Source organism: Flavobacterium sp., assembly GCF_044349645.1.
In the GTDB taxonomy this organism is placed as follows: domain Bacteria; phylum Bacteroidota; class Bacteroidia; order Flavobacteriales; family Flavobacteriaceae; genus Flavobacterium.
In genome coordinates, this window is sequence record NZ_JBIKQP010000020.1 from 1 (window position 1) to 41,805 (window position 41,805).

Annotated in this window: 40 protein-coding genes and 1 tRNA gene; 17 read left to right on the forward strand and 24 right to left on the reverse strand. The window is 33.5% G+C overall.

Translation table 11 applies throughout. The features are described from left to right. From AC9UFV_RS05600 to AC9UFV_RS05640, 9 genes are all read right to left on the reverse strand, one after another. Positions 1-191 (reverse strand): phage tail-like protein (locus tag AC9UFV_RS05600; RefSeq protein WP_509573688.1); only part of this gene is annotated, 191 nt, incomplete at its 3' end. A 196-nt stretch (positions 192-387) separates the two neighbouring features. Further along, positions 388-2,088: a phage tail-like protein gene (locus AC9UFV_RS05605; protein WP_509573690.1), complete on the reverse strand. Its 1,701-nt coding sequence runs from the start codon at positions 2,086-2,088 to the stop codon at positions 388-390. A 22-nt stretch (positions 2,089-2,110) separates the two neighbouring features. Beyond that, positions 2,111-3,409 carry an OmpA family protein gene (locus AC9UFV_RS05610; RefSeq protein ID WP_509573692.1) on the reverse strand — a complete coding sequence of 433 codons (1,299 nt, stop codon included), beginning with the start codon at positions 3,407-3,409 and terminating at the stop codon, positions 2,111-2,113. A gap of 85 nt (positions 3,410-3,494) precedes the next feature. Continuing rightward, positions 3,495-4,223 (reverse strand): hypothetical protein, encoded by a 729-nt coding sequence (locus AC9UFV_RS05615; protein WP_509573694.1) that lies wholly within the window; start codon positions 4,221-4,223, stop codon positions 3,495-3,497. Between the two features lie 25 nt (positions 4,224-4,248). Next, positions 4,249-4,800 (reverse strand): phage tail-like protein, encoded by a 552-nt coding sequence (locus AC9UFV_RS05620; RefSeq protein ID WP_509573696.1) that lies wholly within the window; start codon positions 4,798-4,800, stop codon positions 4,249-4,251. 34 nt (positions 4,801-4,834) lie between these two features. Further along, on the reverse strand, positions 4,835-7,240 hold the full coding sequence (locus AC9UFV_RS05625; RefSeq protein ID WP_509573698.1) for a RemA C-terminal-like gliding motility protein: 2,406 nt from the start codon (positions 7,238-7,240) through the stop codon (positions 4,835-4,837). A 64-nt stretch (positions 7,241-7,304) separates the two neighbouring features. Then, a complete protein-coding gene (locus tag AC9UFV_RS05630) occupies positions 7,305-7,520 on the reverse strand; it encodes a hypothetical protein (protein ID WP_509573699.1) in 216 nt (71 codons plus the stop codon). Between the two features lie 105 nt (positions 7,521-7,625). Next, entirely contained in the window at positions 7,626-8,399 is a 774-nt protein-coding gene (locus tag AC9UFV_RS05635; RefSeq protein WP_509573701.1) for a response regulator transcription factor, read from the reverse strand. 83 nt (positions 8,400-8,482) lie between these two features. Then, positions 8,483-9,238, reverse strand: coding sequence for a sensor histidine kinase (locus AC9UFV_RS05640; protein ID WP_509573703.1), 756 nt, complete (start codon positions 9,236-9,238; stop codon positions 8,483-8,485). A gap of 558 nt (positions 9,239-9,796) precedes the next feature. On the opposite strand from AC9UFV_RS05640, the gene AC9UFV_RS05645 reads away from it, so the two are divergent. The 8 genes from AC9UFV_RS05645 (at position 9,797) to AC9UFV_RS05680 (ending at position 16,138) form a co-directional block, all read left to right on the forward strand. After that, entirely contained in the window at positions 9,797-10,249 is a 453-nt protein-coding gene (locus AC9UFV_RS05645) for a hypothetical protein (RefSeq protein ID WP_509573705.1), read from the forward strand. A gap of 204 nt (positions 10,250-10,453) precedes the next feature. Continuing rightward, complete coding sequence (locus tag AC9UFV_RS05650; protein WP_509573707.1) at positions 10,454-10,903, forward strand: hypothetical protein; 450 nt, start codon at positions 10,454-10,456, stop codon at positions 10,901-10,903. Positions 10,904-10,908: 5 nt separating this feature from the next. Next, a complete protein-coding gene (locus AC9UFV_RS05655) occupies positions 10,909-11,415 on the forward strand; it encodes a hypothetical protein (protein ID WP_509573709.1) in 507 nt (168 codons plus the stop codon). A gap of 102 nt (positions 11,416-11,517) precedes the next feature. Continuing rightward, positions 11,518-12,627: a penicillin-binding transpeptidase domain-containing protein gene (locus AC9UFV_RS05660; protein ID WP_509573711.1), complete on the forward strand. Its 1,110-nt coding sequence runs from the start codon at positions 11,518-11,520 to the stop codon at positions 12,625-12,627. A 95-nt stretch (positions 12,628-12,722) separates the two neighbouring features. Then, positions 12,723-14,150, forward strand: coding sequence for a DUF4116 domain-containing protein (locus tag AC9UFV_RS05665; RefSeq protein WP_509573714.1), 1,428 nt, complete (start codon positions 12,723-12,725; stop codon positions 14,148-14,150). A 71-nt stretch (positions 14,151-14,221) separates the two neighbouring features. Next, positions 14,222-14,860: a hypothetical protein gene (locus tag AC9UFV_RS05670; protein ID WP_509573715.1), complete on the forward strand. Its 639-nt coding sequence runs from the start codon at positions 14,222-14,224 to the stop codon at positions 14,858-14,860. A gap of 63 nt (positions 14,861-14,923) precedes the next feature. Further along, positions 14,924-15,526, forward strand: coding sequence for a matrixin family metalloprotease (locus tag AC9UFV_RS05675; protein WP_509573717.1), 603 nt, complete (start codon positions 14,924-14,926; stop codon positions 15,524-15,526). A 57-nt stretch (positions 15,527-15,583) separates the two neighbouring features. Further along, positions 15,584-16,138 carry a murein L,D-transpeptidase catalytic domain-containing protein gene (locus AC9UFV_RS05680; protein ID WP_509573719.1) on the forward strand — a complete coding sequence of 185 codons (555 nt, stop codon included), beginning with the start codon at positions 15,584-15,586 and terminating at the stop codon, positions 16,136-16,138. Positions 16,139-16,164: 26 nt separating this feature from the next. Here the strand turns inward: AC9UFV_RS05680 and AC9UFV_RS05685 are convergent, their stop codons facing one another. Beyond that, positions 16,165-16,545, reverse strand: a complete 381-nt coding sequence (locus tag AC9UFV_RS05685; protein ID WP_509573722.1) for a hypothetical protein — start codon at positions 16,543-16,545, stop codon at positions 16,165-16,167. 18 nt (positions 16,546-16,563) lie between these two features. Beyond that, the gene (locus AC9UFV_RS05690) at positions 16,564-16,944 is read right to left on the reverse strand and encodes a hypothetical protein (RefSeq protein ID WP_509573724.1); all 381 of its coding nucleotides are present in this window, start codon (positions 16,942-16,944) and stop codon (positions 16,564-16,566) included. Between the two features lie 272 nt (positions 16,945-17,216). Between AC9UFV_RS05690 and AC9UFV_RS05695 the strand changes: the two genes are divergently transcribed. Further along, positions 17,217-19,082 carry an OmpA family protein gene (locus AC9UFV_RS05695; RefSeq protein WP_509573726.1) on the forward strand — a complete coding sequence of 622 codons (1,866 nt, stop codon included), beginning with the start codon at positions 17,217-17,219 and terminating at the stop codon, positions 19,080-19,082. A gap of 57 nt (positions 19,083-19,139) precedes the next feature. Here AC9UFV_RS05695 and AC9UFV_RS05700 read toward each other — a convergent pair. Then, positions 19,140-19,212, reverse strand: a tRNA-Met gene (locus tag AC9UFV_RS05700). Between the two features lie 117 nt (positions 19,213-19,329). On the opposite strand from AC9UFV_RS05700, the gene era reads away from it, so the two are divergent. Further along, positions 19,330-20,211: a GTPase Era gene (gene era, locus AC9UFV_RS05705; protein ID WP_509573728.1), complete on the forward strand. Its 882-nt coding sequence runs from the start codon at positions 19,330-19,332 to the stop codon at positions 20,209-20,211. Positions 20,212-20,428: 217 nt separating this feature from the next. Next, on the forward strand, positions 20,429-21,739 hold the full coding sequence (gene der, locus AC9UFV_RS05710; protein ID WP_509573730.1) for a ribosome biogenesis GTPase Der: 1,311 nt from the start codon (positions 20,429-20,431) through the stop codon (positions 21,737-21,739). Positions 21,740-21,787: 48 nt separating this feature from the next. Here der and AC9UFV_RS05715 read toward each other — a convergent pair whose 3' ends face one another. From AC9UFV_RS05715 to AC9UFV_RS05735, 5 genes are read right to left on the reverse strand one after another with little or no spacing between them, the layout of a single operon-like run. After that, on the reverse strand, positions 21,788-22,585 hold the full coding sequence (locus AC9UFV_RS05715; protein WP_509573732.1) for a TPM domain-containing protein: 798 nt from the start codon (positions 22,583-22,585) through the stop codon (positions 21,788-21,790). Further along, positions 22,585-23,019 carry a TPM domain-containing protein gene (locus tag AC9UFV_RS05720; protein WP_509573735.1) on the reverse strand — a complete coding sequence of 145 codons (435 nt, stop codon included), beginning with the start codon at positions 23,017-23,019 and terminating at the stop codon, positions 22,585-22,587. Before AC9UFV_RS05720 ends, AC9UFV_RS05715 begins: the two co-directional genes overlap by 1 nt. A 20-nt stretch (positions 23,020-23,039) precedes the next feature. Beyond that, entirely contained in the window at positions 23,040-23,633 is a 594-nt protein-coding gene (locus AC9UFV_RS05725) for a LemA family protein (RefSeq protein ID WP_509573737.1), read from the reverse strand. 33 nt (positions 23,634-23,666) lie between these two features. Further along, the gene (locus AC9UFV_RS05730; protein ID WP_509573739.1) at positions 23,667-23,999 is read right to left on the reverse strand and encodes a MerR family transcriptional regulator; all 333 of its coding nucleotides are present in this window, start codon (positions 23,997-23,999) and stop codon (positions 23,667-23,669) included. After that, positions 23,999-24,976 carry a M23 family metallopeptidase gene (locus tag AC9UFV_RS05735; protein WP_509573741.1) on the reverse strand — a complete coding sequence of 326 codons (978 nt, stop codon included), beginning with the start codon at positions 24,974-24,976 and terminating at the stop codon, positions 23,999-24,001. The genes AC9UFV_RS05730 and AC9UFV_RS05735 overlap by 1 nt, the downstream gene beginning before the upstream one ends. 332 nt (positions 24,977-25,308) lie before the next feature. Here AC9UFV_RS05735 and alaS point away from each other — a divergent pair, with 332 nt between their 5' ends. The 3 genes from alaS to AC9UFV_RS05750 all read left to right on the forward strand — a co-directional run bounded on the left by alaS (position 25,309) and on the right by AC9UFV_RS05750 (position 29,961). Next, complete coding sequence (alaS, locus tag AC9UFV_RS05740) at positions 25,309-27,936, forward strand: alanine--tRNA ligase (protein ID WP_509573743.1); 2,628 nt, start codon at positions 25,309-25,311, stop codon at positions 27,934-27,936. Positions 27,937-28,059: 123 nt separating this feature from the next. After that, on the forward strand, positions 28,060-29,010 hold the full coding sequence (locus AC9UFV_RS05745; RefSeq protein ID WP_509573745.1) for a GSCFA domain-containing protein: 951 nt from the start codon (positions 28,060-28,062) through the stop codon (positions 29,008-29,010). A 195-nt stretch (positions 29,011-29,205) separates the two neighbouring features. Further along, a complete protein-coding gene (locus tag AC9UFV_RS05750) occupies positions 29,206-29,961 on the forward strand; it encodes an enoyl-CoA hydratase/isomerase family protein (protein ID WP_509573747.1) in 756 nt (251 codons plus the stop codon). Positions 29,962-29,963: 2 nt separating this feature from the next. Here AC9UFV_RS05750 and AC9UFV_RS05755 read toward each other — a convergent pair whose 3' ends face one another. From AC9UFV_RS05755 to AC9UFV_RS05770, 4 genes are all read right to left on the reverse strand, one after another. After that, entirely contained in the window at positions 29,964-31,706 is a 1,743-nt protein-coding gene (locus AC9UFV_RS05755) for an aromatic amino acid hydroxylase (protein WP_509573750.1), read from the reverse strand. A gap of 166 nt (positions 31,707-31,872) precedes the next feature. After that, positions 31,873-32,406: a DUF4136 domain-containing protein gene (locus AC9UFV_RS05760; RefSeq protein ID WP_509573752.1), complete on the reverse strand. Its 534-nt coding sequence runs from the start codon at positions 32,404-32,406 to the stop codon at positions 31,873-31,875. A gap of 24 nt (positions 32,407-32,430) precedes the next feature. Continuing rightward, positions 32,431-34,410, reverse strand: coding sequence for a urocanate hydratase (gene hutU, locus AC9UFV_RS05765; RefSeq protein WP_509573755.1), 1,980 nt, complete (start codon positions 34,408-34,410; stop codon positions 32,431-32,433). A gap of 8 nt (positions 34,411-34,418) precedes the next feature. Beyond that, complete coding sequence (locus AC9UFV_RS05770) at positions 34,419-34,604, reverse strand: C1orf53 family protein (protein WP_509573757.1); 186 nt, start codon at positions 34,602-34,604, stop codon at positions 34,419-34,421. 112 nt (positions 34,605-34,716) lie between these two features. Here AC9UFV_RS05770 and AC9UFV_RS05775 point away from each other — a divergent pair, with 112 nt between their 5' ends. The 3 genes from AC9UFV_RS05775 to hemL are packed head-to-tail and all read left to right on the forward strand — an operon-like array spanning position 34,717 to position 37,782. Further along, positions 34,717-35,616 (forward strand): 1-aminocyclopropane-1-carboxylate deaminase/D-cysteine desulfhydrase, encoded by a 900-nt coding sequence (locus AC9UFV_RS05775; protein WP_509573759.1) that lies wholly within the window; start codon positions 34,717-34,719, stop codon positions 35,614-35,616. Then, positions 35,613-36,479 carry a glucosaminidase domain-containing protein gene (locus tag AC9UFV_RS05780; protein WP_509573761.1) on the forward strand — a complete coding sequence of 289 codons (867 nt, stop codon included), beginning with the start codon at positions 35,613-35,615 and terminating at the stop codon, positions 36,477-36,479. The genes AC9UFV_RS05775 and AC9UFV_RS05780 overlap by 4 nt, the downstream gene beginning before the upstream one ends. A gap of 16 nt (positions 36,480-36,495) precedes the next feature. Beyond that, entirely contained in the window at positions 36,496-37,782 is a 1,287-nt protein-coding gene (hemL, locus tag AC9UFV_RS05785) for a glutamate-1-semialdehyde 2,1-aminomutase (protein ID WP_509573763.1), read from the forward strand. Positions 37,783-37,833: 51 nt separating this feature from the next. On the opposite strand, the gene AC9UFV_RS05790 is transcribed toward hemL, so the two are convergent. The 3 genes from AC9UFV_RS05790 to AC9UFV_RS05800 all read right to left on the reverse strand — a co-directional run bounded on the left by AC9UFV_RS05790 (position 37,834) and on the right by AC9UFV_RS05800 (position 41,753). Then, positions 37,834-38,214 (reverse strand): hypothetical protein, encoded by a 381-nt coding sequence (locus AC9UFV_RS05790; RefSeq protein WP_509573765.1) that lies wholly within the window; start codon positions 38,212-38,214, stop codon positions 37,834-37,836. Between the two features lie 64 nt (positions 38,215-38,278). Then, on the reverse strand, positions 38,279-38,695 hold the full coding sequence (locus AC9UFV_RS05795) for a hypothetical protein (RefSeq protein ID WP_509573767.1): 417 nt from the start codon (positions 38,693-38,695) through the stop codon (positions 38,279-38,281). 115 nt (positions 38,696-38,810) lie between these two features. Then, entirely contained in the window at positions 38,811-41,753 is a 2,943-nt protein-coding gene (locus AC9UFV_RS05800; protein ID WP_509573769.1) for a S8 family serine peptidase, read from the reverse strand. Between the last annotated feature and the right edge of the window lie 52 nt (positions 41,754-41,805).

The window sequence follows — 41,805 nt, forward strand, 5'->3', positions numbered from 1 at the left end:
TAAATGATTAATCCATTAGGTGGAGTTGGTATAGCGTTCATTTGAACCTGTGTCATTCGTGGGGGTAGAAACCCTTTCGTAGTGCTGCTTACATCCAACTGCGCCGAGGCATTTGGCGTAATTGTACCAATACCTACTTGAGAGAAGGCAACAGAGGTTAGCATTAATGCTGATAATAGTATTTTTTTCATTTTTTCATTTTTTAATTGTTAAATTGATTAATTGTTAAATTGGCATTTTCTATTAATTTAGTTTTGTCAATATTGGATTTGCATTATATACAATTACAATCAAATCTGTTACTTCTATTTTTTTATTTTTCCTAATGTGAATTAGAATTAATAACAAAAAAAATTGATCACTTCGCAGAATATGAAATTAATTTAATTATTCTGAGACGCAACGCACTGAGAGCCCGTTCGCACGATCAAGGGAGTATGTAAAGGCATTACTGCTATTGATATACAAGTAATCCGCTAACGTAGGAGAACCCCCATTACTACTCCAGTAGCGACCATAGGCGCCACGATCGATCAACACACCACTAAACGGATCGCGTTGGCCGGCCATAGGGAGTGTTAATGTTTTGCTGCTGGCATTAGGTCCCCAATGTATAGCAGTAGTATAGTTTGTAGCGCTAATTTCCCATGAACCCGTTCTACTTATAGTATTGTTGGCTAGCACTCCATTCCATTGTGCATTTGTAGGTACTCTAAACCCAGTTGGACAAGGATCGTTAGCTGTTTTGCTGGCCTCAAGCCAAGCGCCATTAGCAGCAATGCTAGTATTCCAACCTCCTATGGCTCCCGGACCGGTGCTTGCTGTAGCTACAGCGCCGCTTCGGCCCCATTGGTAGTAATTACCGTGTATTTGCTGTACAGGAGTATTAGGGTCTAAAGTTTCATCAGTTGCTCCTAAATTGAAACACGCAAAGTCTTTATAAACACCTGGTGCAATAAATGCACCACAACCCAATAGTTGCCGTGCTTGACTTCCTGCACAAGTACCGCCAATGCTGGTCACTCTATAATAGTACAATAAGTCATTTAACCCTGTAACCGCGGCACTTGTGCCTGTATATGGATTATTTGCAAAAGCAGTCCATGGACCGCTAGTGCTAGTGGAGTACTCCAAGGTATAACCGGTTGCTCCAGAAAGGGCAGTCCAATTAGCGGTAAAACCTGTAATATTGCTACCCGATCTTGTAACTGCTGTTCCCGCCAAGGCATAATTACCAGGTGCTGGGGCAACAGTAATAGTTCCTGTAGCGTTTACTATGGCGCCACAGCCATTTACAGGTAATGAGTAATTAAATGTTCCGCTTGCTGTAGGCGTACCGCTAATTGTAATAGTATTGCTATTCCAAGCAGCCGTTACTCCATTTGGTAATCCTGTTGGGGTACCGATACCGGTGGTAGCGCCAGAAGTAGTATGTGTTATAGCCGTTAAGGCGTTGTTTATACACAAACTTGGTGATGAAGAAGCTGTGGTTACTGCTTTAGCAGTTACAACTGCCACTGTGCTTGAACAAGTGAGTCCTTGCTTAGCAAAGGTACCAGTTAGAGTACCTGCAGCAGCAGGAGTACCGCTAAGGGTATAGGTAATAACAAGGTTAGCTCCAGCATCGATGGTTTGAACTGTATTCGGACTTACCGAGGCGACATAAACACCTGGTATAACTGATAGGGTTAAATCTGCAGTTATAGGCGTTACTTGTTTCGTAGAGAGATCATTGTTAGTCAAAGTTACTACATACGAAGCACCGCTCAAAGCGGCAGTACAATAGTTGCCAGTAAAGCCAGTGCATGTTACTGAAACTGAAGTAGCAGATACCCCTCTTAAAGACAACCAAGGAGAATTATAAGTGTAAATACCGGTTGGTGTGCAATCCGAACAATAAATGATTAATCCATTAGGTGGAGTTGGTATAGCGTTCATTTGAACCTGTGTCATTCGTGGGGGTAGAAACCCTTTCGTAGTGCTGCTTACATCCAACTCCGCAGAGGCATTTGGCGTAATTGTGCCAATACCTATTTGAGAGAAGGCAGCAGAGGTTAGCATTAATGCTGATAATAGTATTTTTTTCATTGTTAAATTGAGTGACGGGCAATTATTGAATTTTTATAGAAACCCTTCTAGCCATGTCTAACCCTGTTTTTGAATTAGGTAAATTTTTATCAACTCCTTGGGGATTAATAATAATTCTAACTGTATTTATTCCGGAATCAATTAATAATTTTCTTACGTTTTCCGCTCTGCGTTTTGATAAGTCTTGATTTGATTTTTCATCACCACGCACATCTGCAAATCCTGATAAGGTAATTTTGCTTTCGGGGTATTTATTTAAATATTGGAATATTTGAAACATACTATTGGTAGAACCTGAATTTGGAACGTCTTCATTCAAATTAAAATAGATATTTACCGATCCGTTTTCAACCAACGATTTTAAAGCATCGCCATTAAAGCTTGAATTTTCTGAATTGTTTACATTTTCTACTGTTTGTGTTACTCCTTTATTGGCCTCCAATTCGTCTGGAGTACCGTTATTGTTAGCATCAATGAAACGACCTTTTTTGTCAACTACTACTCCGGCTGGGGTATTGTTTTGAGTATCAAGGTGGTCTACCACACCATCACGGTCGGTGTCGTTCATTAATTGTTCTACGGCTTCCATACGTTTCGCAATTTCTGCTACTTTTTGTTCTGGGCGTATTGGCGTAATCCAATCTACGTGAGTATCATTTTTCCCAAAAAAGTAAGTTAAACCTACACTTGTGTTGTACATTTGACCGTTCAAGTTATTGGATTGTGCAGAGGTACTTCCGTCCCAAGTGAAATGCTGACGTTCATTGGAAATTACGGTAAAATCAAGGGTTAGAGCCAAGTTTTTGGACAACTTAACCTGAGGCGTAATACCAAACATAATTCCACTGTTTTTCTCGGTGATGTTTTTATTAACTCCTGTTTTTGGGGTTAATGTAGAAGCTTGTATTCCCGCGTGAATTAACAAACCGATGGTTTTGGTAAACTCATCGAAGCCCATTAATCGCCCCGCATTGATTACCCCTTGCAAACCCAAACGGTATTGTTGGGTTTCAAATGGCAACGAACTACTTCCGCTTGCATTGGATATTTTATCATTAGCGAAATCCAATTTCAAACCGAATTTAGAAGTTATCATGTAGCGCAATCCTAGGTCAAAATGATTTATTCTGGGGCTAATAAACTTGTTTTCATTTGATGAAGAATATCCATTGCCGAAAGGCGTAATGGCATTATTCATACCGGCATTGACTTCAATAGACCAAGTATTGAAATTATTCAAGCCTTTTTCTTCTTTTTTTTGTGCTGCTAATGCTAAAGGAAATAGAAATCCTGCACAAAGTGTCAGCTTTATAATTTTCATGATTATTTATTTAAAGGGTGATACTATATAAAAAAGGCTACTCTCGAATTAAAATGAATGAAAAAACGGAGTAGCCCCAAAAAAACTATTTGAAATATTCTAGGACATAACTGTAAGTTCCCGCAGGCAATACCTCAGAATAGGCACCTGTTCCAGTAATTACATTTAAAGTAGCAAGGGCAGTATCAAACGAGTAAATTTCTCTACGGAAGGTTTTTCCGTCTTTATAAGTTACCATAGAATAATACCCGGTCATTCCTGTAGGTTTTGTTACTGTTATTGCCGTACTTGTTCCAGATGCAGTAAATGTTCCATTAATAGCATACAATTGCGCTCCATTAACTTTTGTAGGTAGAACAACTTCTGAGGAGGTGACGTCTTTAGTGGTAGAACCCGTTACAAACAGAGTCCAAATACCAGCAGTTACAGTACCATTTGCAGCCCCGTTAGGATTTGAAAAATAGTAGAATCCTGGAGTTACGGCAGTTGCAGCTGAAGGTCTGTTTCCAGTTGTTAAAGTGGTTCCTGAGGAACGATTGTAAACCACCATACCGTCGAAATAGGTTGGAAACGTAATTCCATCAGCTAATGCCAACTCAAATTGAAAATTTACTAAATCCACACTTGGTATTATAATTCCTTTTCCTACATTGTTAGGAGCTCCTCCTTCTGAACTAAAATTAGTGCTGGCATCTAAAAAAACACTTGAGCCCGGAATTTCAACACTTGGTGAATTGGTTAAACTAATTTGTGAATTTGCATTTATTGCAATTAATAATATTGAAATCAGAATGTATTGATATATATATTTCATTTTTTTTATTTTTATTTATTAATTATTATGGAGTCATCATAAACCACGTAGAGCCATCATAAATAAAACATCTTCCTTTACCTACACCTACACCTACCCCTGCAATTTGAACTATTACTGAACCTGTGTTTCTTACCCAAAAAGTTTTTCCAATATCAGCCGTTGGAAGCGTGATTGAATCTAAAGAATTTGATCCATTATAAATAACTAAATAAGTACTATCTAAAATTGTCGCATTTGTTGAAATTGTTTGAACACCACCCACTATATTTTGATAAGCTGTACTTGTACTTCCCCCCAACTTCACCCAAGCAGACCCACTATTGGTGTACAATCCTGGGGTAACATCACTTGCAGTTGCAGTGTTATAAACGGTCATTCCAGCTACGTGAGCGGCTAATGGTGCAAATGCTGTGGTTCCTGTTAAGGCTACTCTAGGAAACAAAAGCCCCTTAGTAGTAGACTCTAACTCTAAAAGTGAATTTGAATTTAAGGTGGTCACGTTGTCTCCAACTTTTACTTGGGCAGTGGCTGTTAATCCTATGGCAAGAGCTAGTGTTAAAAAGATTTTTTTCATTGTATTTGATTTAAAAATTATTATTAATAGTTGTTTATTTATTGATTATTTTTTGAGTTGCGATTTGGCCGTTGTTTAATTTTATTTTAACAATATATATTCCTAAGGCATAGTTGAACGGGCTGCTCACTTGCAATTGGTTGTCAAGGGTTAAACTGGTAATTAATCTTCCGGTAAGATCATAAACGGTAACATTGGTCATAGGCAAACTCGCGTTAATTTTTAGCGCTTGGCTGTTTATAGTTGCAAAAACAGTTGCAGTAGCAAAATCAGGATTGTTTAAAGCCGATTGTTGGTAAACTATTTCGAAACGACCTTTTAATGACGTAGTGTTCGAAGTAAAATTGTACGGACCGTTACTTAAATTTTGATATTGGCGTAATAATTTATCGTGCAATAACACGTTAATTGCGGTGCCTTGAAAAATTCCTTCTTTCTCTGCAATAGCAATTGTAAAGTTTTCAGTAGTAGTATTGGATTTATCTATTCCTAATTGTACTACATCGGTAGTTGTAAATGTAGGGCGGGCGTTAATACCTAATTTCGTAGTAGCATTATCTAGTATCGAGTAGATTTGAGCTGGACTCACTGAGCTAATTTCGGCATCATACATACGATCGTAACCCAAAGTTGCCTCGGGCATATAGGCTACTAGAATTTGGTTTCCTACGTTGTCAGCACCAATTAAATTTAGTTTATAACGGTTAATAATTCCTGTTCTATTGAAATTGTTGTTGTTACCTGAAATTCTCATACAGTTATTGAAAGTAGCATTTCCAGTTCCAGAAGCAGTAATTACTTTCACTCTAAATCCTTGACCTGTAGCTATTTTACCCCCAAAAAGAGTTGAGCTAATTCCTGATACGGCAGTAGCACCGGCGCGAGTATAGGCAATATAATCGGCTCTACCATAGCTGTGTCCATCTACACCCGAGGCAGGTGTTGTTGCTTTCCAAATGTAAATGGCACCATCTAAATCAGTATTGTATTCCAAGAATTTATCGGCATCAATAGCAGAAGGGTAGGGATTTCCAAAGAAGTTAAAGTTTCTAGCACTTTCCGGAGAGGCAAGGTTATTGGCAATAGGAACAGATATTGTACCATTATTAACCAATCCTGTGAATTTTAAATTAATGTGATCATTAGGGTTTTGTATACCAAAAGTTGCAAAAGGCGCTTGATTTTTAATTCTACCTATAAAACCGCTACCTGTTACAGGGTTTGAGGTTAGAATTTGCCATCCACCGGCTGTGGTAGTATCTCCACCTATATATTTATAGAAATAATCTAAAGCACCTGTTGCACCAGAAGAAATAGTATTATTAGTATTAAAGGCTTGAGCGTTAGCAAGCTGTGCGTAAGTATTTACAGATTCTTTTAAAGGAGAACCCCAATAAATATAATCGTGTGCAATCATGCCGCTACGGGAACTTTTAGTTAATTCAACAGTTGTAGCGCAAGTACTTGCATCGTTCAACTGAAATAAGGAAGCTTGACTTGATAATTTTATCAAACCAGTTCCTGTAACATCATAACCTACTACTACTGTTTGACCGTCAGTAATTGTAAGTGTAGTACCATTAACGTCAAGGGAATAACACTGGAAGTTACCAGGCGAACCGCTTGAAAGAAGGGTTACTTTACTTGTTAAATCGGGGGTGCTAGACCAAGTCCCATTCCAGGTTACATCTGGACCATTTACGCCAAGAGTTGGAACGGTGAACGGGCAGGTAACTCCTTTTTTTGCAAGGGTAAATGAGTTATAGCCCGCAAGAATAATGTCATTAGAAGATTGAATTGTACCTGCAGATGAATTCCCTGTTGGGGTTGCAGAAGGAATTAATTCCCATTTACTAGTAGCGGGGTTATAACCTGCTAATGTTAAATCAGCAATACTTGCGGACAAGCCACTAATGTCGCTGTTCCATATTAGGGTTATTTTAGCATTATCTCCATATACCTTCCAAGACCCAACACTATATAAAGCGGTAATTGCCGCGTTTAAGGTAGTTGAATTGGATGGAGTTCCACTAATAAATGAAGCGCTAACCCCACTTGTTACTGCAGAATTGGTAATCCCTATGGGTGCATAAGTTGTGGATTGGCCTGTAGGCAATACAAAATAGGAATTGCTAAGAGAACTAGCGTAACCGTTTATAAAAAGAGCAGCTCCTGTTGCTGCACCACTGTGGTCAGCATCGCCATGGAAAAGTAGTTTTCCAAATGAAACCGCAGTTCTAGAGGTTGTTGTTGAAGAACTAGTTCCAAAAGTAAACGTTCCTGATTTTACAAAAAACGTTCCTCCATTATCTATATGAAGCGGTCCGTAATTTTTTACCTGGGCTTGCAGTACGTTGAAGCCTAGACAGAAAAAAATAAGGAACAGCAAAGCGCCGTTTTTATTTTTTTGGGTGAGTGTAATTTTTTTTAATGGGTTCATTTTTTAAAGTTATTGTGCAACAGAAAAGCTGCTGCGGTTGATAAGGCAGAGGTATAAATAGATATTATTTATTATTTGGGAGTGTCTTTGCTCTTTTGTTGAAATAGTAACCAATCATTAATACCATAACAAATAGTGCCCATGGCAAATAGTTATTAATTGGGACTGTGTCGGGAGGTCCGTCAATGTTAGATTGTTCCACAGGAATGTCTCCGGCAGCCCATGATTGTAGGGTCAAGAAGGCAAAACAACAAGTTGCGAGAATATTTTTCTTCATCATAATTTAATTTAATTATCTATTATGATGCAAAATTATTGTCATTAAAGTTTTTTATGATATTGAAAAAAGACCTCGACAGCTAAAAATTGACATTATTTTAAAAAACTATTTTCTGAGGTGTATTTTTACCGAGTGTAGTTTTCTATAAGCGTCGGGGTTGAATCCTGTTAATCGCTTGAATACGCTACAAAAATTGGAGTAGCTGGAAAAGGATAAATCAAATGCGATGTGGGTGAGTAGTTGATCGGTTTCGGTCATTAAGAATTTGGCTCTTTCAATTTTTCTATGCAGAATGTATTGGTAGGGAGTAACTCCATTCATATAAAGGGAGAACATTCTGATAAAGTGCATGTAATTGTAATCGGTAAGTTCGGCAAGGAGGCGGATATCTATTCTATGTTCTACGTGCTCTTCGATGTATCGAATGGCAGGTTTTAGAATAAATGGTACATCATTTAATATAGTGTTGTCTTTACGGATCACATCAATATTTCTATGGACATAATTATTAAGTACAATTGCAATTGAGCATGTTACATCTATGGGTTTAAATGGTTTTATAATAATTCCGCGTGGTCTAGTGTTTTTTATGCGTTCCATCATTTCTTTATCAGAAATTCCGGTAATAAAAATAAAGGGCACTAAATCTTTAATCAGGAGTTGTTGCGCAATAGTAATTCCGTCAAATAATTTTTGTTTCAAATCTATATCCAGAATTACTAAACTGGGATTGTATTTATGGATGTCGTTTATGGTTTCAATGAAATTATAATTTTTAAAATTAATAATTACGTTGTAGCCTTCTTGCACCAGAATCCTTTTTAGGTCCATTGCAATTATTAATTCATCTTCTACAATAACTATAGTTTTAGTATCCATGGGTTTTGTTCAATTTAGTCCTTTAAAATTTCATTCCTATTAGATGAAAAATAATTCGGAGTTTAAAATGGTTTTATTTTGAATTAAAAGCTGATATAATAAACTGTTCCATGTTGGTTTTTCCGATTTAGTTTTCCGTCAAGTTGCATAACCATCATTTGAACTAGTTCTAGTCCGATTGCAAATTTTGAAGTTGGGTTTTCAGGAAATCCGATTCCGTTGTCCTTAAGAATGAGTTCCAATTTATTTTCTGCATTTTTTCTAATGTCAATTTTTATATGGCCTGATTTAACATCTTTGAAAGCATGTTTGAAAGCGTTGCAAACTAATTCGGTTATGATCAGACCAAATGGAATTGCTTCATCGACATCAAGAATGGTTTCGTTGGTATTAATTTCTATGTCGATTTTGGAGTTATAAATTTGGGAGAGATTTTGAACGATGTTTTCTATGTAATTTTGAAGGTTGACGGTATTGTAAAATCCAGTTTCATACAAATTTTGGTGAATTAAAGAAATGGAGTGAATTCGCGATTGTCCTTTAATTAAAAAATCATCAACTGTGACTTCCTTATTGTTTCCTGCTTCAATATTGAGAAGGCTCACTATTAATTGCAGGTTGTTTTTAATGCGGTGGTGAATTTCTTTAAGTTGAAGGTCTTTACTTGCTAAAGAAACTTGGAATGTATTGTTTAAGGTTTTTAATTGAGTTTTGTTTTTGTTTAGTAGTAAGTTGAAACGAATTAACAAAGCAATTCCTACCATTAACAGCGTTAATAAAATAGGTAAAATTATAAACCCAAATTCTCTGAAATCAATTAGATTATTATTTTCTATCATATATTTTTTTAACTTGAATCAATATTTTAAGGTTAGAAAATCCTTAATTTCTTTTAATCGATTACAATAAAATAATACATAGGAAGATACAATTGCTTTTATTTTAATTAAAAAATAATACGATTTATATGCAAACGGCCATTACTTTACAACATGCAATTTTATTAATTATTAAATTAGTTGAGATATTAAAAAAATACTCAAACTATTAAAAAGCGATTTAATTTTTCAAATTTAGGTTAGATAATTGACTAAACGTTTGTTAAATTTTTAATTAACTTTTGTCAAATAAATAGGGTTATTTGTTTAACAAAAAAAAATAATTTGATTTTTGATTTAACGTTTATATTTAATGTTTTATCGGATATTATTTTGATTTTGCGTAAATAGGGATGGTGCTTTTGAAAATATTATTTTGAAATTTTTGAGATTTTGAAATATTTTTCGTTAATTTTATTAATGGTTTTTTGGAAATAACTAATTTGATGAGATTGATTATTGATTCAAAAGTATGAGCGGCTTATAAAAATAAAAAAAGAAATCAATAGAGTAATTAATATGGAAAATAGTTCATTCGCGGCATTAAATAAAGTAATCGATCAATTTTCTGATGAAGAAAATAATCTTGTCGATTCCAGTAGGTTCCCTTATATTTTTACTAAAGCGTGGCTTTATTTAGAGTTGGGCCCAGAAAAGTATAGGGAAGACGATGCGTTTAACCAGCCTCCAGCCGATTTTGATGAAGAAGATTTACAGATTTTGGCAAATGGCTGTAAGCAAGTGCTTGAAGGAATTGGATTAACTAGCGAAAAGCCTTTTACAAATTTAGATGTAATGGGTTTTAACGCTTTATTTAGGTTGTTTCATTTTCAAAATGTCAGAAGGAAATGCAAACATGGATTTATTTATAAAGATAAAAGAGGCGCGCTTGATTGTATAACATTCGAACATATAATGGATGGAAGTGAAATTGTATATTACAATTTCTGTGAATATCCATCAGTGGAGTAATTTATACATTCTTTAAAAACATACACATAAATAATAGAATTATAAGGGCTTATAAATTGAAAATGGATTTCTAATTTGTGTAATACAGAAATTAAAGAATAATAATAGATGTATATAGTTTACGTTTTTTTTCGAGTTTATTGAGTTTAATTAACAATATTTATATAAATTATTTCGTTATTTGTTAAATTATCAAATTAAAAAATGAAAAAAGCGGTTTGCTTATTATTTCTAACATTAGTTTCCTGTTATATACCCGAGGAACGCGAAGGCCCTATTGACAATACAGGTCCAATTGTAATTATAACTCCACCCAGTTCAGGCTCAACTACTTCCCAGAATTTAATTGGTCAAACTTGGAGAATATTTTATTACCGTGTGGGTCCGATAGGCCAGGTGATGACCACGAATGCCACCTTACAGTTTTTGACTGCTACCACCTATAAATACAATGGATATCAATCAACGTATTATCTTTATCCTACGGGTTCCGGTTATAATTTGAGTTTGTATGAAACTCCATGGGGAAATTTAAGTGGCTCGATACTGTCAAATAATATTACAAACGGCACAATTTTAGGAACAAAATTCATTGATATTTCTGTAGGTTCTTCCAACACTACTGAATATTATTTGTGGATGAATAGAATTTAAAAAAAATGAAAAAAATAATATTTCTGCTTTTAATCGGTAATTTATTTTATTCTTGTGAAGTATACCAAGAGCCAACTTTATTAAGTTTAAGTGGTGAGTATGTTATTGACAGAGTAACACTGCAATCGACTGAAAACACATCGGGAGCAACCGATTTAATATTTAATCCTGGTGATCATTATGTTAATGCCAATGACATTTTTCCCATAGATGATGTATATGTTGGATTTACAAGATGGCATTTAGATTATAGTGTGATTTCTTTTTACCCAATTTCAAATGGTTCCGGTGGAACGACTTGGCAGCGCCAATATTTTTATCAAGTAATCAATCACAATTCTATTTATGATTTGGGTTACATTAAATTCCAAGTCAATGGCAGTGTCCGAATATTTAAAATATTATCTGATGAAGCGGAAAGTTTAACTTTAAGAACTACTGGATTATGGCCTTATTCTAATGTTGGGCCAAATCAACTAGTGACTTTAAAATTAACAAGGATAGGTCCTTAATTAATCTATTAAATAAACAATAACTAATAAATAACTATTTTGAAATATAAATCCCTTTTCATTTTTATCATTTTTACACTTTTAAGTTGTAAAAAATCCGAATTGACAATTACACCAGCAGTTGAAAAAAAGTTGTGTCAAACTGCTTATAATTCAAATTCAGAAGTAATTGATGGATATAATGTAACAACTTTTTTAGATTCAAATATTCAAAAAACAGCTGTTGAAGCTTTAAAACAAGGGTTAATTTCAAGCAATGCCGACTATGGTTGTGTTGTAATTATGGAAACCAACTCGGGAAAGGTTAAAGCAATGGTTAATTTGAATAAAGAGTTAGACGGTAGCTATAAGTACAAAACCACAACTGCAATAAGTGAGGTTAATGAACCTGGTGCATTAATGAAAACTTTTGATGTATTGGCTTTATTGGAAGATAAAAAAGCAGATACTACCACAGTTTTTGATACTCACGGCGGTGAATTCACTTTTTCCGGTAAAAAAATTCGCGATTCATATGTAATAAATGGGAAAATCTCTTTAGCGAAAGCATTTTCAGTTTCTTCAAACACCGTTTTTGCTCAAGCGATTAACGATTCCTATTCTTCTAATCCTAGTTTGTTTTGCAACAGATTTAAAAATCTAGGTTTTAATAAATCGTTAGGATTGCCGTTTGAAAATGAAGGGTTGTCCAATTTTCCAGAACCAAATACAAACCAATGGAGCGCTATTTCTTTACCCTGGTTGTCAATGGGTTACGGACTTTCTTTAACACCTATTCAACTGCTAACTTATTATAATGCAATTGCGAATAATGGGGTTATGGTAAAACCTTTATTTTTATCAGAAATAAAAGATAAATCGGGCAATATTAAAACATATGCTACCGAGGTGATAAATCCTAAAATTGCGAGTGAAAATACTATTGAAACATTACAACATTTACTTACTAAAAAAGGGGAAATAGAAGCGAGCGCTTTTTTAATTTCAAATAACGTAAAAATCGCCGGAAATGCTGCTGCTGTTCCTTTTGGTTATGCAAATCTAACTTCAAAAGAGAATAAATATTTAGCTTCTTATGTAGGTTATTATCCAGCCAATAAACCAAAATATTCAGTCGTTTGTTTTATCTATAATCCGCAAAAAAACCAACCTGTTTATGGATCAGTTGAGTGTGGTGGAGTAATTAAAGAAATTATTGAGAAATTGAAATAATAGAATTTCAAAAAGACAATATCTTTAATTAATCTTAAAAGATTAGGTATAATAAACCAAAAAAGTGAAATAAGTTTAAAACCCTAAATTATAAAATGACAACACCTAGTTCTGATGAAATTAATTCTTATGAAAATGATTTATTTGATAAGTCAAATGAACTAAATCGAGTGGATTCATTTGCGTTTAACCTATTACGTGTAAAAGCAGATATAAATTATTTTAGAGCCTACCTTTTTCAATTAATGAATGATGTTTTTGGACTTTCAGAAAGTTGCAGAGAAAAGTTTGAAATAATAAATAAAAAAATTGAAGAATTAACCCAGAATGAAATTTTCGAAATCTTACAAATTGAATTGGAGGTAGATGAAAGCGGGAGTTTTTTTGGAAATAATTATTGTAATGAATTTTATCATTTTGCTGATGAAAATTTTACCAATAGGTTTGATTATTCAAACTATCCCGAACTTTTTACAAATATAAAGCAAGTAAGTTATGACCAAGGTGGATTAATAGTTTTTGAACTTTATGGAACACAAATTTACAAGTTGTTTAATTCTAAAGGCAAGCTAATAACTGGACCATGTCATGATTTGGACATCTTGATTAATGGAAAATTCATTGAAAGAAGTTCCGATAATAGTGGTGGTTTTCATTTGTCAAAATATAGTTTATTTACCGATTCCGTTTTTTATATAAAAAGTTTTTCTGATTTTGATGATGATGCTTTTGAATTTTTATCTACAAATTATCGGGATCGTATACAAATTGAAATTGGAAAATCAGAACCAAAAAGAATCGAAAATTTTAAAACACCTGAATCTAAAAATGAAGCAAAAATAATTTTGCTTGACACAAATTGTAATTGGATTACTTCTCCCGAATTAGTAAAATTTTATGAAAACGATAAGGAGCTTGCTTTGTTGGCAATTTCAAGAGAACCATTGGCATACAGCTTACTTTCTGAGGATTTAATGATTGATAAAAAAATACAAAAAACGTTATGTTTAAGAGCAGATTGGAATCTGTTGCATTATGTAAAAGAATGGAATTTTGATATAGAGAACTTATTGACTTTTGAGGAGTTACGAGAAGTAATTACCAACAATACAAATATATTGAGTGTATTGTCTAAGAATGTTCGTTTAAATAAAGATTATTTAATGGCGGCAATGAGCAATTCTATTTCAAATATAAACTATGCGGACGATTCCCTAAAAAAAGACAGTAAGTTTGCTTTAGAAGTTGTTAAATCTCACGGTGAAGCTTTAAAATATTTTGATAATTCATTGAAGGCAAATAGAGAAATCGTGTTTGAAGCTATAAAAAATAATTGTTTTGCAATTAAATTTTGCTCAGAATCTCTTAGAAATAATGAAGATTTTATTGTTGATGTTTATGAAATGAATCCAAAAATTATGAGTTATATAGATGATAAAATAATTAAACAACATGAGAGGTTGCGAGATTTATTTCAAGAATATGAGTCTAGAAAAGAAGACTTCAATGATTTACCATTTTGAAATAATTTTCAATTTGAATATAAAATACCCAACAAAAGTTTGATTTTTAAAAAAAATTAAAAAAAATAAACATGAAAAAAACAATCCTAATTCTATTTTTTACATTCTCCTTAAACTCTGTTTTTGCGGATTCGCCATTAACAAGTTCTGATTTTTATAGAGCTTACTTAGATGTTCCATTGATAAATAAAACATCAAAATCAAATGGTTTTTTAACCGATGAGATTTTTAAATTTTTAATTTCTAGTAATAGTTTAGACAAAAAAATAGCTTTAATTAATTCGCTGAAGTGGAATATTAAAGGTAAAAATAATTCGGTTTTATACTTTAACAAGTTGAAGTTAATTCATAAAGAATACACTCATAAAAATTTTTACAATAAAGGATCGGCGGAAGAATTAATATGTTATGCTTATTTGAAAGCTTTGGACAATTATTTTGATGTAAAAACGGCCTCTTTGTTTTCAGCTCAAGCAAGCCAACTCAACCCGAAATCGTATACTATTTCATTAATCAATCAATTAATTAAGGTGCAAATGATTGATTCTCCAAAACAATGGTGCGAGGTGTACACTAGAATGGATAATATTAGAGAAAATACTGTTCTAGCTCAGGATTTCAGAAAAGAAGCTTCGGAAATCATATTTAAATATACCGATAGTTATAAAGAATATTGTACTTTTTGGGATGCAATTAGAAATTTTTTCTAAACTACTTAAAAAGAATTTATTAATATATTTAAACCAATTTTTTATCTCTAATTTTAAATCATTATGAAAAAACTACTAATAATTATCCCTATCGCTTTAATTGTATTAACAGGATATTATTTCTTAAAGCCTAATAATACTAAAATCAATATTCAACCATTGGGGGAGGTGTCTCCAGAATATATTGATCAAGTCAAAAAATCAATAAAATCATTTTATGGGTATGATTGTGTTGTTCTTCCAAAAAAAGAAATTACCAAAGACATGTTGAGCAAAGAAAGGAAAAGGGTTGACGCTGATAAAGCCCTTAAAAGTAACAAAACATTTGATAATTATTTATTTATTACAGAAAGAGACATATGTTATTTTAAAAATCCAGCCAGTCCGGAGTTTGGCATTTTAGGATTAGGACATATTAATGGGAAAACATGCATCGTATCTACATTTAGATTAAAAAAACAAGTTACCAAGGAAAAAGTTACAAAGAAAAAAATATTGGAGCGATTAGAGAAAGTTGCTCTTCATGAATTAGGTCATAATCTTGGACTAAATCATTGCTTCAATAGTAAAGTTTGTATGATGCATGCTGCCGATGGGACCGTTAAGCAAGTCGACCGCGAGAAAGTATGGTTTTGTGAAAAGTGCACAAACCAAATTAAAAAATAACATTAATAAAAAGCTAAAATTCGAGTTTCAGAAATTAGTTTCCTATTTAATTTTTTCATGAAAAAACTACTAATAATTATCCCGATCTTTTTATTTGTATTAACAGGATACTATTTCTTAAAGCCTGTTTCTAAAATTGATATTCAAACATCGGCAAGTATTGTAGATAATGCAAAAGCAATTCAAAAAAAGTACAAAGTAACCAATAAGAAATACGTTGTTATGGTTGATTTCTCTAAATCAATTGTTGATGAACGTCTGTATTTAGTGAATTGCGAAACTTCAAAAATAGAAATGACTTCAATTGTGAGTCACGCTTGGAATAGCGGATCAATGTATGCTACCAATTTCAGTAATGAATCTGGCTCAGAAAAATCAAGTTTAGGCGCTTATTTAACTCAAGAAACCTACTCAGGTCGTTTTGGATATTCTTTACGTTTAAAAGGATTGGATAAGACAAATTCTAATGCTAAAGATCGAGCAATTGTTTTTCATTCTTCTAAAAAGATGAAAACAAAATGGTCTGAGGGCTGTTTTGCTTTACCCGATAAAACATCAAGGAAAATTATCGATATGATTAAGGACGGTTGTTTGGTTTATGCCTATAAATAATTATTAATTTATGTTGCCTGCAAATTTTAAAACACCTTAATGGTTATTGATTTATCTCCCGAAAAGGCGTCGAAACATACTATCATGACATACTTATTCATCATTGGTTTTTTTCCTTCATGATGATAGGATTTCATTGATACGTCACCTGTATTTTTGTTCATTTTGTATAAATAGGATTTGTATGTGTAATTTTCATGCAATTCTAAATTCAGATCAAAATCTTTAAAAAAGCTAAAAGGTTTCAATTTCCTAACGTCTAAATCAAACCTTTCTAAAAGTTGTTTAACAGAAACAGAATCTCTTTTCCACAACTTATCTAGTTCATAAAAATTACCCGCTTTAGTGATTTGTGCAGTTGTAAAATTTGAAATTAGTATAACAATAATTAAAAGTAACTTATTCATAATATTTTGTTTAAGTTATTAAAACACCTTAATATTTATAATTTTTTTATCTACATAATCGTCAAAACAAAATATCATCAAATATTTGTTTGGCCTTGGTAATTTGCCTTCATAGGGAAAAAATTTCATTGTAGTTTGACCGGTTTTCTTATATAATACATAGGAATAGGCGTTGTAGGAGTAATTGTCATGAAGTTCTACATTGAAGTCAAAATTTTCAAAAAACTGAACCGTATCCAGTTTGGAAATGTTGATATCATATTCTTTTAGCATCTTTTTTATGGTAACAGAATCTCTTTTCCATAAATCATTTAATTCATAGAAGTCGCCAGCTTTTCTAATTTGACCGAAAGATAAATTGGAAATTAATAGAATCCCAAAACAGAGTAGTTTTTTCATAATGTAAAAAATTAGTTATTGGATATAGTTTTTCTACATTAGAGTGACGGTGAAGAAAAACTATTTTGTTAACGTAATTTTATACCATTATTAAATATTTGAGAAGTATTTATAGAATAACAACGATTAATAAGTTAAATTATTGCGGTATTATAAATAAATTTAGTAGATCAATCTAATTTATATATTTAACTTTGAATTATATTACTATTTGATTTGAATATTCCAAAAAAAGCCTCAATTTCGCCTAGTTATTTCTAACAACAATTCTTATGAATAAAATATATATCGCTATTTTAATTATAGTCGCTAACACGGTTTATGGCCAAAATAAATCTACTGAAAAAGCCGACCAACTTTTCGAGAGTTATCAATATGTTGATGCAATTAAAGAATATCAAAAATTAGCCGAAAACAAAAATGAATCTGTTTACGTTTACGAACAATTAGGAAATTGCTATTTTATCATTTTTGACAATGAAAAAGCAATGAATTGGTATTCAAAAGCGGTTCAAGGAAAAGCTAGTGCAGAAACCTATTATCGCTATGCGCAAACATTGAAATCATTTGGAAAATATGAAGAAGCAAATAAGCAGATGGATATTTTTGCAAAATTATTACCCAATGATGAAAGAGCTAAGAAGCATAATTTAAATCCAACCTACATTCCAAGTTTGTTAAATGCTACCAACATGTTCACCGTTTCTGAAACGAACATCAACGTAAAAGAAGAAAGTGATTTTGGTGCATTTTTAACTCATGATAACGAGCTTTATTTTGTAAGTACTAGAAATACTCTTAATAAAAAAGACCGTTGGAATGACCAACATTATCTTGATATTTTCAAAACTACTAGAAATCAAGACGGAACTTTTGAAGAAGCTAGTTTGGTAAAAGAGTTAAATACTCCATTTCATGATGGTCCTGTTACCATTAGCCAAGATGGAAATACTATTTTCTTTGCAAGAGATGGTTTGAGCGAAGGAAAATATGAAGTTTCAAAAAACAAAACCAAAATTGGCCAACAAGGATTGTATAAAGCAGTCAAAGTTGATGGTAAATGGGAACAAATAGAAGCGTTGCCAATCAACAGTATCAATTATTCTGTTACTTGCCCGAGTTTAAGTAAAGATGGCAAAACCTTATATTTTTCTTCAAATATGCCCGGTGGTTTGGGAGAATCTGATATTTGGAAAGTGAGTATTGAACCAAATGGATACGGAAAACCAGAAAATTTAGGAGATAAAATCAACACTTCTGATCGGGAGAATTTCCCATTTATTACAGAAGATAACATTTTGTATTTTGCCTCTTCAGGACGTCAAGGATATGGAGCTTATGATATTTTTAAAATAAATCTAAGCACTTCTGATGCCGCAATTAATCTTGGAAAACCGGTAAATAGTGAAAAAGACGACTTTTCATTTTCATTCAATAAATTACAAGAGGTAGGTTATTTTTCTTCCAATCGTTCTGGTTTAGATGCAATTTATACTGCTTTGCCAATTTGTAAAGCTAGTTCATTGGTTACTGCTACAGATAGAAAATCGGGTGCTATTATTGCAAATGCACTAGTTACTATTTCAGATACAAATGGTAATATTTTATCTTCAGTTACAACTAATGCAGATGGTCAAGTCGCGTTTGACATTCAATGTAATACCGAGTATTTATTAAAAATAAGTGCCAGTAACTATGAAGATAAGTCGGCAACAATTTCAAAAATTCAAGAAGGAGGAGTTCCTACCACTGTTCAATTAAATCCATTCGAAGTAATTATCACCGAAACCGAAGTGATACTAAATAATGTATATTTTGATTTTAATAAAAGCAATATTACGAGTCAAGGTGCATCCGAATTGGATAAGTTGGTTAAAGTTATGAAAGACAATCCAAAGATGGTTATTTTTGTAAAATCCCACACCGATTCAAAAGGGAGTGCGGCTTACAACCTTAAATTATCAGAGCAAAGAGCGCAATCTACAGTTCAGTATGTAATTTCTAAGGGAATTGAAAGTGAACGCATTTCGGGTAAAGGTTTTGGGAATACCGAACCTAAGATAGCATGCGGGACAGATTGTACGGAAGAGCAACATTCTCAAAACAGACGTTCAGAATTCACAATAATTAAGAAATAGAAAAGTATAAAATAAAAAAAACGGCTAAAAGAAATTTTAGCCGTTTTTTGGTTTTAGTAGCGGGAACAGGACTCGAACCTGTGACCTTCGGGTTATGAGCCCGACGAGCTGCCTACTGCTCTATCCCGCGCTGTTTCAAGTGCAAATATACAACCATATTCGGCAATTGCAACAAAATATTTAAAAAAATCTTTTATTTCGTCTATTGGCCTGATATGTTTACCTTTGCAGAATTAAAAAGCAATAAATGTTACACAAAGCCGGTTTTGTAAATATCATAGGAAATCCAAACGTTGGGAAATCAACGCTAATGAACGCATTTGTAGGCGAGAGATTGTCGATAATTACCTCAAAAGCCCAAACTACCCGTCACAGAATCTTAGGGATTGTAAACGGCGAAGATTTTCAGTTGATATTATCCGACACACCAGGAATCATCAAACCTGCCTACGAAATGCAGGAATCCATGATGAACTTTGTGAAATCAGCCTTTGAAGATGCCGACGTATTGATTTATATGGTCGAAATAGGGGAGCAGGAACTGAAAGACGAAGCCTTTTTTAATAAAATTATCCATTCTAAAATTCCGGTTTTATTACTATTAAACAAAATCGATAACTCTAATCAGGAGCAGCTAGAAACCCAAGTTGCCTTTTGGACCGAGAAAGTTCCCAACGCCGAAATTTATCCAATATCAGCATTGCAAAACTTCAATGTCCCCGAAGTATTCCAGCGTATCATTTCCCTTTTGCCAGAATCTCCAGCCTATTACCCCAAAGATCAGCTAACTGATAAGCCAGAACGTTTTTTTGTAAACGAAACTATACGTGAAAAAATCCTCCTAAATTACAGCAAGGAAATTCCGTATGCCGTAGAAATTGTAACTGAAGAATTCTTGGAAGACGAAAATATCATCAGAATCCGTTCTCTAATCATGGTGGAACGCGATACCCAAAAAGGAATTATTATTGGACACAAAGGAGCCGCTTTGAAAAAAGTAGGAATGGATGCACGCGCCGATTTAGAAAAGTTTTTTGGCAAACAAATACACATAGAATTATACGTAAAAGTCAATAAAAACTGGAGAAGTAACGCCAATATGCTCAAGCGTTTCGGTTACAATCAATAGTTTTTTGGCGTGACCACAAGGGTCAGGCTATACGTTGCAATCTTTGTTGCCAAAAGAATGGCAACAAAGGATTTCCACTGCTATCCTTCACGCAGCACGTATAGTAACATAACAAAATAATAACGTACCTTTGCAAAAATTAAAATGACATAATTGTGTTTAATAGTATTGCATTTTGTTAATCTGAAATCTAAAATCCACAATCTAAAATTATAATATGAATAATATTGTTGCCATTGTAGGAAGACCAAACGTAGGAAAATCGACGCTTTTCAATCGATTAATCCAAAGAAGAGAAGCAATCGTAGATTCTGTTTCAGGCGTAACTCGCGATAGAAACTACGGAAAAAGCGAATGGAATGGAAAGGAATTTTCTGTAATTGATACCGGCGGATACGTTCGCGGTTCCGATGATGTTTTTGAAGGAGAAATCCGTAAACAAGTGGAATTAGCAATTGATGAAGCCGATGTAATTATTTTCGTTGTTGATGTAGAAGAAGGAATTACCCCAATGGATGATGCCGTTGCTAAATTATTACGAAAAGTAACTAAACCCGTCCTTTTGGCAGTAAACAAAGTCGATAACGCCATGCGTGAAAAAGACGCTGTTGAATTTTACAACCTTGGTTTAGGAGATTATTTCACCTTTGCAAGTATCTCTGGAAGCGGAACAGGTGATTTATTAGACGCTTTAATTGAAGCATTCCCTGAAAAGCCAGAATCAACACAAGAAGAATTAGAATTACCTCGTTTTGCAGTTGTTGGTCGTCCAAATGCAGGAAAATCAAGCTTTATTAATGCCTTAATTGGAAAAGACAGATACATCGTTACCGATATTGCAGGAACCACACGTGATGCAATCGATACTAAATTCGACCGTTTTGGTTTCGAATTTAATTTAGTAGATACCGCAGGAATACGTCGTAAAGCGAAAGTTAAAGAGGATTTAGAATTCTACTCCGTAATGCGCTCTGTTCGTGCAATTGAACATGCCGATATTTGTATCTTAATTATAGATGCAACCAGAGGTTTTGAAGGCCAAGATCAAAGCATATTTTGGTTGGCAGAAAAAAATAGAAAAGGAGTTGTGATCTTAGTAAATAAATGGGATTTGGTTGAAAAAGACACCATGTCAACACGTGATTACGAAGAAAAAATCAGAAAAGAATTAATGCCATTCGTTGATGTGCCTATTCTATTTGTATCAGCATTAACCAAACAACGTTTGCTGAAAGCGTTGGAAGCTACTGTTCAAGTTTTTGAAAATAGAAAACAACGAATTCCAACATCAAAATTCAATGACTACATGCTTAAAGTGATTGAAGGATATCCACCGCCAGCATTAAAAGGGAAATATGTAAAAATTAAATATTGCATGCAATTACCAACACCAACGCCTCAGTTTGTTTTTTTCGCCAACTTACCGCAATATGTAAAAGAAGCGTACAAACGTTTTCTAGAAAATAAAATTCGTGAAAATTGGGATTTCTCTGGAGTTCCAATCGATATTTATATCAGAGAGAAATAAAATAAAAAAGCCCCAAATTGGGGCTTTTTTATTTTATAAATTTAGGAATTACCAGCCTCCGCTAGAACCTCCGCCAGAGAATCCTCCTCCGCCAAAGCCTCCGCCAAATCCACCGCCGAAGCCCCCATCTCCCGATGAACCGCCAAAGCCTCCAGATCCTCGGCCTCCGCCGCCCAAACTACTCAAAATTAAGATATCCATAAAACTTGGACCACCGCCAGAGCTACCTGAGTTGCCTCCGTTGTTTTTTCTTCGAGAAATGATAGCCAATACAAACACTACAATAAGTATAATTACAATTGGAGGAATCCCCTCTTTTTTATTGGCTTTTCGTTTTCCTTTGTATTTTCCTTTTAAAACATCAATTATTTCATTTGTACCTTTATCTAAACCATTGAAATAACTTCCTGCTTTGAATTCGGGCACAATAACATTTCTAATTATTTCACCTCCAATTCCAGCAGTTAATCGGTCTTCAACTCCGTAACCAGGATTTATAGCAATTTTCTTTTCGGCTTTAGCCAATAGAATTACAACACCATTATCGTCTTTTTCTGTTCCACCAATTCCCCATTTTTGTCCCCAATTCGTAGCTAGAAGACTAACGTCTTCTCCCTTCAAACTTTCAATAGTAATTAGCACAATTTGAGTTGTCGTAGAATCGGAATATCGGACTAGTTTTTCTTCTAATTTCGTTCTTTCTTCAGCACTTAATATATTGGCATAATCATAAACAGAAGTTTGCTCTTTCGGAATTTCAGGAATTACAAATTGTGAAAAACCTATTTGTGAAAACAACAAACAGGCAAACAAAATTAAAAAGGAATTTTTTACATTTGATTTCATTATCCTTTTGATATTTCGTTAGACAATTCATTGGTATCCTCTTTTTGCCATGGAAAATAGGTTTTCAATTGCGTTCCCGCTTTCTGAATTCCATCTATTAGGCCTTCTTTGAAATTTCCATTTTTAAAATGAAATAACATCGCTTCCTTTGTAGAATCCCAAAAATCTGTTGGTACTAAATCGTTAATTCCTTTGTCTCCACAAATAGCAAATGCTTTATCGGCAACAGCCAAATAAATCAAAACACCATTTTTAAGTTCTGTTTCGTGCATTTTCAATTCTTCAAAAACGATTAATGCACGATCGTAAGCCGAAATTGAACTGGTATTCTCAATGTGCACTCTAATTTCGCCAGAAGTTTCTTTTTCTGCCATAGTAATAGCAGCAACAATTTCTTGTTCTTCTTCAGGTGTTAAAAAAACTTCTTTTGACATCGTATTTGATTTAAAAGAGATTAGAATTTTACTTCAACTGGTTTATCAGCACCAACAGCTGCTTCAAAATAAGGTTTTTCTTTCAAACCGTACATTCCAGCTAAAATATTTCTTGGGAAAGTATTGATGTTATTGTTATAAGGCTTAACCGATTCGTTGAAACGCGTTCTAGCCGTTAAAATTTGATTTTCTGTACTCGCCAATTCATCTTGTAATTTCAAGAAATTTTCGTTGGCTTTCAATACTGGATATTGTTCTACAGAAACCAATAATTTTGATAATGATGAGCTTACACCACTTTGAGCTGAATTAAACGCTTTTAATTGTTCCGGAGTAACATTTTTTGGGTCAATTGTTACTCCAGTAGCTTTTGCTCTAGCTTCAATTACGGCTGTCAAAGTGCTTTTTTCAAAATCTGCAGCTCCTTTAACCGTATTTACTAAGTTTCCAATTAAGTCATTTCTTCTTTGGTAAGATGTTTGAACGTTACCCCAGCTTTCTTTAATGTCTTGCTCGTAACGAACAGCATTGTTATAAATTCCAGAGGCCCAGCTGTACATTCCAATAATAATTACTGCAACAATAATCCAAGGTAAAAATTTTTTAAAGTCCATTTTTTTTTAATTTAAAGTTTAATATTTATTTGTTTATAATTCTGATTTTATTGCGTTCAGTTGCATTTTTATGCCTTCTAATTTGCTTATGATTTCATATTTATCAAGCGTTTTTTTCTGGCCTTCTTTTAAATGTATTTTGGCTCCTTCCAATGTAAACCCACGTTCTTTTACCAAATGAAATATCAATTTCAAATTGGTAACGTCCTCTGGCGTAAACATTCTATTGCCATTTGCGTTTTTCTTTGGTTTTAGAATATCAAATTCCTTGTCCCAAAATCGTATTAATGATGCATTTACATCAAATGCTTTGGCCAATTCGCCAATGCTGTAATACCTTTTTCCTTCTGTTAACTCTATATGCATTAGTCTAAAGATTGATTTTCTTGATTAGCAATTTTTGAAATAGCAACATATTCTGCTGCCGAAATATTTCCATAATAAAAATTCAACGGGTTCACCACATCACCATTTTTATGAACTTCATAATGCAAGTGCGGCGCTTCCGAACGCCCTGTGCTTCCTACATATCCTATAATATCGCCGCGTTTCACATATTGTCCAACACGCGCTTTATATCTACTTAAATGGGCGTACAAAGTTTCATAACCAAAACCATGCCGAATCACAATGTGATTTCCAAATCCCGAAGCCGTATTGTCTGCTCTTGAAACAATTCCATCGCCCGACGCAAAAACCGGAGTTCCCATTTTAGCAGTAAAATCCATACCTTCATGGAATTTTCTAGCCTTTGTAAATGGATCACTTCGATACCCAAAACCAGATGCCATTCGCTTCAAATTTTCGTTACGAATTGGCTGAATTGCGGGAATTGCTGCCAATAATTTCTCTTTACTTTTAGCCAATTTCAATATTTCATCCAATGATTTTGATTGAACTACCAATTGTTTAGTCAAAACATCAACTCGTTTCGTGGTGTTAATTATCAAATCTGAATTGTTATAACCAGCCAAATCTTTGTACCTGTTTTCTATTCCAAATACTGCCTTTCTGTCTTCTTCAGAAATAGGCGAGGAGTTAAAATAGGCACGGTATAAATTGTTATCCCGTTCTTCAAGCGCATTCAAAACTTCGTCAACCTGATCTATTTTTCTATTTAAAATAGCATATTGTATCTTCAAATTATCAATTTCTCGAGCTTGAAGTTTGTCTTTCGGAGTCTCAAAATACGGTGTATTCAATAAAACAACGAATGCCAAAAAGCCAAATAACGCCGACGACAATAAAAACAGCATTATATAGGCAAAACTCCTTCTTTTTAAAGGCGTAATTATCCTATATGCTAAGCTTTCTGGATCGTAATAATATTTTACCTTCGCCATGTTTTAAAAATATGCTATTTTTGTACTTTGTAAAAATAGGTTTTATAAATTTACAAAGCGTTGGAAAAACAAATTTAATAAATGTTTCAGTAGTCTGACGTTTTTTTTAACACTATTTTATGTGCCTATTCCAGCTTTACGCTGCAAGTTCTCAGATTGAAAACTTTTTTTATAAAACCCAGCAGGAGCTCCCTTTGGTCGCTCTGCCAGGTTAATAAAAAATACTTTTCAATTCCTCGAAGCTTTCCGCTGCAATCTGGGGCAAAACAATTTAAAGATTAAATTTCTATTAATCTTTAAATTTTAGAATTTTAAATTTTTAAATTTTATTAATGAAATCACAAGACGTAAGAAAGCAATTTCTAAACTTTTTCGAAGGCAAAGGACACTTAATTGTTCCATCGGCACCAATTGTTCTAAAAGATGACCCAACCCTGATGTTCAACAACTCAGGAATGGCCCAATTCAAAGAATATTTTTTGGGAAATGGAACTCCTAAAAGTAATAGAATTGCCGACACCCAAAAATGTCTTCGTGTTTCAGGAAAACATAACGACCTTGAGGAAGTAGGAATTGACACCTACCATCATACCATGTTTGAAATGCTTGGTAACTGGTCTTTTGGTGATTATTTCAAAAAAGAAGCCATCAATTGGGCTTGGGAATTATTAACGGAAGTTTATAAAATCCCAAAAGACATTCTTTACGTATCTGTATTTGAAGGAAATCCTGATGAAAATGTTCCCTTCGACCAAGAAGCTTATGATATTTGGAAAACCCTAATTTCTGAAGACCGAATTATCCTTGGAAATAAAAAAGATAATTTTTGGGAAATGGGTGAACAAGGTCCTTGTGGTCCATGTTCAGAAATTCACGTTGATATTCGTTCTGCTGAAGAAAAAGCAAAAATTTCAGGTAAAGATTTAGTTAACAACGACCATCCGCATGTGGTGGAAATTTGGAACAATGTTTTCATGGAATTCAATCGTAAAGCTGACGGCTCATTGGAGAAATTACCGGCACAACACGTAGATACCGGAATGGGATTCGAGAGACTTTGTATGGTTTTGCAAGGCGTGCAATCCAATTATGACACCGATGTTTTCACTCCAATCATTCAACACATTGAGAAAATTACAGGAGCAAAATATACCATAAAAGCCAAAGACGAAGAAGAAGAAAAAGTTAATATTGCTATCCGCGTTATTGCTGATCACGTTCGCGCAGTTGCATTTGCAATAGCTGACGGACAATTGCCATCAAATACTGGTGCAGGTTATGTAATTCGTAGAATTTTGCGACGTGCAATTCGTTACGGATTTACATTTCTGAATACTAAAGAAGCTTTTATTTATCAATTGGTGGAGACTTTAAGTGCACAAATGGGAGGCTCATTCCCTGAAATCACAGCGCAGAAAAATCTAGTAACGAACGTAATTAAAGAAGAAGAAAACTCCTTTTTAAGAACGTTGGACCAAGGATTACAACTGTTAGAAAATGTAATTTCTAGTACTCAAGTTAAATTGGTTTCTGGACAAAAAGCATTCGAATTATACGATACTTTCGGTTTTCCAATTGATTTAACAGCCTTAATTTTAAGAGAAAGAGGATACGATTTAGACGAAGCCGGTTTCGACAAAGCGATGCTAGAACAAAAAACACGTTCCCGAGCTGCTTCTGAAGTTTCAACAGAAGATTGGGTATTATTAGCAGAAGGAAATAACGAAACTTTTGTGGGTTACGACCAAGTTGAAAATGAAGTTAAAATTACCCGTTTCCGCAAAACAGATAGTAAAAAAGACGGAGTTTTATTTCAAATAGTATTAAACAACACGCCATTTTATCCAGAAGGAGGAGGACAAGTTGGAGATAAAGGAGTTTTAGTTTCTGCAAATGAGTCCATCCAAATTATCGACACGAAAAAAGAAAATAACTTGATTGTACATTTTTCAAAGCAATTGCCAGAAAATGTAAATGCCAAATTTGAGGCAAAAGTGGATTCTAATTTGAGAGATTTAACCTCAAGAAATCACTCTGCAACCCACTTAATGCACCAAGCTTTAAGAACTATTCTAGGGACTCACGTGGAGCAAAAAGGGTCGTTGGTAAATCCAAATTATTTACGATTTGACTTCTCGCATTTTTCTAAAATGACGGAAGTGGAATTACAACAAGTCGAAGATTTTGTAAATGCAAGAATTCAAGAGCAATTACCATTAATTGAAAGGAGAAACATCCCATTTGCGAAAGCAGTTTCAGAAGGGGCAATGGCACTTTTTGGAGAAAAATATGGTGATGAGGTTCGTGCCATTAAATTTGGCGAAAGTATGGAATTGTGCGGTGGAATTCATGTAAAAAATACCGCTGAAATCTGGCATTTTAAAATTGTTTCTGAAGGTGCTGTCGCAGCAGGAATACGTCGTATAGAAGCCATTACAAGTGATGCGGTGAAAGCTCATTTTGCTTCTTATGAAAACACTTTGAATGAAGTTAAAGAAGCACTAAAAAATCCTCAAGATATTTTGAAAGCAGTACATTCTTTGCAAGAAGATAATGCCAAACTTTCTAAGCAAATTGAAGCTTTAATGAAAGACAAGGTTAAAAATATTAAAGCGACTTTAGCAACTGAAATCAAAATTATGAATGGAGTTCAATTCCTAGCAAAGCAAGTGGATTTAGACCCAAACGGTGCTAAAGATTTAGCTTACGAGTTAGGAACTTTAGGTACCAATATTTTTGTAGTTTTGGCTACTGCCGAAGAAGGAAAACCAACAATTAGCTGTTATATTTCTAAAGAATTAGTGGCGGAAAAATCATTAAACGCTGGAAATGTAGTTAGAGAATTGGGTAAATACATTCAAGGTGGAGGAGGAGGACAACCGTTCTTTGCAACTGCCGGTGGTAAAAACACTGATGGAATTGCAGAAGCTCTTGAAAAAGCGGTTGATTTTATTAAATAAATTATTATCATTTCAATAAAAAACCCTTTCATTTGAGAGGGTTTTTTGTTTTTTAATTTTTAATTTGAATTGTAACTGTGTCAAAATTCGTAAATTTGTAATCTATTTTTTAGACTTATTAATATGAAATTTTCAACAGTAGTTCCAATTTCTAAATCAAAATTTCCAATTGATTACCAAAGCAAAATACTTTCTTTTGGATCTTGTTTTGCAGAAAATATGGCGTGTAAATTTGATTATTTTAAGTTTCAGAATTCCAGCAATCCTTTTGGTATTTTATTTCACCCAATAGCTATTGAAAATTGTATTTCTAGGTCGGTAAATCTTGAATTATTTGAAGAAAAAGAGTTGTTTTTTAATAATGAAAGATGGCATAATTTTGATGTCCATTCTGATTTAAGCAATCTCAATAGAGAATCACTTTTGAGAGAAATTAATGCTTTATTAGTTGCCACAAATAAGCAAATAGTTGAGGCTTCGCACATAATAATTACTTACGGAACTTCATGGGTTTATAGAAATAAGCATACGAATAAGTTAGTTGCCAATTGTCATAAAGTACCTCAAAATCAATTTGATAAAGAATTACTTTCTGTTTCAACTATTGAAGAATCAATTCAAAATACAATCAATTTAATTGAGAAGATCAATCCAAATTGTACTATTATTTTCACAGTTTCTCCTGTTCGTCACATCAAAGACGGATTTGTAGAAAATCAACGAAGTAAAGCCAATTTAATTGCTGCGATTCATTCTAATTTAGTTTTGCAAAATAATGCTAAAGAATATTTTCCTTCTTATGAAATCATGATGGATGAACTTCGGGAATACCGTTTTTATGCTGAAGATTTATTGCACCCAAATCAAATGGCTATTGATTATATTTGGGGACAATTTGTTACAAGTTCCGTTGATGAAGGTGCTTTTACAACGATGAATGAAATCGAATCAATTCAACGAGATTTGTCGCATCGTCCGTTTAATCCCGAATCAGAAAGTCATCAAAAATTCCAAACTCAATTGGAAAATAAAATAAATAAGATAAAATCGAAATTTCCATTTATGAATTTCTAGATACAACTAGCTTAATAAACTTTTCAAACTACCGTTAATGTTGATTTGTTTTCAAATGCTAATTATTCAATATTTTAATGTTTTAGTAGAATAGTATTCTAACAGATGAATATTTTTTGCGTTAAAGTTTACTTTACTTTGAAATAAATTCTACATTTGATATCACAAATATCATTGTTTTAAAAACAATCAAAAATGGCAACACCTTACATTAAAAATGAAATTGAAAACGGAATTGCTACCATTTCCTTTTTTCATCCCGAACACAATTCGCTTCCTTCTAATTTATTAACAGAACTAGTTGAAACCATTACTAATTTAGGAAATAATGATGCCGTTAAAGTGGTTATTTTAAAAAGTGATGTTGGAACTACTTTTTGTGCTGGAGCAAGTTTTCAAGAATTAATTTCTATTGAAAATGAAGCAACAGGGAAGTTATTTTTTTCGGGTTTTGCCAATGTTATTAATGCAATGAGAAAATGTCCAAAAGTTTTAATTGGATCAATTCATGGAAAGGCTGTTGGTGGAGGGGTAGGAATTGCTGCCGCAACAGATTATTGTTTGGCAACTAAATTTGCATCCATTAAATTAAGCGAATTAACAATTGGAATCGGACCTTTTGTTGTTGCGCCAGCTATCGAAAGAAAAATTGGTGTTTCAGCTTTTTCTCAGCTAACATTAGATGCAAATAATTTTTATAGCGCCGATTGGGCTCATTCCAAAGGGCTTTATAATGGAATTTTTGAAAACAATGATGAACTAGAATTTGCTGTTCTCGCAATGGCTCAAAATTTAGCCAACTATAATCCTAGCGCTTTAATAGAATTGAAAAAAGTACTTTGGAAAGATACTGAAAATTGGGATGAACTTCTTAAAGAAAGAGCCGCAATAAGTGGAAAACTAGTGCTTTCTGCTTTTACAAAAGAAGCTTTAAAGAAATTTCAAAAATAATTTTATATAAAAAGTTCTAGTCCATTGTCAATTAAATGACTTACTTCAGGTCTCTTTATTTTTAATTTATTTAGATGGTTCTGCACTTCGTTAAATGAATTTTCTGATTTTTGCAAGTGTAAAATCTCAGCAATCTCAAGGCTAAGAAGCCAATCATTTGGATATTTATTTGAAGTAATTTTAAAAATATCAAAGGCTTTATCAGAATTTATTTTATTTTCACGAATAGTTCTAATTTCGCTGTAATACGATTCTAATTCTTCTCTTTCGGGAGTTTTTTCAGCTTTAATTGTTTTGCTATTTGGCAAATGAGTAATCATATCAAAACTGTTGCAATCGGCAGGTCCAGAAAATGCGGAAACTACTTTTTTACCCACAGCCATATCGAAAACACCCCATTCTGGTTGGAATAACACCGTATTTAAATGTGTTACAGTACAATTTTCAAAACTAATAATAATAATTGCGCCTTGAAGATTTCTTGATCCTGTAATAATATCTCCTGTAACTTTAATATCACCTTCAAACTCTAAAGTAACCGTTTTGCCTTCATAAATTCCATAGGCCATTAAATCTTTTGGACTCATGTCTTCTATCGCAAGGTTAATTCCTTTTAGTTTACCAATCGGACTTCCGAATCCAGATGCATGGTAACTTGTCCCATGTCCAACTAATTCTTTTTCTCTATTGGCCAAAGCGGTTTTTCCCGTAGTTTGAACATAAACTGGTTTGCCGTCAAATTCAATTACGTTGCTAAAAATACCTGATATTTGTAATCCAGTACTCAATTCAATAGTCCCTAAAGCCTTAGAATTTATTAGTTTGTTTATTCCAGATAATCCTCCGGTTCTCAAAGCCATTTTGTTTGCAAATTCTTCCAAAACAAAGCTAAGATGAGCAAAATCGGGAGTTACATATAGTTGGGGTTGAGGTTTTGTAATGTCAAAAATTTGGTTTGCTGCTGAAATATCATAAGGAATTTTCTTCACTTTGTCGGTCATGCACCATGCGCTTTCGCCAATAGAGGATAGTAAACCAGCGCCATATATTTTAGGATTTTCAATAGTTCCAATCAAACCGTATTCAACGGTCCACCAATGTAAATTTCTAATTTGTGCCATTTCTGACATTTCCACCGATTGATTTTGTAGGTCATTAACTGCTTTTTCAGCTGCATCAATCACCGATTGTGGTGTATTTTCTGCCTCTTTTACAATTGAAAGTAAACGAATGGCTTCATACATTTCGTAATCAAAAGAAGAAGAAATTGCTTTGCAACCTATTTCGCCAAAACGTCTTAAATATTCAGCATATTCAGGGTTTGCAATAATTGGGGCGTGTCCAGCACCTTCATGGATAATATCTGGAGCAGGGGTGTATTCTATGTGTTCTAATTGTCGGATATCAGAAGCAATAACCAAAACGTTATAAGCTTGAAATTCCATGAAAGCATTGGGCGGAATAAATCCGTCAACGGCTACCGCTGCCCAACCTATTTCTTTAAGAATCCGATTCATCCCATACATATTTGGGATATTTTCAATTTCAAGACCTGTTTTTTCTAATCCATTTAAATACGATTCGTGAGCTACTTTTGATAAATAACTTACGTTTTTTCTCATCACATACCTCCAAACCGCTTGATTGATCGGAGTATAATCCGAGTAATCTTGAGGTTTTATAAATTGTTTTAAATGCGCTGGAAGTCGCTCTATTAATGGATTACTTTCAAAAGGTGCTTTCATAATTAAACCAAATAGGTAAGTGTAAAAGTACTAATTTTTCAGGTTAATTTCCAATAAATAATATCGATTTCTTATAATTAATATTGTTATATTAATAATTTAATGATTTTTCAAAAAAAAACCTACCGATGTGGGTAGGTTAATTAATTAATATGAATTATAATTTTTATTTTTTTTCAGGTGGATATTGCGCTAAAATTTTGGTTACAAATTCATTAATTCGGGCCTCTTTTTCATCCATTTTTTTTGTCAAATAGCCATTTCCTTCTCCTTGCCAAATCAATTCTTTTTTATTTGCATCTATAATGTCGATAAAAAGAGTTCCTTCTGTAGTTCGTGTTACCGTTGTTTGTCCACCCCACATAAAAGGATCCCAACCCCATCTCCAGCCAAAGCCCCAATTGTTGTTGAACTGATTAACGTCAACTTGTTCTTTTTCTTTAGTAAAAATGTTAATTAATAAATCGGGTGTTTCACTTTTTGTAAATCCCTTATTTGACATTTCTTTATCAATTGCTCTCAAAATTCTCTTTTTGTCTAAATCTGAAATTTCTACTTTGTCAATTCCGCTTTTTTGAAATCCAAATGTTTTGTAACGACTAAAGTCAACATTAGTATCATAATCTGAATTTACCATTACAGAACTGCAAGAGGTCAATAAAAAGAACATAAGTACAGTGATAATTTTAATTGCTTTCATGATTAATTGATTTATTTGTTAATATTAATTGAGTAATGAATCGTCAACACTATTTGGAAGAGTAACTTTTAATAAAGGTTCTACTTCCATTGCTCGTTTAATTGCAAAAATCGCTCCTTCATTTCTGGCCCAACTTCTTCTAGAAATTCCGTTATTGACATCCCAAAAAAGCATCGATTGTAATCTTCTTGAAGCTTCTTTAGTTCCGTCAAGAACCATACCAAATCCACCATTGATTACTTCTCCCCAACCAACTCCACCTCCGTTGTGAATTGAAACCCAAGTGGCACCTCTAAAACTATCCCCAATTACATTTTGAATTGCCATATCGGCTGTAAAGCGGGAGCCATCATAAATATTTGAAGTTTCGCGGTAGGGAGAATCGGTACCAGAAACATCATGGTGATCTCGGCCTAAAATTACAGTTCCAATTTCTCCTTTATTGATAGCATTATTAAAAGCCTCGGCAATTTTTACTCGTCCTTCGGCATCTGCATATAGGATTCTAGCTTGCGAACCGACTACTAATTTATTTTCTTGAGCTCCTTTTATCCATTGGATATTATCGGCCATTTGTTGTTGGATTTCAGAAGGTGAATTTTTCATCATTTCTTCTAAAACTTGGCATGCAATAGCATCTGTTTTGGCTAAATCTTCTTGTTTACCCGAAGCGCAAACCCACCTAAATGGTCCAAAACCATAATCAAAACACATTGGTCCCATAATGTCTTGAACGTAACTCGAGTATTTAAAATCAATTCCGTTTTTGGCCATTACATCAGCACCAGCGCGGGAAGCTTCCAGCAAAAATGCATTTCCATAATCGAAGAAATAAGTGCCTTTTGCATTGTGTTTATTGATTGCAGCTGCATGTCGCCTCAATGTTTCTTGAACTTTTTCTTTAAATAATTCAGGATTGTTTGCCATCATTTCGTTGGCATTTTCAAATGAAATTCCAACTGGATAATAACCCCCAGCCCAAGGATTATGTAACGAAGTTTGATCTGAACCCAAATCGATTTGTATGTTTTCTAAATCAAATCGTTCCCAAATATCAACCACATTTCCTAAATAGGCTATCGAAACAACTTCTTTATTTTCAAGTGCTTTTTTGACTCTTGGCACTAATTCATCAATATTTTCAATAACTTCATTTATCCACCCTTGTGAATGACGAATGTGGGTTATTTTTGGATTTACTTCAGCACAAACAGTAACGCAACCTGAAATATTTCCTGCTTTTGGCTGTGCACCACTCATGCCTCCCAATCCAGAAGTTACAAATAAACCCCCTTTAGGATTTTTCTTTATTTTTCTAAAACCGTTTAATACGGTAATTGTAGTTCCGTGAACTATTCCTTGCGGACCAATATACATGTAACTTCCAGCGGTCATTTGTCCGTATTGAGAAACTCCTATTGCATTCATTTTTTCCCAATCATCTGGTTTTGAATAATTTGGAATAACCATACCATTTGTGACAACCACTCTGGGAGCATCTTTATGAGAAGGAAATAAACCCATCGGATGACCAGAATACATGGTTAACGTTTGCTCATCGGTCATTTCCGAAAGGTATTTCATGGTAAGTCGGTATTGCGCCCAATTTTGAAAAACTGCACCATTTCCTCCATAAGTAATTAATTCATGAGGATGTTGCGCAACAGCATAATCAAGATTGTTTTGAATCATTAGCATAATTGCTTTTGCTTGTTCGCTTTTACCAGGATATTCAGAAATTGGTCGGGCATACATTTTGTAATCGGGACGCAAACGGTACATATAAATTCGTCCGTATTTTTCTAATTCTTCAGAAAATTCTTTTACTAAAACAGCATGATCTTTTGGATCAAAATATCGGAGAGCATTTCTAAGCGCTAGTTTTTTTTCATCGTCAGATAAAATTTCTTTTCGTTTTGGAGCATGATTAATCTCTGTTTCAAACTTTTTAGGTTCGGGTAAAACAGTTGGAATTCCTTCTTTTATTTGATCTTGAAAAGTCATTTTCGAATTTATTTTAGCTTATTTCTGATTTCGTTTGTTTTTTTATCAAATCCATATGGACAATGTTTGCAGCCACTTTTACAGCAATAACCACGATTTAAGTGAAATTTTTCTGTAAAGCACTTGTAACCTTCAGGAGTAAGGTAATAATCTTCTCCTTTAATTAATTTTTTCTCATTTTCCCTATCGTTCATATTACAAATTTATAAACTTTATGATGAATGTATTCTTTTGTTAAGATATTATTAGAATTTAATTTTCAATAAGAGTTATCTTTGCTATTACAAAATTCAAAAAACAGTCTCTTTGGTTGTAAACCAGCAAATACCATTTCAATTTCCAAATGAAATCACTTTACACATAAAGCGTGAAGATTTGATTCATCCCTTTATTTCTGGAAATAAATTTAGAAAATTAAAATACAATTTGCTTAAAGCAAATGAAGAGAAAAAAACACAGCTATTAACTTTTGGCGGTGCATTTTCAAATCATATAGCTGCGGTTGCTTATGCTGGAAAGAAAAATAATTTTGAAACTATTGGAATTATTCGGGGAGATGAATTGGAATCTCAAATTTATGAAAATCCCACGTTACTATTTGCTCAAGAATGTGGAATGAAATTTCATTTTGTGACTCGAGAAGAATATAAAGATAAAACCACTGATTTATTAATTGAAAAATTTAAAAATATTTATGGCGATTTTTATTTGATTCCCGAAGGAGGAGCTAATTCATTAGCGGTTCAAGGTTGTGAGGAAATACTTACAGAAGAAGATTCGCAATTTTCTCACGTTTGCTGCTCAATTGGAACTGGCGGAACCATTTCAGGGTTAATAAATTCATCTTATTCCCATCAAAAAATAATTGGATTTCCGGCACTAAAAGGTGATTTTTTGTCAGAGGATATTCGTAAATTTGCAGTGAAAACCAATTGGGATTTAATCACCGATTATCATTTTGGTGGTTATGGAAAAATAAATGAAGAATTAGTTCGTTTCATAAATGATTTTTATCAGCAAACTAATATTCCATTAGACCCTATATATACTGGGAAAATGCTATATGGAATAGTTGATTTAATTGAAAAAGATTATTTTCCAGACGGAGCTAAAATATTGGCGATTCACACTGGTGGAATTCAGGGAATAAAAGGAATGAATTTGTATTTAAAAAAGAAAAATCTACAACAAATTATTACACAATGATTAGAAAAATAGCCTTACTATTAATCGTTTTATTTGCGGCAAGCTGTACTTCAAAAAAAGTTGTAATTCAAACTACAAGACCGAAAAATTTCAAACCGCCAACAAAAGTGGAAGTAGTTAAACCAATAGAAAGCACCAATCCAGTGGCGGTTTCTACAGATTCTGTAAAAACAACCGAACCTAAAACTGAAATTTTAGAAGCCACTACAAGAGTTAAAGTTACTACAGAAATGGTCTTGGCCTATATTGATTTGTATAAGCCAATTGCAAAAAGTAATATGGTTCAACATGGTATTCCTGCAAGTATTTGCCTTGGGCAAGGTATTTTAGAATCGGGTGCTGGAACGGGGCCTTTAAGTGCTATTGCAAACAATCATTTTGGAATTAAATGCCATCAAGATTGGAGTGGACCATCTGTAAAATATGACGATGATGCTGCACAAGAGTGTTTTAGAAAGTACAATCAAGCGAGTGAATCCTATAATGATCATGCGTTATTTTTGAAAAGTAGAAGATGGTACCAACCGTTATTTAAATTAGAAAAAGACGATTATAAAGGATGGGCAAAAGGTTTAAAAGCTGCTGGTTATGCTACAGATCCTAAATATCCTGAAAAATTAATTGCTATAATTGAAAGATACCATTTAGATCAATATGATGCTGAGGTTTTAGGGAAAGAGTATATTGCTCCTGTTACTCCTGTTACTCAACCTATTGTAAAGAAAAAAGAGTATGAAGTTATTAAAGGGGATACAATGTATTCTATTTCAAAAAAATTCAATATTTCGATTGATGATTTAAAGGCAAAAAATAATATTTCCGACACTACTATATCTGTTGGACAAGTATTAATTATAGAATAAAATTCACAATATTAAGATGTTATATAAAAGAAGCAGCGCACTATTTGCGGAAGCAGAAAAAGTAATTCCAGGAGGAGTAAACTCTCCTGTAAGAGCATTTAAAGCGGTTGGAGGCACCCCTATATTTGCGAAAAGCGCAAAAGGAGCTTATGTTTTTGATGAAGACGGAAATCGATATATAGATTATATTAATTCATGGGGCCCAATGGTTTTAGGGCATGCCTATCCGCCTGTAGTTGATGCGGTGATTGAGAAAGCCAAACTAGGTACTTCTTTTGGAATGCCTACAGAGATGGAAACTCAAATTGCAGCTTTAGCAATTAAAATGGTTCCTGGAATTGACAAAATACGGTTTGTAAATTCGGGAACAGAAGCTTGCATGAGCGCCATTCGTTTGGCTCGTGGATTTACCAAAAAAGATAAAATTATAAAATTTGCTGGATGTTATCACGGGCATTCAGATTCCTTTTTGATTCAAGCGGGGAGTGGAGCAGTGACTTTTGGTTCGCCAAATAGCCCTGGAGTAACTCAAGGAACTGCAAAAGATACTTTGCTAGCAAAATACAATGATATAGAAAGTGTTAATTCACTGGTGGATGCTAATTTGGGCGAAATTGCTGCAATTATTATTGAGCCTGTAGCAGGAAATATGGGTTGTATTCCGCCAAAAGAAGGATTTTTAGAAGCGTTAAGACAAATGTGTAACGATAATAATATCTTGTTAATTTTTGATGAAGTAATGACAGGTTTTAGATTGGCTAGGGGTGGAGCTCAGGAACTACTTAATGTTAATGCTGATATTGTTACTTTTGGAAAAGTCATAGGAGGAGGTTTACCTGTTGGTGCATTTGCCGCGAGAGCAGAAATTATGAATTATTTAGCACCCTTAGGGCCCGTTTATCAAGCGGGAACATTATCAGGGAATCCTTTAGCAATGGCTGCGGGATTGGCAATGTTAAATGCTTTAGAACAAGATAATTTCGTTTTTCAAAGGCTTTCTGAAAAAACACTTTATTTAGAAAAGGGAATTCAAAAAGTACTTTCTGAAAATGGAATTTCGTTTACCATAAACCGATTAGGCTCTATGATTTCAGTACACTTTGATGCGGATCCAGTTTATGATTTTCAAACTGCTTCAAAAGGGGATAACGAAACGTTTAAGAAATTTTTCCACGGTTTATTAGCAGAAGGAATTTATATTGCACCTTCAGCTTATGAAAGTTGGTTTATTTCAGATGCTTTAACCTATGGAGATTTAGATTATACAATTAATGCAATTGATAAAGTTGCAAAAACATTATAACAAAAAAAGGGCTTTCATTGAAAGCCCTTTTTTTATTAAATTTTGAAATTATTATTTTTCAAAAGCGTCAGTACTCAATAATTGATTGTAGAGAGTAGTATTTGCTTTTAATTTTTCAAGTTGATTAGAATCGATACTAGCTTCAATTTTCAAACCTACAATTCTTGACATTTCTTTTTTGCTTTCATTTGTTTCAGAAGAACTTTGCATTACTTGGTGTTTCATTTCAAATAAACCATAGAATGCAAGAGTTAAATTTTCGTCAAGTCCTAAAAACTTAGAAATGGCAATTCCATCTTTTTTACCTGCTTGTTCAGGAGTAAGTTTTACAACCTCTTTAGTTTCATTGTTTGAAGTCTTTTTCTTGTTCTGAGCATTAGTAGTAATGCTAAAAGCTAACATTAAAAAACACGCAATTATTATTTTTTTCATGACAATTGATTTAAATTTAGTTCAAATCTAAATTATTTTTCTTGAACAAAAAAATAAATAATTATTATTCTTGAGTTTTTTCAACTTTACCTTCTTTTTTCTTCTTTTTTTCTTCCATTTTTTCTTTCATTTTCTCCTTCATTTTTTCTTTTCTATCTTCTTGAATTTTATCCCAAATAATATTTTGCTCTGCAGTAAGAACTTTACTTATTTTTTCTTTCATTGCTAGACGATCTTCTTTGCTTGGTTTAAAGTTTGGGTCTGCTTTTTTGGCTTCTTGTTCAGCAATTAGAACTTTCATTTGTTTTTGTTGCGCTTCAGTAAGTTTTAATTTTTTTGTCATTCTTTTCAATGCCTTTTCCGCTCGTTCTGTTGGAGACATTTTTTCAATTGGTTCTTTACCCTCATTTTCACTGTTTTCAACTTGTGCGAAAGCCGACATTCCTATTGCTAATAAAGCAACTACAATAAATTTTTTCATATTATTTTCTTTTTATGAGTTATAACAGTTAGACGATAATTTTGTAAATTGGTTTAAGCTTTAACAAAAAATTATTTCTTTTAACAAAAAAGGGAACTCAATGAGTTCCCTTTTTTTATTTATTTAAAATTACTTTCTTGACTGTTTTATTATTTTCATTTTCAATTGAAAGGAGGTAAACACCACTTTGTAAATTTCCAATATTCATAACTTCATGAGTACTATTTGTTGTAGTTTCCATTACAAATCTTCCTTGTACATCATAAAGTTTTAATTTTGAAGTTCCTATCGCTTGAGGAATATCGATGTTTAAAATATCTTTAGTTGGATTTGGATATACCGAAGTGTTTGATAAACTATTTGTTTCAATTCCTAAAGAATTTGTGATGTAACAAATATCTAAACTAAATGAATTTACTGTACCACCGTCACCATTATAAGGATCTTTAATTTTAAGAGTCCATTCACCATCAGCAACATAATTATTAAAACCACTTAACGCTTCATAAGGAGCAATTAATCCAAAAACAGATGGATTTCCAGAACATTGAGGAGCTTCGCCATTATCGTCCAAAGTACAAGCGATGTTGTCATGATCTCCACAAGCCTCTTTAAATAATATAACTTCAGGACTTCCAATACTTGCTGGGCCAACAAGAGAAATAGTCATGTCTTGAATCCAAGTATGAGTTAAATTAAGGCTAACTTTCATACTTCCTATTGTGTGACCTCCAGTTACAGTTACTGGAACGCTGGCACTAGAATTAGCTACTGATGCAATAGTTGCAGTTGTAAAATTCGTTGCATTGAAAACAGCTGTACCACAAACTAGAACTCCTGTTTTAAAATTATATACAGTTGCATTACTAGATAACCCTGAACCACATTGATTTAATGGAGTTACTCTCCAATAGTAAACAGTGTCCTGAGACAATCCTCTTGCTGTATATCTATTTGTTGTTACCGTAGCATTATAAACTGTTGTGCTAAAATTAGCAACAGTGGATACTTGTACATTATAAGATTCTGCATTAAATTGACTACCCCATGTTAAATTAACAGAAGTAGAAAGTCCAGTTTGTAAATTACTTGGTGAACTTAAAGTTACAGGTACAAAACTAGAATTGTATATTTTTAATGTTTTATATCTTGTTTCTGTCTCAGTTCCATTATTTCCAATTATTCCGATATTGTATTCTCCTGGTTGTACATTTGAAAGACCAGAAATAGTCATTGTTACCGTTCCGTTTGCACTTAATGAAGCATTGCTAAAGCTAGCTGTTGCTCCTACAGGTAGTCCTAATGCAGAAAAATTTGTAGTTCCTGTACCGGTTTGTTTATAAGTGTAAGTAAATACCGCATTTTGATTAGAACAAACAGTTAAATCATTTGATGTTGGTACAAGTGAAAATGAAGAAGTTAAACCAGTAATCACTAGCGAGTAGTTTTGCTTACCTGTTTGCAATAACCCTTTATGACTTATTGTAATGGTATAGTCACTATTGGTAGGTGAGTCAATTTTTACTTGTTCTATGTTGTCAACTGCATTATCTTCTGTTTGAATAGCTTCGCTTGATGTAATTGAATTTAGTTTCCAAGGGAAATAGGTAACTGCATTTTTTCTAATTCTAATATCTAAATCATTTACTAATGCTTTTGTAGGGTCATTAGCTGGAAGTCCACCGTTATTTGCTACTCCAGGTACATCTGTCCAAGATATTGACGCAATTAAGGGCTCAGTTCCACTTGCTTTTACTATAAATGTAGTAGATTGTTCTTGATTTAAATTTTCTTCTGAAATCCATGAACTCAAACCGTTCCCAGTGATTGTTTCTGCTGCTTTTTTTGCATTCAATAAACCCCATCCAAAAATTGGATCCGGACCTATATTTCCTGCATCATCGGCCGTGTGACAAGCTAGTCCCTTTAGAGTTGCAGCTTTCATGAAACTGGTTGTAACATTTTTATAATGTTGTTGCAAAAGCAAAAGGGTTCCAGCCACATTTGGAGAAGCCATAGAGGTTCCAGACATTGTAGTCGTAGAAGTATCACTTGTGCTATTTGTAGAAGTTACAGAAGTTCCATTTCCAGTAATATCTGGTTTAATTCTGTTATCGTCAGTTGGTCCTTGATTACTTGAAGAATTAATTGTTACACTTGTTAATGTTCCATTTGCAGCAACTACTGCATCATTAGCATTGGCAACAACCAAATTATTTTTAGAAACTTTATTTCCAGTTAATTTATCATAACCAAAAGAAAGCGGATCTGGATTAGCATTGCTTTGCCCTTCGTTACCAGCAGATAGTACTGCTAAATAATAGGGAGAAAGATAGGCAATTTCATCCCAATCTTTTGCGTCCTGAGTATAGGCTCCAATGTACCAAGAAGGTAATATAGTTCCATTTGAACCCGTAATAGGAACACCATAAGAATGATTAGAAATTAACATTCCAAGTGGAACTTCTGATAAAGCTTCTGAATTATCATCAGTCCATTCAAAAGTTCTTGCTTGAGCCATATACGCCATACCTTTGGTATTTGCATTGGCATTAGAAGCCATAACTGTTCCTGTTACGTGGGTAGCATGTGAAGCATAAGTTGTGCTTGAGGGGTCATCTACAACAGTAACACGACCAGAAAATAAATTATGACTACTTCTAACTGTTCCACCGTCCCAAACTCTAGCTACCATTCCTTGTCCGTTAAGGTCTAATCCTAATGAACCTCCAGAATTTAAATGATTTGCTCTAGTAGATCTGGCCGCACTAGCATTGTTATTGGTATAGTAAACAGGGAATCCATCAGGGGTTAACTTCATCAATTCACTGATAGATCCATCATTTCCAACTACGCGAATAGGCCAATTATTGACTATAGCAGCTGCTTCGGCTTTTTGCTTCTCTAAAGTTGTTTTTTTCTTTAAATTTTCCTGCAGTTCTTTAATTTTTGATAAATCATAATTACCAACAATATTAACTACATCTTCTTTTGTTTGAGAAAAAATTAAATTTGCAAAAAGAAATAAAAGAAGTGATAAAAGGTATGTTTTTTTCATTTTTGATGGATAAAAATTGAATAATTTTAAGAATTGATTTATTTAATTGAAC

Bases quoted from the DNA above. Each gene is read 5' to 3' on its own strand.
- AC9UFV_RS05605 (WP_509573690.1), bottom strand. From the start codon at position 2,088: ATGAAAAAAATACTATTATCAGCATTAATGCTAACCTCTGCTGCCTTC.
- AC9UFV_RS05610 (WP_509573692.1), bottom strand. From the start codon at position 3,409: ATGAAAATTATAAAGCTGACACTTTGTGCAGGATTTCTATTTCCTTTA.
- AC9UFV_RS05615 (WP_509573694.1), bottom strand. From the start codon at position 4,223: ATGAAATATATATATCAATACATTCTGATTTCAATATTATTAATTGCA.
- AC9UFV_RS05620 (WP_509573696.1), bottom strand. From the start codon at position 4,800: ATGAAAAAAATCTTTTTAACACTAGCTCTTGCCATAGGATTAACAGCC.
- AC9UFV_RS05625 (WP_509573698.1), bottom strand. From the start codon at position 7,240: ATGAACCCATTAAAAAAAATTACACTCACCCAAAAAAATAAAAACGGC.
- AC9UFV_RS05630 (WP_509573699.1), bottom strand. From the start codon at position 7,520: ATGATGAAGAAAAATATTCTCGCAACTTGTTGTTTTGCCTTCTTGACC.
- AC9UFV_RS05635 (WP_509573701.1), bottom strand. From the start codon at position 8,399: ATGGATACTAAAACTATAGTTATTGTAGAAGATGAATTAATAATTGCA.
- AC9UFV_RS05640 (WP_509573703.1), bottom strand. From the start codon at position 9,238: ATGATAGAAAATAATAATCTAATTGATTTCAGAGAATTTGGGTTTATA.
- AC9UFV_RS05645 (WP_509573705.1), top strand. From the start codon at position 9,797: ATGGAAAATAGTTCATTCGCGGCATTAAATAAAGTAATCGATCAATTT.
- AC9UFV_RS05650 (WP_509573707.1), top strand. From the start codon at position 10,454: ATGAAAAAAGCGGTTTGCTTATTATTTCTAACATTAGTTTCCTGTTAT.
- AC9UFV_RS05655 (WP_509573709.1), top strand. From the start codon at position 10,909: ATGAAAAAAATAATATTTCTGCTTTTAATCGGTAATTTATTTTATTCT.
- AC9UFV_RS05665 (WP_509573714.1), top strand. From the start codon at position 12,723: ATGACAACACCTAGTTCTGATGAAATTAATTCTTATGAAAATGATTTA.
- AC9UFV_RS05670 (WP_509573715.1), top strand. From the start codon at position 14,222: ATGAAAAAAACAATCCTAATTCTATTTTTTACATTCTCCTTAAACTCT.
- AC9UFV_RS05675 (WP_509573717.1), top strand. From the start codon at position 14,924: ATGAAAAAACTACTAATAATTATCCCTATCGCTTTAATTGTATTAACA.
- AC9UFV_RS05680 (WP_509573719.1), top strand. From the start codon at position 15,584: ATGAAAAAACTACTAATAATTATCCCGATCTTTTTATTTGTATTAACA.
- AC9UFV_RS05685 (WP_509573722.1), bottom strand. From the start codon at position 16,545: ATGAATAAGTTACTTTTAATTATTGTTATACTAATTTCAAATTTTACA.
- AC9UFV_RS05690 (WP_509573724.1), bottom strand. From the start codon at position 16,944: ATGAAAAAACTACTCTGTTTTGGGATTCTATTAATTTCCAATTTATCT.
- AC9UFV_RS05695 (WP_509573726.1), top strand. From the start codon at position 17,217: ATGAATAAAATATATATCGCTATTTTAATTATAGTCGCTAACACGGTT.
- era (WP_509573728.1), top strand. From the start codon at position 19,330: ATGTTACACAAAGCCGGTTTTGTAAATATCATAGGAAATCCAAACGTT.
- der (WP_509573730.1), top strand. From the start codon at position 20,429: ATGAATAATATTGTTGCCATTGTAGGAAGACCAAACGTAGGAAAATCG.
- AC9UFV_RS05715 (WP_509573732.1), bottom strand. From the start codon at position 22,585: ATGAAATCAAATGTAAAAAATTCCTTTTTAATTTTGTTTGCCTGTTTG.
- AC9UFV_RS05720 (WP_509573735.1), bottom strand. From the start codon at position 23,019: ATGTCAAAAGAAGTTTTTTTAACACCTGAAGAAGAACAAGAAATTGTT.
- AC9UFV_RS05725 (WP_509573737.1), bottom strand. From the start codon at position 23,633: ATGGACTTTAAAAAATTTTTACCTTGGATTATTGTTGCAGTAATTATT.
- AC9UFV_RS05730 (WP_509573739.1), bottom strand. From the start codon at position 23,999: ATGCATATAGAGTTAACAGAAGGAAAAAGGTATTACAGCATTGGCGAA.
- AC9UFV_RS05735 (WP_509573741.1), bottom strand. From the start codon at position 24,976: ATGGCGAAGGTAAAATATTATTACGATCCAGAAAGCTTAGCATATAGG.
- alaS (WP_509573743.1), top strand. From the start codon at position 25,309: ATGAAATCACAAGACGTAAGAAAGCAATTTCTAAACTTTTTCGAAGGC.
- AC9UFV_RS05745 (WP_509573745.1), top strand. From the start codon at position 28,060: ATGAAATTTTCAACAGTAGTTCCAATTTCTAAATCAAAATTTCCAATT.
- AC9UFV_RS05750 (WP_509573747.1), top strand. From the start codon at position 29,206: ATGGCAACACCTTACATTAAAAATGAAATTGAAAACGGAATTGCTACC.
- AC9UFV_RS05755 (WP_509573750.1), bottom strand. From the start codon at position 31,706: ATGAAAGCACCTTTTGAAAGTAATCCATTAATAGAGCGACTTCCAGCG.
- AC9UFV_RS05760 (WP_509573752.1), bottom strand. From the start codon at position 32,406: ATGAAAGCAATTAAAATTATCACTGTACTTATGTTCTTTTTATTGACC.
- hutU (WP_509573755.1), bottom strand. From the start codon at position 34,410: ATGACTTTTCAAGATCAAATAAAAGAAGGAATTCCAACTGTTTTACCC.
- AC9UFV_RS05770 (WP_509573757.1), bottom strand. From the start codon at position 34,604: ATGAACGATAGGGAAAATGAGAAAAAATTAATTAAAGGAGAAGATTAT.
- AC9UFV_RS05780 (WP_509573761.1), top strand. From the start codon at position 35,613: ATGATTAGAAAAATAGCCTTACTATTAATCGTTTTATTTGCGGCAAGC.
- hemL (WP_509573763.1), top strand. From the start codon at position 36,496: ATGTTATATAAAAGAAGCAGCGCACTATTTGCGGAAGCAGAAAAAGTA.
- AC9UFV_RS05790 (WP_509573765.1), bottom strand. From the start codon at position 38,214: ATGAAAAAAATAATAATTGCGTGTTTTTTAATGTTAGCTTTTAGCATT.
- AC9UFV_RS05795 (WP_509573767.1), bottom strand. From the start codon at position 38,695: ATGAAAAAATTTATTGTAGTTGCTTTATTAGCAATAGGAATGTCGGCT.
- AC9UFV_RS05800 (WP_509573769.1), bottom strand. From the start codon at position 41,753: ATGAAAAAAACATACCTTTTATCACTTCTTTTATTTCTTTTTGCAAAT.